The 57,553-nt window shown below is 51.9% G+C and carries 56 protein-coding genes (1 of these 56 cut by a window edge); 11 read left to right on the top strand and 45 right to left on the bottom strand.

All coding sequences use genetic code 11. The features are described 5' to 3' along the window. Nucleotides 1-277 precede the first annotated feature (277 nt). On the top strand, nt 278-1,168 hold the full coding sequence (locus tag CJP46_RS06130) for a class I SAM-dependent methyltransferase (RefSeq protein WP_094594670.1): 891 nt from the start codon (nt 278-280) through the stop codon (nt 1,166-1,168). A gap of 33 nt (nt 1,169-1,201) precedes the next feature. Then, complete coding sequence (gene trxA / locus CJP46_RS06125; protein WP_094594669.1) at nt 1,202-1,510, top strand: thioredoxin; 309 nt, start codon at nt 1,202-1,204, stop codon at nt 1,508-1,510. A 322-nt stretch (nt 1,511-1,832) separates the two neighbouring features. On the opposite strand, the gene CJP46_RS06120 is transcribed toward trxA, so the two are convergent. The 12 genes from CJP46_RS06120 to CJP46_RS06065 all read right to left on the bottom strand — a co-directional run bounded on the left by CJP46_RS06120 (nt 1,833) and on the right by CJP46_RS06065 (nt 12,995). Then, nucleotides 1,833-2,819 carry a phosphotransferase enzyme family protein gene (locus CJP46_RS06120; RefSeq protein WP_179281048.1) on the bottom strand — a complete coding sequence of 329 codons (987 nt, stop codon included), beginning with the start codon at nt 2,817-2,819 and terminating at the stop codon, nt 1,833-1,835. 59 nt (nt 2,820-2,878) lie between these two features. Next, the gene (locus tag CJP46_RS06115) at nt 2,879-3,481 is read right to left on the bottom strand and encodes a class I SAM-dependent methyltransferase (RefSeq protein ID WP_094594667.1); all 603 of its coding nucleotides are present in this window, start codon (nt 3,479-3,481) and stop codon (nt 2,879-2,881) included. A gap of 14 nt (nt 3,482-3,495) precedes the next feature. Continuing rightward, the gene (locus CJP46_RS06110; protein ID WP_094594666.1) at nt 3,496-4,599 is read right to left on the bottom strand and encodes an aminopeptidase; all 1,104 of its coding nucleotides are present in this window, start codon (nt 4,597-4,599) and stop codon (nt 3,496-3,498) included. Nucleotides 4,600-4,622: 23 nt separating this feature from the next. Then, nucleotides 4,623-5,180: a hypothetical protein gene (locus CJP46_RS06105; RefSeq protein WP_094594665.1), complete on the bottom strand. Its 558-nt coding sequence runs from the start codon at nt 5,178-5,180 to the stop codon at nt 4,623-4,625. Nucleotides 5,181-5,385: 205 nt separating this feature from the next. Further along, on the bottom strand, nt 5,386-6,009 hold the full coding sequence (locus CJP46_RS06100; protein ID WP_143812923.1) for a hypothetical protein: 624 nt from the start codon (nt 6,007-6,009) through the stop codon (nt 5,386-5,388). Between the two features lie 125 nt (nt 6,010-6,134). Then, nucleotides 6,135-7,193: an ATP synthase beta subunit C-terminal domain-containing protein gene (locus tag CJP46_RS06095; RefSeq protein ID WP_094594663.1), complete on the bottom strand. Its 1,059-nt coding sequence runs from the start codon at nt 7,191-7,193 to the stop codon at nt 6,135-6,137. Nucleotides 7,194-7,424: 231 nt separating this feature from the next. Next, nucleotides 7,425-8,447 carry an ABC transporter substrate-binding protein gene (locus CJP46_RS06090; RefSeq protein ID WP_094594662.1) on the bottom strand — a complete coding sequence of 341 codons (1,023 nt, stop codon included), beginning with the start codon at nt 8,445-8,447 and terminating at the stop codon, nt 7,425-7,427. Nucleotides 8,448-8,474: 27 nt separating this feature from the next. Then, nucleotides 8,475-8,807, bottom strand: coding sequence for a 4Fe-4S dicluster domain-containing protein (locus CJP46_RS06085; protein ID WP_094594661.1), 333 nt, complete (start codon nt 8,805-8,807; stop codon nt 8,475-8,477). After that, nucleotides 8,804-10,405 (bottom strand): FAD-dependent oxidoreductase, encoded by a 1,602-nt coding sequence (locus CJP46_RS06080; RefSeq protein ID WP_094594660.1) that lies wholly within the window; start codon nt 10,403-10,405, stop codon nt 8,804-8,806. The genes CJP46_RS06085 and CJP46_RS06080 overlap by 4 nt, the downstream gene beginning before the upstream one ends. 35 nt (nt 10,406-10,440) lie before the next feature. Next, on the bottom strand, nt 10,441-11,358 hold the full coding sequence (locus CJP46_RS06075; protein ID WP_094594659.1) for an ABC transporter permease: 918 nt from the start codon (nt 11,356-11,358) through the stop codon (nt 10,441-10,443). A 12-nt stretch (nt 11,359-11,370) separates the two neighbouring features. Then, complete coding sequence (locus CJP46_RS06070) at nt 11,371-12,183, bottom strand: ABC transporter permease (protein WP_094594658.1); 813 nt, start codon at nt 12,181-12,183, stop codon at nt 11,371-11,373. 35 nt (nt 12,184-12,218) lie between these two features. Further along, nucleotides 12,219-12,995, bottom strand: coding sequence for an ABC transporter ATP-binding protein (locus CJP46_RS06065; protein ID WP_094594657.1), 777 nt, complete (start codon nt 12,993-12,995; stop codon nt 12,219-12,221). A 242-nt stretch (nt 12,996-13,237) separates the two neighbouring features. On the opposite strand from CJP46_RS06065, the gene CJP46_RS06060 reads away from it, so the two are divergent. Then, complete coding sequence (locus CJP46_RS06060; RefSeq protein ID WP_094594656.1) at nt 13,238-13,708, top strand: GNAT family N-acetyltransferase; 471 nt, start codon at nt 13,238-13,240, stop codon at nt 13,706-13,708. Between the two features lie 38 nt (nt 13,709-13,746). Here CJP46_RS06060 and CJP46_RS06055 read toward each other — a convergent pair whose 3' ends face one another. Then, complete coding sequence (locus CJP46_RS06055) at nt 13,747-14,247, bottom strand: GNAT family N-acetyltransferase (protein ID WP_094594655.1); 501 nt, start codon at nt 14,245-14,247, stop codon at nt 13,747-13,749. An 85-nt stretch (nt 14,248-14,332) separates the two neighbouring features. Next, entirely contained in the window at nt 14,333-14,776 is a 444-nt protein-coding gene (locus CJP46_RS06050; RefSeq protein WP_094594654.1) for a DUF5348 domain-containing protein, read from the bottom strand. Between the two features lie 382 nt (nt 14,777-15,158). Between CJP46_RS06050 and CJP46_RS06045 the strand changes: the two genes are divergently transcribed. Beyond that, nucleotides 15,159-15,947 carry an AraC family transcriptional regulator gene (locus CJP46_RS06045; RefSeq protein WP_094594653.1) on the top strand — a complete coding sequence of 263 codons (789 nt, stop codon included), beginning with the start codon at nt 15,159-15,161 and terminating at the stop codon, nt 15,945-15,947. 138 nt (nt 15,948-16,085) lie between these two features. Then, complete coding sequence (locus tag CJP46_RS06040) at nt 16,086-17,834, top strand: methyl-accepting chemotaxis protein (protein WP_179281047.1); 1,749 nt, start codon at nt 16,086-16,088, stop codon at nt 17,832-17,834. A gap of 73 nt (nt 17,835-17,907) precedes the next feature. Here CJP46_RS06040 and CJP46_RS06035 read toward each other — a convergent pair whose 3' ends face one another. From CJP46_RS06035 to CJP46_RS36465, 3 genes are all read right to left on the bottom strand, one after another. Beyond that, a complete protein-coding gene (locus CJP46_RS06035; protein WP_094594651.1) occupies nt 17,908-18,285 on the bottom strand; it encodes a DMT family transporter in 378 nt (125 codons plus the stop codon). Next, complete coding sequence (locus CJP46_RS06030) at nt 18,285-18,836, bottom strand: TetR/AcrR family transcriptional regulator (protein ID WP_094594650.1); 552 nt, start codon at nt 18,834-18,836, stop codon at nt 18,285-18,287. The genes CJP46_RS06035 and CJP46_RS06030 overlap by 1 nt, the downstream gene beginning before the upstream one ends. A 153-nt stretch (nt 18,837-18,989) precedes the next feature. Continuing rightward, nucleotides 18,990-19,154 (bottom strand): hypothetical protein, encoded by a 165-nt coding sequence (locus CJP46_RS36465; RefSeq protein ID WP_179281046.1) that lies wholly within the window; start codon nt 19,152-19,154, stop codon nt 18,990-18,992. Nucleotides 19,155-19,392: 238 nt separating this feature from the next. Between CJP46_RS36465 and CJP46_RS06025 the strand changes: the two genes are divergently transcribed. Continuing rightward, the gene (locus CJP46_RS06025) at nt 19,393-20,313 is read left to right on the top strand and encodes a nucleoside hydrolase (RefSeq protein WP_094594649.1); all 921 of its coding nucleotides are present in this window, start codon (nt 19,393-19,395) and stop codon (nt 20,311-20,313) included. Between the two features lie 407 nt (nt 20,314-20,720). Here CJP46_RS06025 and CJP46_RS06020 read toward each other — a convergent pair whose 3' ends face one another. The 8 genes from CJP46_RS06020 to CJP46_RS05985 all read right to left on the bottom strand — a co-directional run bounded on the left by CJP46_RS06020 (nt 20,721) and on the right by CJP46_RS05985 (nt 31,592). Continuing rightward, nucleotides 20,721-21,605: a glycoside hydrolase family 43 protein gene (locus CJP46_RS06020; RefSeq protein WP_094594648.1), complete on the bottom strand. Its 885-nt coding sequence runs from the start codon at nt 21,603-21,605 to the stop codon at nt 20,721-20,723. 14 nt (nt 21,606-21,619) lie between these two features. Then, entirely contained in the window at nt 21,620-23,269 is a 1,650-nt protein-coding gene (locus CJP46_RS06015; protein ID WP_094594647.1) for an MGH1-like glycoside hydrolase domain-containing protein, read from the bottom strand. Nucleotides 23,270-23,386: 117 nt separating this feature from the next. After that, the gene (locus CJP46_RS06010; RefSeq protein WP_094594646.1) at nt 23,387-24,706 is read right to left on the bottom strand and encodes an ABC transporter substrate-binding protein; all 1,320 of its coding nucleotides are present in this window, start codon (nt 24,704-24,706) and stop codon (nt 23,387-23,389) included. 106 nt (nt 24,707-24,812) lie between these two features. After that, nucleotides 24,813-25,646 carry a carbohydrate ABC transporter permease gene (locus tag CJP46_RS06005; protein WP_094595095.1) on the bottom strand — a complete coding sequence of 278 codons (834 nt, stop codon included), beginning with the start codon at nt 25,644-25,646 and terminating at the stop codon, nt 24,813-24,815. Between the two features lie 12 nt (nt 25,647-25,658). Continuing rightward, complete coding sequence (locus CJP46_RS06000; protein WP_094594645.1) at nt 25,659-26,573, bottom strand: carbohydrate ABC transporter permease; 915 nt, start codon at nt 26,571-26,573, stop codon at nt 25,659-25,661. Between the two features lie 98 nt (nt 26,574-26,671). Beyond that, nucleotides 26,672-28,240 carry a response regulator gene (locus CJP46_RS05995; RefSeq protein WP_094594644.1) on the bottom strand — a complete coding sequence of 523 codons (1,569 nt, stop codon included), beginning with the start codon at nt 28,238-28,240 and terminating at the stop codon, nt 26,672-26,674. Then, nucleotides 28,215-30,041 (bottom strand): cache domain-containing sensor histidine kinase, encoded by a 1,827-nt coding sequence (locus CJP46_RS05990; protein ID WP_094594643.1) that lies wholly within the window; start codon nt 30,039-30,041, stop codon nt 28,215-28,217. Before CJP46_RS05990 ends, CJP46_RS05995 begins: the two co-directional genes overlap by 26 nt. A 252-nt stretch (nt 30,042-30,293) precedes the next feature. Beyond that, nucleotides 30,294-31,592, bottom strand: a complete 1,299-nt coding sequence (locus CJP46_RS05985) for a Gfo/Idh/MocA family oxidoreductase (protein WP_094594642.1) — start codon at nt 31,590-31,592, stop codon at nt 30,294-30,296. Between the two features lie 124 nt (nt 31,593-31,716). On the opposite strand from CJP46_RS05985, the gene CJP46_RS05980 reads away from it, so the two are divergent. Beyond that, the gene (locus CJP46_RS05980) at nt 31,717-32,580 is read left to right on the top strand and encodes an AraC family transcriptional regulator (RefSeq protein WP_094594641.1); all 864 of its coding nucleotides are present in this window, start codon (nt 31,717-31,719) and stop codon (nt 32,578-32,580) included. Nucleotides 32,581-32,691: 111 nt separating this feature from the next. On the opposite strand, the gene CJP46_RS05975 is transcribed toward CJP46_RS05980, so the two are convergent. From CJP46_RS05975 to CJP46_RS05940, 8 genes are all read right to left on the bottom strand, one after another. Further along, nucleotides 32,692-35,088: a glycoside hydrolase family 95 protein gene (locus CJP46_RS05975; protein ID WP_094594640.1), complete on the bottom strand. Its 2,397-nt coding sequence runs from the start codon at nt 35,086-35,088 to the stop codon at nt 32,692-32,694. A 32-nt stretch (nt 35,089-35,120) separates the two neighbouring features. After that, entirely contained in the window at nt 35,121-36,785 is a 1,665-nt protein-coding gene (locus tag CJP46_RS05970) for an ABC transporter substrate-binding protein (protein WP_094594639.1), read from the bottom strand. Between the two features lie 71 nt (nt 36,786-36,856). Further along, entirely contained in the window at nt 36,857-37,777 is a 921-nt protein-coding gene (locus CJP46_RS05965) for a carbohydrate ABC transporter permease (RefSeq protein WP_094594638.1), read from the bottom strand. 25 nt (nt 37,778-37,802) lie between these two features. Then, nucleotides 37,803-38,687, bottom strand: a complete 885-nt coding sequence (locus CJP46_RS05960; RefSeq protein ID WP_094595094.1) for an ABC transporter permease — start codon at nt 38,685-38,687, stop codon at nt 37,803-37,805. 271 nt (nt 38,688-38,958) lie between these two features. Then, a complete protein-coding gene (locus tag CJP46_RS05955; protein ID WP_094594637.1) occupies nt 38,959-41,271 on the bottom strand; it encodes a helix-turn-helix domain-containing protein in 2,313 nt (770 codons plus the stop codon). Nucleotides 41,272-41,401: 130 nt separating this feature from the next. After that, on the bottom strand, nt 41,402-42,418 hold the full coding sequence (locus tag CJP46_RS05950; RefSeq protein WP_094594636.1) for a zinc-binding alcohol dehydrogenase family protein: 1,017 nt from the start codon (nt 42,416-42,418) through the stop codon (nt 41,402-41,404). Nucleotide 42,419: 1 nt separating this feature from the next. Beyond that, nucleotides 42,420-43,367, bottom strand: coding sequence for an aldo/keto reductase (locus CJP46_RS05945; RefSeq protein ID WP_094595093.1), 948 nt, complete (start codon nt 43,365-43,367; stop codon nt 42,420-42,422). A 51-nt stretch (nt 43,368-43,418) separates the two neighbouring features. Next, nucleotides 43,419-44,264, bottom strand: coding sequence for an amidohydrolase family protein (locus CJP46_RS05940; protein WP_094594635.1), 846 nt, complete (start codon nt 44,262-44,264; stop codon nt 43,419-43,421). 212 nt (nt 44,265-44,476) lie between these two features. On the opposite strand from CJP46_RS05940, the gene CJP46_RS05935 reads away from it, so the two are divergent. Next, the gene (locus CJP46_RS05935) at nt 44,477-45,343 is read left to right on the top strand and encodes an AraC family transcriptional regulator (protein WP_094594634.1); all 867 of its coding nucleotides are present in this window, start codon (nt 44,477-44,479) and stop codon (nt 45,341-45,343) included. A gap of 128 nt (nt 45,344-45,471) precedes the next feature. On the opposite strand, the gene CJP46_RS05930 is transcribed toward CJP46_RS05935, so the two are convergent. The 12 genes from CJP46_RS05930 to CJP46_RS05880 form a co-directional block, all read right to left on the bottom strand. After that, nucleotides 45,472-45,882 carry a VOC family protein gene (locus CJP46_RS05930; protein WP_094594633.1) on the bottom strand — a complete coding sequence of 137 codons (411 nt, stop codon included), beginning with the start codon at nt 45,880-45,882 and terminating at the stop codon, nt 45,472-45,474. A gap of 199 nt (nt 45,883-46,081) precedes the next feature. Continuing rightward, complete coding sequence (locus CJP46_RS05925) at nt 46,082-47,368, bottom strand: ammonium transporter (RefSeq protein ID WP_094594632.1); 1,287 nt, start codon at nt 47,366-47,368, stop codon at nt 46,082-46,084. Further along, nucleotides 47,365-47,781, bottom strand: a complete 417-nt coding sequence (locus CJP46_RS05920; protein WP_094594631.1) for a hypothetical protein — start codon at nt 47,779-47,781, stop codon at nt 47,365-47,367. The genes CJP46_RS05925 and CJP46_RS05920 overlap by 4 nt, the downstream gene beginning before the upstream one ends. Nucleotides 47,782-48,060: 279 nt before the next feature. Then, a complete protein-coding gene (locus tag CJP46_RS05915; RefSeq protein ID WP_094594630.1) occupies nt 48,061-48,648 on the bottom strand; it encodes a TetR/AcrR family transcriptional regulator in 588 nt (195 codons plus the stop codon). After that, nucleotides 48,648-49,403, bottom strand: a complete 756-nt coding sequence (locus CJP46_RS05910; RefSeq protein ID WP_094594629.1) for an alpha/beta fold hydrolase — start codon at nt 49,401-49,403, stop codon at nt 48,648-48,650. Before CJP46_RS05910 ends, CJP46_RS05915 begins: the two co-directional genes overlap by 1 nt. 130 nt (nt 49,404-49,533) lie before the next feature. Continuing rightward, nucleotides 49,534-49,929 (bottom strand): VOC family protein, encoded by a 396-nt coding sequence (locus CJP46_RS05905; protein ID WP_094594628.1) that lies wholly within the window; start codon nt 49,927-49,929, stop codon nt 49,534-49,536. Between the two features lie 176 nt (nt 49,930-50,105). Then, a complete protein-coding gene (locus CJP46_RS36460) occupies nt 50,106-50,279 on the bottom strand; it encodes a hypothetical protein (RefSeq protein ID WP_179281045.1) in 174 nt (57 codons plus the stop codon). A 15-nt stretch (nt 50,280-50,294) separates the two neighbouring features. Then, nucleotides 50,295-50,489 (bottom strand): small acid-soluble spore protein H, encoded by a 195-nt coding sequence (locus CJP46_RS05900; protein ID WP_094594627.1) that lies wholly within the window; start codon nt 50,487-50,489, stop codon nt 50,295-50,297. A gap of 147 nt (nt 50,490-50,636) precedes the next feature. After that, complete coding sequence (locus CJP46_RS05895) at nt 50,637-50,939, bottom strand: putative quinol monooxygenase (protein WP_094594626.1); 303 nt, start codon at nt 50,937-50,939, stop codon at nt 50,637-50,639. 173 nt (nt 50,940-51,112) lie between these two features. Next, the gene (asd, locus tag CJP46_RS05890; protein WP_094594625.1) at nt 51,113-52,198 is read right to left on the bottom strand and encodes an aspartate-semialdehyde dehydrogenase; all 1,086 of its coding nucleotides are present in this window, start codon (nt 52,196-52,198) and stop codon (nt 51,113-51,115) included. Between the two features lie 589 nt (nt 52,199-52,787). Next, on the bottom strand, nt 52,788-53,702 hold the full coding sequence (locus tag CJP46_RS05885) for an NAD(P)/FAD-dependent oxidoreductase (RefSeq protein WP_094594624.1): 915 nt from the start codon (nt 53,700-53,702) through the stop codon (nt 52,788-52,790). A 55-nt stretch (nt 53,703-53,757) separates the two neighbouring features. Beyond that, nucleotides 53,758-54,243 carry an RrF2 family transcriptional regulator gene (locus CJP46_RS05880; RefSeq protein ID WP_094594623.1) on the bottom strand — a complete coding sequence of 162 codons (486 nt, stop codon included), beginning with the start codon at nt 54,241-54,243 and terminating at the stop codon, nt 53,758-53,760. 278 nt (nt 54,244-54,521) lie between these two features. Here CJP46_RS05880 and CJP46_RS05875 point away from each other — a divergent pair, with 278 nt between their 5' ends. From CJP46_RS05875 to CJP46_RS05865, 3 genes are all read left to right on the top strand, one after another. After that, nucleotides 54,522-55,664, top strand: coding sequence for an NADH-dependent flavin oxidoreductase (locus CJP46_RS05875; protein ID WP_094594622.1), 1,143 nt, complete (start codon nt 54,522-54,524; stop codon nt 55,662-55,664). A gap of 178 nt (nt 55,665-55,842) precedes the next feature. Continuing rightward, a complete protein-coding gene (locus tag CJP46_RS05870; protein ID WP_179281094.1) occupies nt 55,843-57,438 on the top strand; it encodes a spore germination protein in 1,596 nt (531 codons plus the stop codon). 36 nt (nt 57,439-57,474) lie between these two features. Continuing rightward, nucleotides 57,475-57,553, top strand: partial view of a Ger(x)C family spore germination protein gene (locus CJP46_RS05865; RefSeq protein ID WP_094594620.1) — the beginning only. 1,145 nt of this gene lie beyond the right edge of the window; 79 of the gene's 1,224 nt are visible here — the first part of the coding sequence; its start codon is at nt 57,475-57,477; its stop codon lies beyond the right edge, outside the window.

The following is a 57,553-nucleotide window of genomic DNA, read 5'->3' as shown; positions in this document are numbered from 1 at the left end:
TCCTCCTTTATCAAACATATACAATTCATCCCATTTTACCATGAAGACATTGCAAATCGTCGGAGCATCCTGTATTATGGATATTAAAGATCCATAATATTATTTGAGTAGGAAGGAGTGAAGCACTCTAACCATACCATTTTTACAACAACTTTGGCGTTAGTATTAGGATTGCTGCGTTTCTACAAGCGCCTTTACTATTGAAACGAACAGAGGGAATCATCTTTTTTTGTATTTAAATTATGGATATAACAGATCTATGGAGGTATAAATAAACATGAATGATTTTTTTAATGAAGCCATTTGGGAAAAAGCATGGAAAGACGACCCCGACACCTATATAAACAAGTCCAAACAGGCCGGCATCGACCCGTCTCGAGACTTTGATCAGAAAGCCAGAGCTTTCAATGAGCAGTCATTCAGCCCTGAGGGAAGAAAACGAACCAATCGGATCCTGAACTGGATTGAGGGACAAGGGGTATCATTCGAGAATGCCTCTGTGCTGGACATCGGCGCCGCTTCGGGCGTATTTTCGGTGCCGTTTGCAGAGCGGGGAGCCCGTGTAACATCCGTCGAGTCCTCCCCTCCACAGGTTGAATTGCTACGGGAAAACATAGCCAAGTTTGACGAAGGCCAGGTAAACATTATCCCCGTACCCTTTGAGGAAATCGATGTTCAAGAAAAAGCCCTTAGCCAGGCTTTCGATCTCGTTTTCGTTTCGATGTGCCCGGTCATTCGCGACTGGGATAGTGTCGAGAAGGTGCTCCAATGTGCGCGAAAATTCTGTTATATCAGTCTGCCTGTCTCTTCCGCAGAACACAGTCTGGTCAATGAAATTTGGCCGCTCGTCACCGGTGAACCTTACAAGTCCAAACCAGCGGAAATGGGATATTTGCTCCATCTGCTGTATCTCAAAGGCTATTCCTATGAGTCCCTGGTCACACGGGAAACCAAAACGGTGGAAATGTCGAAAGAAGCAGCGCTGCAGGAGATGATGAGCTGGCTTCGCAGACATGGTCTGCCTGCCGATGAGCGAAACAAGACAATAGTTGCAGACTATCTGGACCAAGCTTATCCGTCTGGACAAGTTACCTTCCGACAGGGTGGCCGTTTTGGAAAGGTATTGATTCGACTGCAGGATCAGAACATGTACACCAGGGAGATTTGAGTCAGGAAAATAATTATGTAAAGGAAGATGAAGATGGCGATCCAGCATGCAACAGATTCAACGTTTAAAAAAATGATGCAAACAGAAGGCGTAACGGTCGTGAATTTTTGGGCATCATGGTGTGGTCCTTGCAAAATATTTGCTCCCATTCTGGAGGAATTTGAAAAGGAAACAAGCGGTTCGGTTAATGTGGTGAAAGTGAATGTGGACGAAAACCCGGTGACCTCTGCCCAATTTCAGATTATGAGCATACCGACCACCCTTATTTTCAGAGATGGCAAGCTCGTTTATCAGGAATCAGGGATTCTGCCGAAGCAGATCCTGAAGCAGCTCACGGCCTAAAAATATATCCACAGCAACAAAACAAAGCCGGAATTCCTTGAACGGGAATCTCCGGCTTTTGCTTATTGCAAATGAATCCCCATGACCTTCCAGTCACCTTTACGGACATAAACATCAACTTTCCGATCGTCTAACGACGTCACATAATAATATTCCAAATCTCGATTCATCCCTTGGATGTCAGATGTTTTCCTGCATTTCATCGTTGGACTCAGGCCTGCCAGAAACTGATAAGTCTGTCCATATTGCGAAAGGGACTTGATTTGGTCTACATCGTGGTTAGTAATGATCGTGTTCAATTGCTTTTCAAGAGACACTTTAATTACATTTCAATCTCGCAGCCGTCAAAGGAGCGGCCATCCGCGATGATTTTCACCGCCTCCGCTATTGCGTTTTTCTGAAAATCATTCAGTTTGCTTTCGTCTCCATCCCAATCCTGCAACCACCAGAAGAAGGAACATATATTTCGGTAATCCATAAACAATGGAATCCGCTGAATCCAATGAGATTCCAACTGATGATGTTTGAAGTATCCTTCAAGAAAATAGTCCAAAAATTTGCGGGCAAATTCATTTTTGGACCCTCGATCCTCGCCGGGGGACCCCCACCAAACCGCATGGGTCGCCGCAATGGCAATATCCAGCGCATACCAGCCATAGATACTGTCGTCAAAATCAAATACGGTAATCGTATCTCCGTCGATCATGAAATTATAAGGGTGCAAGTCGTTATGGATCAGCCCATACTCATTCTCATCACGTGAATACAAATCGATCTCATTTTCAAGGCTTCTTAATTTTTCAAGGAGCACCCTGTACTTCCCATGCTGCAAATTCGGATTGCTGAAATCCATCTTGCTCCAATGATCTCTTTGCCTGCCCTTTACCAAGGGTTTATAGGATTTCGAGTGCAAGTGCATCTTCCCCATGGTTTCTCCCCAAGCTTGATAAACGGCTGTCCCCCACAAATGCGGGTGGCCTTTATCGAAGAATTTCCCCAGTGCCATGCGAAAAACGGCGGCAATATAACATTGTCCCTCTTCTTCATACACGGCCGTTAACTGTTGATCCTTCGACAAGATCGGCAGAGATGCGTTTACGCCATGCTGTACCAGATCATGCACCCACTCCAACTCGGCATGAATCTTATCTCTATAAGCAAAAGGCTTAAGCGATAGGCGCAGGATGTAATGATCATTGTTTTTCGTAAACCGGTATACCTCATTCGCTGAATGGCTAATAAACTCCAGCGTATTCACATCAAAGTCAAACGATGCTGCAGCTTTGGACAATATATCCGGTGTAACCATCTGAAACCTCCGTATCTTCATGTCTGCGGACAGGGGGCCTGCCGCCATGGACAACCATCTTAATTCTGTAATAAGAGTCCCTGAAAATAGGGCTCGCTTTCTTTTAAAGGAACTGTATGAAAGCTGATTTCCTTGAAATATTGTCTAGCCAGCGCTCTGATGGAACGGTCCGAATAAGAGGCGAAAAAACGTTTTGGCTCACACCAGTCGTTCTCCCAAACACCCTCGGAATCTTTGCCTCCATATAATCCCATATAAAATAATCCATCCGGCTTCATTACTCGTTTAATTTCCGACAGGACGCCGCCTATTTCATTTTTGGGCACATGCAGCAGACAGTTTAAGGCGTAGACGGCATCAAATGAATCGTCCTCAAATGCTAAATGATAGAAATCCATCACATAGGCTTGGAGCCCTCGTTCTTTGCAGTAACGAACCATCTCACTGGACAAATCAATGCTGGTTACCTCGAGACCGTGCTCTTTGAAGTATAGGCTATCTATTCCTGTCCCGGCGCCGATTTCGAGAAGTTTCCTTTTACCTGAATCCTGCAGGCGGGTTAGAAACTTGTCCCTCTCGATCACCTTCCAATCGGCCGGATTCGCATTTGTTCTGCGGTGTGAGTCGATATCATACGATTTAGCCAGATCTGTTTTATCCATTACTTTATCCCGCCTTATTCACGATTTAAACCCTGAAGCTCATCCAATACAAATCGGCCGTTCTCCCGGACCAAGATATCATCAAACCAAAGTCGGCCGCCACCCCACTCCGCGCACTGATTAAGCACGATATCCCAGTGGATAGATGATAGATTAGCATGTTCACATTGGTTTGGGGCACTTCCGATCGCCAGATGGATACTTCCCCATATCTTTTCGTCAAACAATATATCTTTCATGGGCTTGGTTATATAAGGGTTTAAGCCGATACCGAACTCTCCCAAATACCTTGATCCATCGTCCGTATCCAGAATCTGCTGCAGCTTCGATGTATCGTTAGCCTTGAAATCAATAATCTTACCATCTTGGAATTCCAAAGCAATATCCTCGAACGTGAAGCCCCGGATAACGACCGACGTGTTGAACGTGATCATACCGTTGACCGAATGTTTTCTAGGAACGGCAAACACCTCCCCGTCGGGGAGATTCTGCAGCCCTGCGTCTTTTTGGATAGGCATCCCTTGAATCGATAGCGTCAAATCCGTTCCTGGTCCTTCAATCCGTACCTTGTCCGTCCGTTCTAACAGAGACACCAATCGATCCATTTCCTTAGCCAGCGCCCGATAGTCCAGAGTGCACACCTCAAAGTAATAATCTTCAAAGGCTTCCGTCGGCATATTGGCCCGCTGTGCAGCGGCCGGCGTTGGGTAACTCAAAATACACCATTTGGTCTTTGCCCATCTGGGGTCGTGCACCCTGTGATAATAATCTCGCCAATACACATCTTTCTTCGCATGCGGCAGATCGGCAAGCTCATTAGCGTTATCGCTGGCCCTAATGAGCACATAAGCGTCCATTTCGTTCATTCTAACGTAGTCATGGGTGGCCTGATGCTCCCAATGGGCCGGTTCACGATACATGATTTGGGTTTTCAATATTTCTTGGTCTGTAAAAATAACGCTCGCATTGCCCCCGGCTTTAAACGCTTCCTTTAGGATCGCTTTCGCCAAAAGGGTGTGATGCCCCTCGACTTCGATCAGCAGATGCTCCCCTTTCTGCAGCTGTACAGAGTAATTCACTACGGTCCATGCGAGTTGTTCAATTCTCGGATCCTTCATAAAACCTCCTGGAAGTTAATGCTTTACTTTCTCACACGTATCATTTGGCGCTCTTTCCACTCAAAATAGTCCCCCAGTTTGAAAGTGGACAAATCAATCACTAGATTATCTTGGTTAGGCAATTCCAAGGATCGGTCAAATCCATAATCCGTGCAAGAGTATAGTTCCAACTCTTCACCAGACTTCAAATGGCAATCCATATAGTGGAACAGCTCTGTTAGGCATTTTCTGCTGCATTGATATGATTCAGGGGCAGACCGTCTTTTTTCATCATTCATTTCGAAAGAACCCCCATCGGGATGCACTTGATAAATGTATGGGTGCTGGAATGGGCACGAAGCGTCTACTGATTTCATAGGACCCGCTATGTACAAGCCGGCTGCATCCAATTCCGTTTCGTAGATATCCATCAGCTGGTCCCCCTCCGGGTCCTTTTCCAACAAAGCTTGTACAACCATTTGATCTTTTGCGGAAGGGTTCACTTTATTAATGTAATCCCGAAAGGTCATTACCGTTTTGTTCTTACCGAAGGAGCCGGTAGGAAGCTCTCGACTTGAAGCGATATAGTAGTGTTGAGTCATGGGGCTCACTCTTCAAATTCATTTGGCAGGTCTTCAGTTAAACCGAAATGATGGGCAATACGGTTTCCATAATATTACTTCGCTTCAAAGCACTACATCTCCTTTTGACCATGAAGGCCTCCCGGTACCTAACCTAAACAGGCCACCGTTGTTCGGCAGCCTGTTTGTCCTAATAGATTAACCTTGTATGCCGCTATGGCGCTGATTAGTCCAACGTTTTCAAAATTTGACTTGCATAAGCATCCCATGCTGCATCGTCGGTGTTGATTTCCACAGCTGGTAAAAGCGATTGTTTCATACACGAACGCAGTGCTTCCTGATCCTCAACAAACTTGCGGCAAGCATCTTCTGCGGACGGGTGATTCGCCATTACATACGTACGCCAAGCTTCACCGCGGCTTTCAACATATCGGGCCGGAACGGCTTCCGGAGACAAGGTCAAAAGAATACACCGTGCATTGAGGCGCAGCAAACGCTGTTCCAAAGCTTCGATTTTTGAATGATCTGCGAAGGCGGCGCGATGATTTAGATGAAATCTCTCCAAAATGAAAAAAATCCCGTTAGACGGTTTCGTTTGACCCAGGGATGCTATCCAGCCGTACAGCTGTTCAAGATAATCGATATGCTGATTCAAAAGCGAGATATGTTCATTTTGATCCAACGACCGCAGCACTCCATGATCGGAATGGAGGATTTGCGAATAGTGTTCGCTTAGCGCAATCATCGTTCGTTCGGCATGCGGGCTCGAACTATGTACTCTTTTTAATGCAGACAATACGGATGTTTTCCCTGTTGTGGATAAGCCTTCGAGAATGACGCCTCGTATCAAACCGTTCACCACCTTCGAAATTCGATATTCTCCTCTGTGCTCTATACAATCTCTCATTCGAGAGCAAAGAGCCGGTCGGCTGGACCAGCCCCATGCACCCGTCTTCTATTTCATAATCGTCCGCTTTAACTGGTGACTTCCAGCCGCCCCTTAAAAAACAATTCGGAAGGATCCGTTTTATCCATTTCACCATCCAAGATCCGCTTCACATCAGCCAACGTATCATAAAGCGTCAACCATTCCCCCGGCTTCTTGGTATAAGGTTCGGATACATAGAAAGGCTGCGCAAGATAAGCTTCGAGCCCTTCCCCCCGTCGATACAGCTGCAAATCACTATCGGAAATCTTCTCGCCGCCTAGAACGGTCACCAGCGATCTCAGCTCTCTGTAACGGCGGAGCAGTTTACGAGCCGCTTGCTGGGTGGTCAAATGAACGGCGTCCAGATGCGCTCCTTCCAAAACGGTGGAGGTCGATCCGATCGGGTCGATCGCCGGATAAATGCCGCGGCTGATCAGATCAGTGTCAAATCTCCAAAGGGTGTCGAGAGGACCATACGCATTATCATCGTCTGCCGCTTCACACTTAATATCTACAAGGGCGATCGTAATCGGCCGGGCCCCCACTTCTTTAAGACTTTCCCGCAAGGATAATAACTCGCCGGATAATACCTTGCTCCGATCAACCCCGAGCAGGATATCCTTTTCCCCTCGCAGCTGCACGATTTGTTCATAAACGTCCTCTGGGGCCGAATGGGTAAACTCGGATTGTGCTTGGACCAGCTCGACTCCCGAAATATCCGATTGCGGGTCCCAGAACACGGTTGCGAATCCCCGTTTCTTCACGCGGAGCATCAGTTCCGCGAGCATAACCAACTGCCCCATGTTTGGCCGGGCCACAAATCCAACCGTTCCCCCGCGAACTACCGGGGCCAGTAAATCCAACGCTTTTACACCTGTCTCGATCATACGAACACCACTCCCTCTAATAATGAGTTCATCAAGACTGCATCCCGCCAAAGAAGCAAGGGCCACTAACGTTCTCACTTCAGCACGGCCGACAGGGATTTTCCCTGTACACAGATTGGAAACCGTCGCCGCTCTTAGACCAGCTTCCCGTGCCGCAGTCGTTAGATTCGGTACGCGTCTGCGCAGCAGCGGAACGTTAAGCTGTAATTCCTCATCCATATTCTAGCACCTCCTTACTTTGTATAGTAATTTATTTTACTCTATAGCGCAATAGGTTGTTGAGGAAAATTTGAGCACCTTTGATTCAAAAAAAACCACCCTTGTTTAGAAACAGGGTGGCTCCGCAAGATATCATTTTCATTTATTCCAGCAACTCACGTTAGTTTTCCTTTGGCCGGTGGGTTTTCGTAAATTGCTCGAACAATGGCTTGGTATCCCGCGCGGCCGTGGTTATTTCAGCACCCAATCGTTAATATCAAAATCTTTTTTTGCCAGCTTTTCTTCAACAAGGAAATTTTTCGTTCCTTCAATCAGCTTTAAGCCGTCATCCGTGAACGGAGTGTCCTTGATCTCGCTGATCGGACTGATCTTCTTCACAATATCCGGAGTCGTTCCCTGCGCATCCGCAACAAACTGGTAGTACTCGTCTTCATGCTGCTTTAAATCATCGAGGGCCTTTTTCCGTGATTCGTTCCATATTTTCGGAAAGTCTGGGAATTTGGCCAGAAAAGCATCGGACACGACAGTTGCACTCGTACCGATGAGATCCGGATGCTTGGTGGCGTCATCGAGCAGCGGGTAACCTTCGTCAATCTGCTTCATCGCCTGCACGCCATTGCTGGTTAACGCGTCGACATCCCCCCTTGCCAAAGCAGCCTGAGCATCGGGAATCAGCATGTGAACCAGTTTATAATCCTTCACGCCCTCCTGGTTGAGCAGGCCGACCACATATCGGTGCATGAAAGACCCTTTTTGAATGGCGATCGTTTTGCCATCCAAATCCTTGATGGACGCAGCTCCGCCTCTTTTCGCAAACAAGTACCCGATGGAATAGGTCCCTGGCTGGGAAATCAAGCGTGTCTTCGCACCGGATGCGTAAGCAATGATCGCCGGTGTATCGCCAAGGCTGCCTGCGTCCAGACGGCCGCTGACTAACGATTCCGTTTGATCGGGTCCGTTGGGGAAGCCGGTCAGGTTCACCTGCGTTATCCCGTGCTTCTTCAGCTCCTCCTGGATAATGCCCTTATGGAATCCCCATCCCTCGGCTCCGCTTGAAGGAACATTTAATGTATTGATCCCGATATAGCCATAATTGAGCACCGTCGGTTTATCCGGGGCAGCTTGAGCAGTAATCCCGGTACCTTTGGACGGCGAGCATCCCTGAACCACGATGACGGCAATCAAGCCTGCCAGAACGATAACTGACTTCCACAAGCGGCCGTGTTTGGTTTTTGTATGATGCGTAGTATTCATGATTGGCTCCCCCACATTAGTCGATAATTAAAACCCGCTCCGCTTCGACAGCTGATACATATATTCGTGACTGGCGACAGGCTTGCGGCCTTTCCCCCAGCCAACCTTCTCCCGATATCCCCCCATTAAGCCTTGTTCAGACAATTCGCTTTCCGTGACACCGATAACCGACTCGGATTCCGGGGCGACGTACAGCGCATCGGCCGGGCAGTACAGCTCGCACATAAAGCAGGTCTGGCAATCGCTTTGCCGGGCGATCACGGGGATCCCGTCAACGACGCGTTCGAACACGTTGGTAGGACATACGGACACGCATTGATTGCATGCAATGCATTTGCTTTCACTGATGACTTCGATCAATGGAAGACGACCTCCTTATGAACCTGTTCCGGACGAACCCACAATTGGTCCAATCCGCCCGTGATCAGGCGGTAGTGCTGATTGTCATCCATCCCGGCAAAATCGCTTCGCTTATGCATCCCTCTGGATTCCGTCCGGGCCAATGCAGATGTATACATCCAACGGGCCGTTGCCGTCATGGCCGCCGCTTCCCTAGCTTTGACGCCATCCACCGTGTGCTCAATGGCCTGCTCCCGCTGCTCGTTCCATAAACCGTTCAGCCTGCTCAACGACTGGGTCATCACCTCACCGGTCCGGAACAGGTTACGGTCGTAAGGTTTGACCTCATCCTGAACGGCCTGAATCCATTCCGATGCCCGGCTTGGTTTTACGCTGCCCTTGCCTTCCTCTACAATCGGCTGGGTGGACTTTCGCTTTAAATTACGGCTTCCATCATGAGTACCCAGCTTCTTAACGTAGGCCGCCGCGCCTTCTCCGGCGAAAGAGCCCGAGGACATGGCCCACGCCGCATTGTGGCTTCCGCCGCCGGTAAACCCGCCGCAAATCAGCTCCCGGGTGGCCGCGTCGCCCGCCGCATAGAGTCCCGGCACATCGGTTGCGCAAAGCTCATCCGCCAGCCGGATGCCGCCGGTTCCCCGGACGGTTCCTTCCAGGCGAAGCGTAACCGGGAACGGGTCCGTAAACGGGTCGATGCCACGGCGGTCGAAAGGTAAGAAGAAGTTGGTCTGGCCAACCCGAAGCAGCGGCTTCAAATGCTCCGGTGCCTGATCCAGGACGGCATAGACCTGCCTGCCTTCCATGAGGTTGCGCGCAATCACGGAGCGCCCGCGCTTGGAACCGGCTCCTTCGACAATCGTGCCGTCTTCGTAATAGAAGCTCGCATAGCTGTAATAAGCCGTCTTGGTCACAGACGAGAATGTCGGGCAAATCGCATAGGCATTGGAAAATTCCATGCCGGACAGATTTGCTCCGGCTTCAGCGGCCATCAGATATCCGTCGCCCGTGAGGACGTTGCAGCCGAGCGCCTTGCTGAGAAAAGCGCATCCGCCTGTTGCGATGACAACCGCGCTGGCCTCCACTGTCCACGGGATCCCTGTCTGTGTATTGACTCCTGCAGCACCTCCCACGCCATGCTCGTCGGCCAGCAGCTCCAGTGCCGGGCTGTGATCCATAATCGTCACGCCCGCCTTCCTGACTACCTTGCGCATGAGGCGCATATATTCCGGCCCCTGCAGGCTGCGCCGGTGCTGATTTCCGTGGTCATCCAGCGGGAACGGATACCCCCAGCCTGCCAGCTGATTCATGTTAGCATAGGTGCGGTCGAGCACCCGGTTCATCCAGCGGTGTTCCGCCAGCCTTCCGCCCATCTCGTAGCGGCTGGCTTTGGCCTCTTCCCTCAGGCGTTCGTCCGGCTTCACATACCAGACGCCCGTGCCCGAAGGAGCTGTCGCCCCACTGGAGCCGCAATATCCTTTATCGGCCAGCACCACTCTGGCTCCTTTGGCTGCTGCCGTTACGGCTGCCCAAGTTCCGGCCGGCCCCCCGCCGATCACCAACACATCCGTTTTCAAATGCTGCGCTTTTTCTTGAATGGCCATCCTTTTCACGCCTCCCATTTTGTTAGGAATTGAACTTAACCACTGTATGTGTCGCGCCAATGAAGCCATTTGCGCTCCAGCAGGCGAACCAGGGAATCGATCAGCTTACCTACAACCGCGAAGATAAGAATGCCGACAAAAATCACCGGAGTATCCGAGTTTTGCTTGGCTTCATTAATCATAAAACCGATCCCGGCCGTGGATCCTACGAGTTCCGCTACGACCAGGCTGATCCACGATACGGCCAGCGATAATCTGACACCGAGCAGGATGCTCGGCAGTGCACCGGGTACGATCAGCCGGGTAAACCGTTGATACGGCTTGAATTCGAGCACCCTTCCCACTTCGAACCATTTGCCGTCCACTTGCCGAATCCCCGCGTATGTATTGATATACAGCGGGAAAAACGAACCCGAAATGATGATGGCAATCTTGGAGGTCTCGCCAAAGCCGAACCACAAAATGATCAGAGGCGCAATGGCCAAATGCGGGACGAGCCGCAGCACCTGTATGCTGGGATCAAGCAAATGCTCCGCCTTGCGGAACAAGCCTGTAATGCACCCGAGCACCAGTCCAAGCATCCCTCCGATCGCAAAACCGAGGAGCGTACGCTGCAAGCTGACTCCAATATGGTAGGCAAGGTCTCCCGAGGCAATGAGCCGGATCAACGATTTCAGAATGACCCAAGGCGTCGGCATGAATTCGGGCGATATCCAGCCTGCGCCGCCTGCCCACTGCCACAGCACCACGACAACAACAGGTATCATGGACGCCCATAGGAGATCTCCCCACCATTTCTTTATGCTCCCAGGCCGCCTGATCGCTTGAACGACTTCTTCTGCGATGTTGACGGTGCCTGCCCCAGCCTCCGGATGCGGAGGAGGGACTGAATGAGCGACTCGTTCTTGTTTAACCGTTGTTTGCGGAATAGGCATTTCGTTTTGCAGGCTCATATGAACACCCCCCTATCCGTTATGGTTTTCCTTCCACTTCAGCAGCCTGTGTTCCGTCAGGCGGACGACATAATCGGTGACAAGTCCGGCGGCTGCAAACACGATAATGCCTACAAAAACAACAGGCGTATCGGCGAATTGGCGGGCATCGGACATCATATAACCGACCCCCGAAGTCGAAGCGATCAATTCGGCCACCACCAGACCCAGCCACGATAATCCGATCGATAACCGGGTTCCCAGGAGAATATTAGGCAGCGCCGCCGGGATCACGAGCCTTCTGATCTGCTGTATGCGGCTGTACCCGAGGACTCGGGTCACTTCGAACCATTTGTTATCCACATTACGGATACCGAGATAAGTATTGATATAGAGTGGAAAGAAGGCTCCTTTGGCGATCAACAGAATTTTGGATTCCTCGCCAATCCCGAACCAAAGAATAAACAGCGGCACGACGGCAAGGCTCGGGATCATGCGGATCATTTGAAGCGAAGGATCAAGCATCCTTTCGGCTTTCGAAAACAGACCGACCAGCAGACCGAACAATAGTCCCAAGCTCCCCCCGAGCGCAAATCCAGCCAGCGCCCTTACGGCGCTGATTCGGAAATGGTCCCATAAATCACCGGACTGAGCGAGACCGACAAAGGCTTTCAGGATCACGAGCGGCGTCGGGAACAGCAGCTCCGATATGTATCCCTGCTGTCCGAGGATTTGCCATAAAACAAGGACGGCAGCCGGCAGGATCAGTCCTAACCCTAGGAGCTTCAATCTTCCGGAGCCCGCTTTCAAGGATGGACCTGCTGCTGCAGAAATTTCGTGGCTCATACAACCACCTCCCTTCCTGACATCGAAGTAGTATTTTATATGCCCGCCCCATCCGTAAGCTCCAGCTCATCCAGGGAGTCCAGCAGCTTAAGCACGCGAAGCCGGAGCTCTTGAAAGGATGACGTCGTTTTCTTGCGTGGATAAGGCAGATCGATCGGCACGACGCTCTTGATCTGACCCGGCCGCGGCTTTAGAATGACGACCCGGTTGGCCAGAAATACCGCCTCATCAATGTCATGGGTCACAAAAATCATCGTCGTTTGATTTCTGCGCCAAATGTCCAGCAGCACATCCTGCATATGCGCCCGGGTGAATGCGTCCAGTGCGCCAAACGGTTCATCCAGCAGCAGCACCCGGGGATTTCGCAGCAGCGCCCTTGCGATCGCCACCCTCTGGGCCATCCCTCCGGACAGCTCCTTGGGGTAGGCCTTTTCAAAGCCTCTGAGTTTGACCAGTTCAATGAGATCATCGACCTTGCGCCTAACTTCGGGATCATGCAATGACAAATCCGCAGCAATGTTCTTCTCCACCGTCAGCCAAGGAAATAAGCGATGCTCCTGAAAAATAAACCCTTTGTCGATGCCCGGTCCCGTGATCTTCTGACCGCCGAGCGTAACGGTGCCGGAATACTGCCCGTCTAGGCCCGCGATGATGCGCAGCAGCGTGCTCTTTCCGCAGCCGCTCGGGCCGATAACCGTAATGAACTCTCCTTCCCGGATATTCAAATCCACTTTGTGCAGCGCTTCGACCCGCCCTTTGGCCGTGTCAAAGTTTTTGCTCAGCGCCGTGATGTCCAGCAAAGTCTCCGCCATGTGCCCCTGCCTCCCTTTTAGCCATCAGAAGATGCCAATTTTCAAATAAATATTATCTCATCCGTTTACTAGGAGTTATGACAGCACTTTAGCATTCTAAATCCGATTCAACAAGTAGGAATTAATAAATTCAATTGCTAATTCAAAATTCTGATCCACTGTCTTTAGCGGGGTATACAGAATCTCCAGTTAGGTCGTATGATAGTACGGTAGGTTGGTTTTCAGTAATGGAGGTTGTCATCATGTTCATCCGAGAAATTGAGGAAAAAGACAATAAACCGGTCGAGGAACTGATCCGGACGTGCTTGATTGAGTTTGGAGCAAACAAGCCCGGAACCGCATGGGCCGATCCCGATCTGGGGAACTTTTATCATGTATATCGCCATGAAGGGTCTAAATACTGGGTTGCCGACGATCAGGGCCGTATTGCCGCCGGATGCGGCATTGGACCTGTGCCGGGCTTTCCGCACATATGCGAACTGCAAAAAATGTACGCCTACAAAGATGCCCGAGGGACGGGGATCGCGGCGGAGCTGCTGCGGGTTGCGCTCGATTTTGCCAAAAATCATTACGAGCAGTGCTATCTTGAAACATTTCACAACATGGCGGCAGCCAACAAATTTTATCTCAAGCACGGGTTTGTTCTGATGGACAAGCCGCTGAGCGCGACCGAGCATTTTGCCTGTGACGCCTGGTATATCAAAACGCTGTGAACAGCAAAAAAGCACCCTTCCGGGTGCTTTCATCCGTTTTACACGATCGTTTTTTCCATCACATAATCATCCATGACAAAACCGTTCCCGATATCGGCCACTTGCGTGCGCACGGTTGTAAACCCTTTTTTCTCATACACCGCGATCGTAGAATCGTTATATCGGTTCACGGTCAGCCATATGGCGCTTAAGCTCCGTTCTTTGCACAGAGCCGTCAGAAACTCCATGGCCCGGCTTGCGTACCCATGTCCCCGGTACTCCTTGGCGATGTATAATTTGCTCAGGAACAACTTGCCTTCTTCCTGCTTGACGCCGATATAGCCAACATGGACCCCATCTACATTCATGAAATAATACTCGTATCCCTGCTGATGAATTTGGTCGGTCATGGCAGGAACCGATTGGAATTTGTCGACCATATAGTCGATTTGTTCCCGTGAAATGATGCTGATAAAGTATTCGTGCCAGATCCCGAAGGCGAGATCAGCCAGGGCTGCAATCTCCTCTTTGGTTTGGACTTTTGAAAATATGACTTCCATGTACGCCGCCCCCTTGATCCCAGTGCTTGAAACTCTGCCATTCTAGCACATCCGGTCGGCTCATTACAAACGAGAGCCCCGCTCTCTATTCGGAGGGATACTGCTTAATCCTTACCGTTAGACCTTCTAAGTCAAGTCTGGGAAAACCCGATAAGGTATACGCCTCACCGCACAATTCGACACCACTGACAATCCATTCGGCATCCTTATCCGAACTGCGAAACAGGACCTCAACGACCGCACCCGCCGTTAATACTGCGTCCGTATTTTCAACGACATACTGTCCATCCCCTTTCATCTTTAACCTTCCTTCGGCAATCACATTGGCCTCAATGCCTTGAATCAGGCGGCGGACGGTGGACAGCTCGTCTTCCACTTTGGCAAATGTCGAACATAGATACATATCTTCCGGATCCGTCGTGTCAAAATGATCCCTCCACTTGCCGTCGATCTGCCGCAATCCTTTGGTGATTTCCTTCAAGTTGGTTTCCAGGTTTAATAGTTCCTGTAGCATCGTATCCTTTGTCATGCGAACCCCTTATCCGTTTAAAAATTTTGGCGCTGCCGATTCATCAAAAACGTTTTCCGTATGAAGCATCTTAACAGCAAATCTTTCGGTAATCGCTTACAAAATGGTTTAATCGAACACTGCATTCGTGATATGGTATCCATGAGTGTTCCACTAAACGATGATAAAATTTGTAACAAATAAATGGCAATCTACACATTCATAATGGTGTAATCCGGCTTGTAAAGATCGGTGATGATTGAAATTCCACGTTTTAACTATGCTTATTATAAAATTAAACCATTTTTAGAATCCATAGAGCAACTAAATATTATTTGTAATTATTAAATATGGCTTTCATCATGCCGTCCGATTGTTTATAAAACGGAAAAGGGGGTCCCGTATGGATTTCGAGAGGCTGCAAAATCTCATTCCCGATGTTGTTTTCTTCGTCGACAGGCGCTGTTTTCCGCAATGGGAAATTATTCGTCAGACGATCAATTTTCAAGATTTGACGTTTGTTGTCGAAGGGAAATCCAATTATTTTATAAACGGCGTTAAATACACCGTGGAAGCCGGCGATGTGATCTACATCCCTGTCGGCAGCGTCCGCGAGGCGTACACATTTACGGATTGTCCTATGCACTCTTACGCCTTCAACTTCAAATGGCTTCCTCCTGGCGAGTCGGAAGCGCTTCCGCTGCAAACGGTAACGAAAAACCTCATTACAAGCGAAATCCTGGGATACATCAAGCAGTTCACCCAGGTATGGATGCGCAAGCATCCGGGCTATATTATGCATGCAAGAGCGCTGTTTATGCTCATCGTCCATCATGTCCTGATCACCAACGCCTACCGCAGCGACGCACATCGCCAGGTTGACCCTCGCGTCAACAGGGTGCTCGAATATATCATTGACCACTATCCGGAGGATCTGCATTTAACCGGCATGGCGGATATCGTCAACCTGAACCCCGTCTATTTCGGCAAACTGTTCAAACAAGTCACGGGGTACTCGTTTAAGGAATATCTGAACCAGATCCGGATCAATCAGGCGGAAATGCTGCTGTCCACCGGCGGTTTCTCGGTGACCCAGGTTGCGGACCGCTGCGGATTCCATGATATATCTTATTTCAGCAACGTTTTTAAGTCGATCAAAGGATACCCTCCTTCTGCCGTATCCAAGTCATGATCAAGATCATCAATCCGGTACTTATGAACTACGATTTGGGTGGAATATATTACCTCCATTTCCCCCCGATACTCAGCTAAATAAACGGGTGCACAGGACCGATATATTGGTTATTCCAATCCGAGAGGGTGCACAAACGTGAAGTCTAAGAAGATATTCAGATTCCGGAGTTTAATGGCGCTGAGCACACTGCTGCTCGCCGTTCTGTTCGTCGTCGTGATCAGCGCTCAAACGTGGATCTCCTATACTGAGCAGAAAAGTCTGTTCAAAGAACGGTTTATGGGATTGGGCAGCGTCCTTGAGACCCAACTGGATACCAATTTAAGCCAAGTCAAGCAGATTGCCCAGGCGGTGGCCAAACATGAGCCGTCGGATACGGAGCCTTTCCAGGTCATTCGCCGTCAGCTGAAAGCGATGCTCGACAATGGCCAAGGCATCGGCAACGCCTATATTTTGACCACGGGGAAGATGGAACGTAACGGGAGCAGAGCCGTCATCAATTTGCAAGGCCCCGATGATCAGAAGCTGCAGCCGGGTTCCGAGTACCAAATGCCTGCTTATTTTGAAAATGCCTTTGATCAAACGCTAAAGGAAGGTTCGGCGGTGACGGTTCCTTACGACGATGACTTGGGGACCTGGGTGACCTATCTTTCAGCCGTTACAGATGAGCAAGGAAACATCATCTCGGTCTTCGGCATCGATTTCGACTATGATGGTATTCAGAAGCGGCTCTCCGAAATCCTTTGGACGAGCCTCGCCGTTGGAGCCGCGTTCCTCGTGGCAGCCATTATCATCGTATCAGTTGCTGTCCGGTATGCCCTTAAACCGCTCCGACGCCTGGCGGACGTGTCCCAGATGGCGGCCGCTGGCGATTTGACCGTCAGCGTGCCGGTCAGAAGCAATAACGAAATTGGCCAAGCGGCGAATGCATTTAATGTCATGGTCTCAAGCTTGCGGGAGCTGGCTGGCAACGTTCAGCGTACAGCGCTTGAGGTTACCGATGAAGCCAAGCTGATGCAGGAGAGCTCCCAGCAGACGGCTCAGGCGACCAACGAGATTACCGAAGCGATCAGCCAAGTGGCCGCCGATTCGGAGACGCAGCTTCAGAGCTCGACGGAATGCCAGCGGGCCATGTCCGAAATGTCCGTGGGCATCCAGCGAATCGCCGAGTCCTCCAGCGTCGTCTCGGATCTTGCTGCGAACACGACGGAGCGCGCAGTCGAAGGCGAATCCGTCATGAAGAAATCACTGGAGCAGATGCAGACGATTGAGAACAACTTGTCGGATTCCGTCGGTACCATGCGGGAGCTGGAAGAGCTGAGCAGGCAAATCGGCGGAATTCTTGCTCTCATTGCGGATGTGGCCAATCAGACGAATCTGCTGGCCCTTAACGCTTCCATCGAAGCTGCCCGGGCTGGCGAGCATGGCCGCGGATTTGCCGTCGTCGCCCAGCAAATCCGCAAGCTTGCGGAGCAGTCGAGAAATTCGTCCGAACAAGTGAAAGAAATCCTCGAAGGCATCGGAGACCGGACGAATGATGCGGTAACTTCCCTCCAGCGTTCTTCCGACGAAGCTCGCATGGGCACGCAGATTGCCCTTCAGGCCGGCGACAGCTTCCGCGCCATCGTGCTGGCCATCCGCGAAGTGTCGGCCCAGGTGCAGGAAGTTTCGGCCGCTTCGGAACAGATGTCCGCCGGCAGCGAGGAAATTGCGGCTTCGATGGAAGAGCTGGAACGCATCACGTCCTCTTCCGCCATGCATACGCAGCGCGTTGCGGCTTCTTCCGAGGAGCAGCTCGCTTCGATGGAAGAAATCGCGAGCTCATCCGAGCAGCTTCTGACGATGGCACGCAACCTGTCGCAAATCATCAGCAAGTTCCGGGTATAGTCCCCCGCTTTAGATGGACGATAAACGAATTAAAAGGGTAAGCCATTTGGCTTACCCTTTCTTAATGAATGGATTAGAAGTTTTTCTTCATGGCATGGCTTGAATCGGCCGCCGAAGCGTCCGCCGCTCCGTGACCGGGGCCAAACAAATTGAGGACGACGACGCCGATAACGATGAGCGATATGCCGACCACGCTGGCTGTATTGATTTTTTCTTTCCAGATCGCGACCGAGATGATGACAGTCAGCACGGTTCCGAGCCCGGACCAGATGGCGTACGCCGAATTTAGCGGAATCGCCTTGAGTGCGAGCGAGATAAAGTAGAAAGAGCAGACGAAAGCCGCCAGCGAGACGACCGTCGGGACCAGTTTGGTGAATCCTTGGGAAGCTTTGAGCATGGATGTTCCCACGAGCTCACTCGCAATGGAAATGGCAAGAAACAGATATGACATTACGGATTCTCCTTTGTCCACTTCATTAACGTTTCAAAGATTTGTTTTTTCAGTTCGTCGTCAGGCGGCGCCAAGCCGAACATCTCCGCAAACCACAAGCCGTCGGCGGCAAGCCGGATGATGCTAGAGCGCACGGGACCAAGCCCGTCCTCCTGAAGATTCTGCTGCACGGCCGCATACATCTCCTGAATTTTCTTCAGCATCTCCGGATTGGTAAACATGGCAGCGGATAGAACCGTAATCATATCCTGTTCTTCTTCATAGCAGTTAAACGTGGTGTCCACATAGGATCTCGTCCATTTACCGGCTTCAGACGCGTCCTTTTCGGTCCTGCTGCTCATTTCCTTCCAGAAACCTTCCGAAGAGTGATCGATCATCCCCAAAATTAGAGCATCTTTATTCGGAAAATGGTACAGCAATCCCCCTTTGCTGACGCCTGCTTCCTTGGCCGCTGCGTCCAGCGTCAGCTTCTCCACGCCCTGGCTCCGAACGATCGTTGAAGCAGCCGCAAGGATCGCATCGCGTTTCGTCCTTTTTTGCTTCTCCATCATTTAGCATCACCTACTGATTACTATACCGTCCAGACGGTAAAGTTGTCAACGACCGGTTCTTTGTTCTCCCTGCAGCAAAAAAAGCTGCGATGGATCGCAGCTGTACAATATTTTAACCAAACTATGATTTTCGTAATGACGAAAGGGCAGGTATCAGAAGGATACTACACGTTCAACGACCCGAATCACCATATTCAGAGCATTCTCTGCGAAATAGACGGAGTGATCGATCAGCCGTCCGAAGCAGGAGATCAGGATCACAAACAGCATGACATAGAGCAGGATGTTCAACAGATGGTTTTGTTGTTTGTCTTCCATTACGGTTCACCTTCACTTTCTCTTTCATTGTCTATTCAAAGTATACAGGCGAACCGTTTTTCCACCTATTGATTTCACTTACACCTATCTTACAGACTTGTAAGTTCCGAGGAAGTGCTGTCTCCTATAAAGAATTGAAATTACAAGCATTTAATCGGCTTGCCTGCCCACTTCTGTGATATATTGGGATTACTGATGGAAAACCAATATCGCAATGGAGAAAAGGAGGACGTTAGGCGTGATCACATTTCCTCACATCCCGGCCGACGAACGAATCAGGCGGCTCGAACATCCCGGCAGGCCGGTTAGAATCGTTCTGGACACGGACACCTTTAATGAAATCGATGACCAGTTCGCCGTCATCTATGCCATGAAGTCCAGCGCAAGCGTGACTGTCGAAGCCTTATATGCGGCACCTTTTTACAACGAACTGTCGGAAAGCCCATTGGACGGCATGGAGAAGAGCTACCAGGAAATCGTAAAAATTCGGCAGCTTGTCCAGCGCGAAGATATCCCCGTCTACCGGGGTTCTGGGTGTTACCTTCCCGGTGCCGATGCACCCGTGGAAAGTGATGCGGCCCGGGACCTGGTCAAGCGGGCTATGGCGTCTTCGCCGGACGATCCGCTCTATGTCGTGGCGATCGGAGCCATCACCAATGTGTCCTCGGCCATTCTGATGGAACCGGAGATTATTAACCGGATCGTCGTGGTGTGGCTGGGTGGCCATTCGCTGCATTGGCCGGATACGCGCGAATTCAACCTCGCGCAGGATCTGCATGGCTCTAGGCTGCTGTTCGGCTGTGGTGTCCCCCTTGTTCTCGTCCCGTGCATGGGAGCCGCCTCCCATCTCCAGACGACCTTATCGGAATTGGAAACCCATCTCAAGCATGAAGGTGAGGTGGGACAATACCTCTGTGAAACGTACCGGAATTGTTCGTCGGATCATTTCGCATACTCCCGCGTCATTTGGGATATTTCCGTGATCGCCTGGCTGGCTGTTCCTGAATCCTGCCCCAGCATTCTGGTTCCCAGTCCTCGGATTTCTGAAGATTTCCGCTGGGTGAATGATCCTACGCGGCATCAGATCAGATATATTTATCACGTAAACCGGGATACCGTATTCCGGGATTTGTTCCGCAAGATTGCCGGGGCGCAATAAAATGATCACCCCAGTTTTATGAGCGCATTCCTCCTATTTCGGGAGGAAACTGCTCCTTTTTTGTAGATAAAAGTACAGGTTTTATTAATTCGACAGATATTTTGATTCATTTTCCGATTTCTGTTTAATTATATTGGGTTAATGAAAGTGTATTGTATGGGGGTGACCGTTCCAATTTGAATAAGGAATTAATACTAACCGCAGTTGAGACGAATAAAGAAATTACAATTCATCTGGTGAGTGGAGAGTTCTATACCGGAATTTGCCATAGAACTGACGACCCCCAGACATTTGTGATTGTTCCCAATGACCATAAACATGTCATCGTCCCCTTTTGGACCGTTAAACGAATCCAATAGGCTCATTCATAACAGACTCTGCCGGTAAATAACCGGCGGAGTCTTTCTTTATTCTTCCACCATAATCCGCCCCGCCGTTTCCCCAATCCGCAAAAATAACGGCCGTTCGTCAGGCGTACGGTTGGGGGCATGAATGGTCAATACAAGAGGACCGTCAAATGTCCGAAAGACCATCCCGTGCCCTCCGTCATTGCGATACAGTGCTTCCGGCTGATGAATCCATGGACCAAAAATGCTTCCTGTCGCCGACCGTGCGACTCCCAATGCATAGCAGTTGTCGATAAAGCTGGCCCAAAGCATATATAAATCGTCGGATTCGCCGCGGAACAAAAATGGACCGTCCGTGACATAATTGGCCGTATCCTGATAGCGAGGGGATTCGTAAGGCGTCGTCCACGGCGCTTCAGACGCCCGAAACAGCGTTATGGGGTCTCCAGCCGCCTCAGATAAATCAGAACTCAATCGCACCGCGCATACTTCGCCGTCCCCGATCTGCTGCCACTCATGGCAGAAGATCATCCACGGCTGTCCTTCTGCATCCGTAAACAGGCTCCCATCCAGTGAACTCCAGGCTTCCGGAGTGACAGGACCGCGGCTATGAGGCACGAAAGGACCCAGCGGACCGGATGCCGACAGGACCGACGTTCCAAGGCGCCTATTATCGCGGCGGCGAAACGTGGCGAACATGTAGAACTTATCATGCAGTGAATAGACCTCAGGTGCCCAGAAATTCGTATCGGAATAAAAATCGGCTTCAGGTCTGAATACGGGATACGGCCCGTCCCAATCCTCCAGATCCTTGCTAACATAGGCGTCGAATCCGGTTCCCGGACCCCAAATGTTGACATCGGTGCTGCCGTATAAATAATATCTGTCTTCCTCGTGGACAGGTAATACAAACGGATCCCGGATTTGAATCTCTTTCTTGTTCATTTGCGGAACCTCCTTTACGAATATGTAGGATAGATGATTCCAACATCTCTCGCTTGTTTCAGTTCTCCATCGCAGTACCTGAGATACTCATTCCCTTTGACGGAAAAAGGAATGCTTCGGCCTTCCCATTCCAGTCGGCCATCGACCGTCCGCACACTTATTCCAAGGATCCCAAGCAAGCCTCCCGCCCGATCCGTGATGATCCTGACGCCCGATGGAAACGTCATATATGGTTGTCCTGCCCGGTAAATCAGAGACTTGTCGCGCATATTGACCAGCTCATAGAGTACCCTGTCCACGGATCGTGCATAAGCCGTCTCGCCGGCAATCTCCTCCCCGTGATCCATCGCAGCCGGGATGAGCCCCGTAAACCAGACTTCCCCATCGGGTCTTGGCAGGATGCCGCAGAGCCTCTCCACGTAATCGAGCAGGCACAGAATGGCCGGCGAATAGGCCTCGGTGAAGCCCTCATCCCCAGTCCAGGGACTGACGGTCTGCGCGAAACGCTCGGCCCTGGCCAATGAACACAAGATCGGCTGCATCGCCCATGTCAACTCGACATGCCGGTGATGATGCTCAAAGGCATGCGGAGCCCGGATCAGGCTGAGGAAGTTGGACGGTCCCGCCCAGCTGTTGTAGCTGGAGAACGGGTCAAACCGCGGATCATCCATCGCAATGGAAGTAAACGGGTATTTGGCAAAAAATTTGCGCGTGTTCAGCAAATATCCTGACAGCATGGCATCAAAGAACTCGCGGTCCCCGACCTCGCACGCGAGTACGCGCATCAAAATATCGGACTGAACGCGGACAAATTGGTTCTGGCGGTCACGGTCGTAGAAAAAGGCATCTTCCTCGTCAAAACAATACCGGAAGAGGCTGTCTGCACTCTGCTCAGCTTTATAGATCCACTCGCTGACCGGCAAGCCCAATTCCTCGGCGATTTTGGCCAAATACAAGCGTTGGCAATATACGTTCGCCGTGAGGTCTGGCGCCAGGAACGGTAATACAGGCGAATCCGGATCATACCGGCCCGGATCGCTACGGTGCGGCGTATCCGGCACATGCCAGAAACGCGGCGACAGATCATGGCCTGTATCGAAGGCCGAAAATGCCTCGACACAGCCGGTCCCTCGCGTATTCCGATGTGTGGCCAGCCACCGGTCATATCGCTCCATCGCTTGATACATCATCCGCAGAAACGCTTGATCCCGCCCTTGCAGCAAATAATGATTCCAGACGCTGCGGGCAAGCGGCGTGACGAGCTGGATTTGACGGTAAGCCGGCCCGTCTCCGGTTATTTTGTATGGGATCAGTCCATCCGCCCGCTGGTGGACCGCAAAAGATCGGAACGTCGATTGCGATACGCTCGGCAGAAAACGCGACAGCAGCTCCGCGTTGATCGTGCCGGTGCTTTCGAGCCAGCATCCAAGATATATCCCTCCTTCCTGCAGCATCGGTATCCCGTTTACCAGGGCGATGCAGCCAAACAGTCTGCGCAGCGCCTTGTAATAGACTTCCTCAAGCTTGCCTTCGGAAGCAGCAAACCTTACGCCGCTCCGTTTCCATTCGGCAGCAATCGCGTGATCCGCCGCTTTCCCGGTCTCTCCGATCCGTTGATCCAGATTCATTGTCCTTAATTTATGAAGCAGCCCACTCTTATGCATTAGCCCTCTCCTCGCTTTCTCTACTTTCTTATATCTAAAGAAAGCCCCGCCAAGGTCGCACCGAAGCGTAGGACCTAACGGGGCATTTTTCATAGGATCGGTGTCACAGCCCGGCGCTTACTGATTGCTTTGGAAAATTTTTACCGTCCCTGCGTAGAAATCCGACACCGCCTTTTCCACGCCCTCTTTCCCGAAGCCGATCAGTTGAACCGTATTATCCGCGAGCTTGATAAATTCGGCGTTCCCCGGCGGGTTGTAGCTGATGGCAAAAGGCTCCTTCTTGTTCGCTTCGGACACGCGGCTCGTGAAGTCGTAGACGATCTTGTCGGCTGCGCCGGCCTCGGCCTCGAGCGTCTTGCGGCCTTCCGCCGTCACCGGTACGCCGCGGTTGCTGCCCAATATTTTTACCGCCTCCGGATCGTTGATCCAGAAATTCATCAGCTCGGCTACTTCTTTCGGATGCTGGGTCTTTGCATAACCGGACATGCCCTGGCTAGACTCAAATACGACGCCGGTTCCCTTCGGTCCGCGCGGAACCTGCACCATCGTCAGCTCGTCCTGAGTCAGGCTCTGATACGAGGCCAGCATATTGGACGGAAGCAGGGTCATCGCTACTTTTCCTTTGATGATCAGGGACTTGCTCGCATCCATCGGCGGATTGGAGACCTGGAGCTCCGGCGTGACCACGCCCCCTGCCTTCGTCGTTTGATCCCAGTACTGGAACCATGGCAGAATATCGGCTTCTTCAAAGCCAAGCTTGTTGTTTGCCATGTCATACTGCTGTTTGCCGTTCTGCTTCAAATAAATGTCCATGCCGTCGGTCGTGAAATTGTAAGTCCCATAGTAGCCTTTGCCCAGCTTGTCGGAAATTTCCTTGCTGATCCGGGCGTAATCATCCCAATTCCAGCCATCCTGCGGCACTTCGATGCCTGCTTTTTCAAAGAGCGTCTTGTTGATGACGATTCCACGGGCGTTGGCACCCGCGGAAATGTGCACCAGCTTGCCGTTGATCGTACCGTACTGCACCATCGTCGAGTCCATATCGTCAAGCTTTAGCTCATTGCCTACGGAGGGCTGAAGATCTAGTAGGACGCCCTTGTTGGCATAGTCCACCACATTGCCGCCTAGAAAAAATACGTCTGGGGCCGTTCCTGAAGCCAACTGCGTATTCAGCTTGTCGAAATAACCGTCCTGCGGCGCAAACTCGCCCACGACTTTAATGTCCGGATGCTTCTGTTCGAACCGTTCAAGCGCCTTATTCGTCAAATCCGCCCGCGCCTGATCCCCCCACCACATCATTCGCAGCTCAACCTGGTCTCCTCCGGAATTCCCATCCCCGCCAGATCCGCTGGAAGCGGCCGGACCGCCCGAGCTGCCGCATGCCGACAGCAGCACGGTCATGGACGCCAGCACTGTTACGAACCATCTTTTTTTCATTTCCATTCTCCTCCATCGTTTTGATTTATGAAGCGTTTACACGATTCTTGATAATGCCAAGACGTTCTGTTCTCCTTATTGCGAATGACGAATCCCGCTTACGGCCTTACTTCAGCCCTGTCGTCGCGATGCCTTCAAGGAAGTACCGCTGGAACATCAGGAAAATCAGCGTAATCGGCAGCAGCGACAGTACGGAAATGGCCAGCAGCGCCCCCCAATCGGATGAACCCGATGGATCGTACAGCGCACGAATGCCGAGCTGCACCGTAAACAATTTGATATCGCTGATGTAAATCATCTGGCTGAAGAAATCGTCCCATGTCCAGATAAATGTAAAGATCGCGGTCGAGATGAGCGCCGGGGTCAGCAAAGGCAGAATGATCCGCAGGTACAGCTTGCCCTGCCCGCAGCCGTCGATCGTCGCACTCTCATCCAGCTCCCGCGGAAGGCCGCGAATGAACTGAACCATCAGCAGAATGAAAAATGAGTCGTGAGCCAGCCATTTGGGCAATATCAACGGGGCATATGTGTTGATCCAGCCCAGCTTGCTGAAAATGATATACTGCGGCACAAGCGTGACATGGTACGGCAGCATGATCGTCACCAGCATCAGCGCAAACCACAACTTTTTGAGCTTGAATTCCAGCCGGGCAAAAGCGTAGGCCGCGAGCGAGCAGGTGACGATGTTCCCCAGCACGCACAGGATGGAAATCAGCGCCGAATTGCCGAAGAAGCGGCTGAAGGATACGCCTTGGAAACCCTTCCAGCCATTTTTGTAATTATTGAGCGTAAAGGTGTGCGACCATAATCCGGTATCGGTAAAAATCGCCTGGTTGGGTTTGAAGGAGCTGCTCAGCAGCCACAACACCGGATACAGCATCGCCATTCCGACCAGTACGATCAGCACATGCCTGATTGCCCGCGAATAAGTTCCTTTCATCGTCAGCACGGCTTACCTCCCCTCTTTCCCATCGCCGTAGAACACCCAGAAACGCGACGTGGCAAAAATGATGCCGGTAAAGACGGCGATAATGAGCAGCATGATCCAGGCCAGCGCCGACGCATACCCCATATCGAAATAGGAGAAGCCTTTCAAATACAGGTACAACGTGTAGAACATCGAGGCATCCAGCGGTCCTCCGTGACCGTCGCCGATGACGTAAGCCGGTGTAAACGCCTGGAACGAATTGATAATGCTCATGATCAGGTTAAAAAAGAGGACCGGCGTCAGCATCGGCAGCGATATGTTGAAGAACTGGCGTATTTTTCCGGCACCGTCCACTTGGGACGCTTCATACAGGTCGGCTGGAACCTGCTTCAGGCCCGCCAAAAATATGACCATCGCCGAGCCGAACTGCCAGACCGACAGCGTGACGATCGGATAAATCAGGTAATCCGGATTGGCGATCCAGGACGGCCCCTCCAAACCGAACCAGCCGATAACGGCATTGATGACGCCTTCGCTGTCAAAGATTTGCCGCCAGACGATAGAAATCGCAACGCTTCCTCCGAGAAGAGATGGAATGTAATAAACGGTCCGGTAAATGCCCAGCCCGCGAATTCCCTTGTTTAGCGCCAGCGCCACGAGCAGTGCAAAGATGATGCGCAGCGGTACGGACAGCAGCACGTAAACGAATGTCAATTGCAGCGAGTGCGTAAACGTCGCATCATTCGTAAAGATTTGCTTGAAATTGGCGAAACCGATCCATTCGGGCGGACGCAGCAAATTGTATTTGGTCAGCGACAAATACAGCGAGCCGAGCATCGGTCCGAGCGTAAGGCAAAAAAAGCCGATAAGCCAGGGCAGCAAAAATGCGTACGCCGTGCGGTTATGCGTATGGATCGGCAGCCTGCGTGATGTTCGCATCTCGAATCCTCCTTCTAATGTTGGTAAGAACATCATAAGCAAGATGCGGCTTGCGCTGAATTCTATTTTTTCGGCACTTCACTATTAATTTTTTCAGGTCATCTCTCGCGGTAATCCGACGGTGACATGCCGTAAATCCGTTTGAATTTGGAGCTGAAGTAACTGGCATTGCTGAAGCCGGTAAGCTCGGAGATGTCCCACAGACTGAGCTGGGTATCTTCCAGCAGCCGGATCGCCTGCGCCATCCGCACATCGGTCAAGTACCCAATAAAGGTGCGGCCGACCCGTTTCTTGAACAGTTCCGAGAAATAAGAGGGATGATAGTTGAACCGCTCAGCCATCGTACTCAAGTTCAAGTCCGACGCATAATGGTCATCAATATAACGGCGGACGGATTCGATCAGGTTGATATCGGCAGCGTCTGCACCTTCTTTTCGCTGTTGCGTGATTTTCCGGGCGATCCCTGCAAGAAATGCATACGCCTTATCCACCGAATCTAATGAATATGCCAGCTCCGGACGCATCCACAGCTGTTCCGAGCTCTCCATCGTTACGAACAAATCGCTCGCTGCCGATTCCAGGACCAGATACAGCTGGAAAATGATTTTAACCCTACTTGCTCCAGATCCTTTAAACGCCTGCCGGAGAATGGGGCGGACAGCCTGTCCGAACGCATCATACTCACCTTTGGCTAGGTACCGTTCGATGACTTTAATCTCATCCGCGGTCGTTGTCGTCATATCGGTTGATTGGGGGTGGGATTCGGCAAGCACACTGCCGTCAGCATAGTTCCAAGCGACAAGTGATGAGAGATAACCGTCCTTCCAAGCGTTGAAGCCCGTTACGGCTTGACCGATTCCGCAGTCCAGTTCAAAGCCAAGCAAACGCTTCACTTCCGTCCGGAGGTGATCTGCAAATGAAGTAAGCCAGTTCACGGACTCCACGGTAACCACATGAATCAGCCCGGGATAGTGCCCGTCCCGGAACGCCTCGCAAATTCCGGCTGCGTCCCATGCCTTTTCACGGCACATCTTCTCCAGCGGGAGAAGAAATTGATCCGGTGTCCGGTCCTGTGCATATTCGATGTCCCGCACTTTGAAGCCAAGGGTCATGAAACGCACCGGGCGTTCATCCCACCCGCTGAGCCCGTATCTTCGGGCCCGGTCCGTTGTAACGCTCTCCCTCTCGGACTCCCAGCGGACAAGCCGGAGGATAAATTGTTCCTTCATCTCCTCGTAATATTGCGACAACTCCCACTGTGCTTTGGCCTCAAGCTCCGCTTTCTCCCGTTCCCGGTTCAGCTCAGCGGTTACTTTCTTCAGGACGGAATTCAGCTCATCGCGGGCAACCGGCTTCAGCAGGTATTCGCTGGCCTGGCAGCGAAGCGCAGCCCGTGCGTATTGAAAATCCTCATACCCGGTAATGACGATGACCCTGACGTTCGGGCACCGTTCCCGGCATACTTCCATAAACCGCACGCCCCCCATAAGCGGCATGTTCATGTCGGTAAGGACAATCTCAATATCGCCGTTCTCCAAAAGGGACAGCGCCTCCATGCCGTTCGATGCCTCGCCCGCCAATGCAACACCAAGGCCGTCCATATCCATCTTGAGCCGCAGTCCCTGACGGATCTCCGGCTCGTCATCCACAATCAATAAGCGATACATTGCTGCGCACCTCCTGTATCGGTAACATCAATTCAATGCGGGTTCCCCCACCGGGCTTTGAATCCAGACGGACCTCGAACAAGGAACCGTAATATAGCCGGCACCGTGCAAGGACGTTGCCGAGTCCGATCTTCCGCTCCCGGCTGGCCAGAATTCGTTCCGGCCGGGCGTCGTCCGCTTCTTTCAGCAGCTCGCTGATTTGTTTCTCCGTCATGCCAGGTCCGTTGTCCGCAACGGTCATCACCAAGCGATCCTCTCTTCGGCATACCCTGACAGATACTCGGGCTTCCGTGTGGTGCGCAAAACTGTACTTCACGGCATTTTCGATCAAAGGCTGAAGAATAAACTTGACGCAGGCCGCGTGTTCCGGCATCCCGTCTTCATCCACCGTCAGCCAAAGCCGGTCTCCGAAGCGGATCCGCAGAATGGACACATAATCATGAACGTATTTCAGCTCCTCTTTCAAGGCGACCAAATCGTCGCTTATCCGCAAGCCGAAGCGCAGCATTTTACCGAGCGACTCGATAACCTTCACGGTATCGTCCGTCCGCCTCTGCATCGCCAGGCTGCTGAGCAGCTCCAGCGTATTGAACAAAAAATGCGGATTGATCTGCATCAGCAGTGCCTTATATTCAGCCTGCTGCCGGAGCAGCTTCAATTCAAATTCGTTTTTAATGTGCTGCCTCAGTCTTCCGATCATGTTACGAAACGTCGCCGTGGCAAAGCCGACCTCATTGCGGACGGTACCTGCTTGCGGGAGACGGCTCTCCGCGCTGTCGAAGTCTCCCCGCTGTACATGCCGCATGGCGGAGACGAGCCTCGACAACGGCCGCGTAATTCCGTTCGACAGCCAGAAGGCAATAAAAAGCGAGACCAGCAGCAGCACCGCTGCCATCACGATAATACTGTTGCGAAGCTTAAGGAGCGGGGCGTACAGATCGCCCTCCGGTACGATGCCGACGAGCATCCATCCGTTTTGAGCCAGCTTTTTGTATACGAGGATTTGGGCTTCCCCCCGGCTGTTCCGGAAATAGACGACGCCCTGCTTGTTTCTGCCTGCCTGTGCCTTGGTGATCTCACTCTTGGAAGGACTGGCGCTCGTTTCATAATCCGCTTGAGCCAAGAGCGGGCTGCCGTGCTGGTCGATCAAATACATCGTCCCGCTCTCGCCCAAATGGATCCGGCTCAGCGGCTCCAGAAAATAATCCGCGCTCACGTTGACCTTCAGCACCGTTTTCGCCTGCTTCGGCTCAAATGCCCCGATCGGCATCAGCATGCTGACGACCGGATGGTCGCTGCGGCGGATTTTCAATTCCACATCGTCCGTGTGCGCCGGCACCCAGCGGACCGTCTCGTCCCGAAACTGTCTGTACCAGGACTGCTCGAGAAAGGAATCTTCCTTGATGACCTGGTTGTCCATGCTGACCCACACTCCGTCCCGGCGGTACAGCGCAACCGACGAGATGCTGGTATAACTGTTGGTCGTCTGCGTCAGAAACTTGCTCATCTGAATGTGGGCAAGCATTTTCTCTCCTTCCGTCGACGACGAATCCGAAACGACGTTATCCCATGCATCGGTCTGGTCGCTGTTAAAGACCAGGGAAGCCAAATCGTAAATTTGCGTCTGAACCATGTCGATATAGGAACCGTATTCGTTCATTTTCTCGAGCGCAGACGATTCAATATAGGAACGGATAATGGAGCGGGATTCGTTGAAAATGAGAAGGGACAATACGCCGAACGATAAAACGAACAATAATACGAAAAATAAAATCAGCCTGCTTCTGAGCGAATAGAACATGCCGAACCTTCCTTTCGTTATTCTGACAGCGCTTTCTATTGGGCGCTGTGCACATCATACCAAATCATGCTCACACTTGTATTCCATGCCCTCCTGGCATACTTCATTTTCGGCAGCAACAAGTCTCCGTTGAAAATGACAAAGACACTGATCTTTACCGGTCAGTGTCTTTGGTTCTCATTACCGCATCATGAAGCCAAAGACCACCTTGGCTGCCGCCAAGATGGTCTGGACCTTTGTCAGACGAACATGTTACTTTGCCCCGTAAAACCGCACCAAATCGTCGACTTTTACCGGCAATCCGGTGGAGATGGATTGATTGGCGGCAATGCCTGTCAAGATCGAACGCGCGCCGTCGATATGGTTCGCCGCCCGGTGGAATTTATCCTCCACAGGCACGCCGAAAATGTCGTTCAGCAGCACAGGATCGCCTCCGCCGTGCCCGCCTGCTCCTTCCTCGAAGTCCGCTTTGTAAGGCTCGCCGAACATGGGGAATACCAGGATATTCACGCCCTTCACTGCTCCTTCAAGAGCTTTGTCTCCACCGGAATTGACATAGGATTGTTCGATCACCGTCATTTCGATCCGTCCCTTGGTTCCGTTGAATGCGATCCGGTATCCCTCCCACGGCATGTAAGCATTCAGCGAATAGGTGAGCTGAGCTTTATTTTTGTACCGAACCATAACGCTCATCGTATCCTCGATGGAGATCCCGTCGCCGAATACGCTCTGATCCCGGCGGTAGCCGTCCTCCCACTCCGCGTCAAGGTACATCGCTTTCAAATGCGCATTGCTGTCCAGCGACAGCGCAAACGGATCGTCCTTGGCGTTCGAATTGCCTGTAGCCCGTTCGTAGAACTTGGTCACTCCGCGCATCTCGGCATTTTCACGTCCGTAAAACAGCAGGTTACCCATGGCAAAGACCGTTTCCGGTTCGGATCCGATCCAGAAATTGACCAGGTCGAAATGGTGGGTCGACTTATGGACCAACAGGCCGCCGCTGTTGCGCTTGTCCCGATGCCATCTGCGGAAGTAGTCCGCGCCATGCTGCGTATTCAGCAGCCATTCGAAGTGGACCGAGGTCACGTCCCCGATGGTTCCGTCCGCGATCAGCTCCCGGGCTTTCGTATGATGAGGCGCATAGCGATAGTTGAAGGTAACCCGGACGTTTTGCCCCGTTCGCTCCACCGCATCCAGAATGTCCTGACATTTGGCCGCGTCGACCGTCATCGGTTTTTCGGTGATGACGTCGCAGCCCAGCTCCATTGCCCGAATGATGTAACGGTGATGCGTACGGTCCACGCTGGTGACGATGACGAAATCCGGCTTTTCCGTCCGGATCATTTCTTCAAACGCCTCGCTTTTATACGTTCGTACCGCATGATAATCATACTTCTCCGCCAGCAGCTTGTTCGCGTAATCCATGCGTGTCTGATTCACATCGCAAAAGGCGAGCAGTTCCGCCGAATCCCGAAAACGCTGGGCAATCGCTCCATAAAAGAACTCCGCTCTTCCGCCTGCTCCGACCTGTACATAGGTTTTTTTAGCCATATCATTCCCTCTCCTTATATGAATCTGTTTATTTGAAGATTACTGCAAAATCCGCTTATTGTCCCCGCAATTTATGCTAGAATGAATAAAACCCCGCATATTTTGCGCTTGTGGAGGATCAATTATGGCTTTAAATCAGGAGCTTCGGTACGGAAACGCATCCGATCCCTTTTCTGTGGAGTATAACCGCCGCAAGGGACACTTCTCCATGTCGGAGGATCATATGCACAAACATTACGAGCTGTATTATTTGTTTGGCGGCGAACGGTTCTACTTCATTAAAGACCGGGTATATCGGGTACGTGCCGGTGACTTGGTGTTCATCCCGGGCAATGAAGTGCATAAAACATCCGACACCGGGGTGCCGAACCATGAGCGTATCGTCATATATGTCAACGAATCTTATTTTGAACCGCTCCAAGAAGATGAGACCGAGCTGCTGCTTGCTCCGTTCCACGGTCCCCACCGCGTGGTGCATTTGTCGGATCCAGACAAACTTCGAATGGAGCAGCTGCTTTATGAAATGCTGCGGGAAATTCAGGACGAGGCTCCCGGATACCGGATGGCCGTCCGGCATGCTTCGGCACAGGCTTTGCTGTTTGCTGCCAGGCAATCCGCGGCGTACAAGCAAGGCGATCCCGAAGAAACGTTCTCACCCGCGGCAGCCCGCATGAACGACATCGCCAGCTACATCTCGGAGCATTTCCGGGAGTCCCTGACCCTGGGCGGGCTGAGTGAAAGATTTTATTTGAGCCCCAGCCATTTAAGCCGATCGTTCAAGAAGTATACCGGTTTTGGCCTGATCGAATATATTGGCATTACCCGGATCAAGGAGGCGCAGCGCCAGCTGCGCGAGACGGACGAACGCATCATTCGGGTGTCGGAGGATGTGGGTTTCGAGAACTTTTCGCATTTTGAAAAAGTATTCAAGTCGGTCACCCGGATGTCTCCCCGCAGCTACCGCTCCGGTTTTCGACGCAGGGGATGAGGCCAGGCTGGATCCCAAGCCGTTCCGCCTGAAAGAGATCGCTCGCGTTCATGCCCATTGCGGCATAAAAAGCCCTGCCGAGAGATCGGCAGGGCTTCGTCATCAGGATCGTTATTTTTGAAGGGATGGCTCCAGCACAATGCGGTACGTCGTTCCCGCGGCCGTCTGAAATGAGTATAAATTCTCTCCGGTCTGTTGAACCGGAATGTCGTCTTCTGCCGCAGAGACTTTTAGCGCACTTTGCGAATAGATCGTCAAGGTTGTACCTGCTTGGGAGACAATCTCAGCTTCGGCAATCCTTCCATCTTTCCAAACCAGATTGACCTCAAACCCTCCGCGTGCGCGAAGACCCTTCACGAATCCGTTCGCCCAGGTAGAAGGCAGGGCTGGAAGGAAACGCAGATATCCCTGATGCGACTGAAGCAGCATTTCGGCAATGCCGGCCGTTGCCGCAAAATTGCCGTCAATTTGGAACGGCGGATGGGCGTCGAACAAATTTGCATACACCCCGCCGTGGTGATAATTATCCGGTTCATCCTCACGGACGAGGCGCAGCAAATTGGAGAGCAGAGCAAGCGAACGGTCCCCTTCCCCGAACCGGGCCCACAGAGAGACCTTCCAGCCCAGACTCCACCCCGTCCCATCGTCGCCCCGACGTTCCAGAGAACGGCGGGCAGCCTCAAATAATTCGGGCGTTTGCTGCTGGGAGAGCTGGCGGCCCGGGTACACGCCGAACATATGGGATGCGTGGCGATGATGAACATCCTCGTCTTCGAAGTCCTTAGACCATTCCTGAAGCTGGCCATACTTTCCGATCTGCAGCGGTAGAAGACGCTCCCTTGCTTTCAGCCATTCCTGCCGGATCGCGTCGTCTTCCCCCAGCGTCTCGGAAGCTTCGATCAAATTGGTGAGCAGGTCCCAGATCAGCATCAGATCCATCGTCGATGCTTCGCTGACCGCGGCCAGGCCGCCCGCCGGCGTTCTGAATTTATGCTCCGGCGACGTCGACGGCGAGGAGATCAGGCGGCCGCTGCCATCGTCATGCAGCCAATCCAGGCAAAATAAAGCCGCTTCCTTCATAATCGGATAGGCATGTTCCCGCAAATACTTCACGTCACGGCTGAATGCAAAATGCTCCCACAGGTGCTGGCACAGCCAGACACCGCCCATCGGCCACATGCACCATACCGGATCGCCATGCCCGTAATCTCCCACGGGATTGGACAAAGCCCAGATGTCCGAATTGTGGTGGGCGGTCCATCCACGGGCGCCATAGTGAGTCTTTGCCGTTTTCCCTCCGTTCCGGGACAAGTCGCCGATAAAATGGAGCAGCGGTTCATGAAGGTCGGCCAAGTTCGCCGTTTCGGCCGGCCAGTAATTCATCTCCGCATTGATATTGAGCGTCCAGTTGCTGCTCCACGGGGGTTGGACTTCCTGGTTCCAGATCCCCTGCAGATTCGCCGGCTGGGTTCCGGGACGCGAACTTGCGATCATCAGGTACCGCCCGTAATGGAACAGCAGCTCCACCAGCCCCGGATCGCCGGCACCATAGCGGACAATTCGATCTTCTGTCGATAGTTCTTCTCCCGCCTTACTCTCCCCAAGCGACAGCTGAACCCGGTCGAACAATGCGCGGTGATCGGCAATATGCGCCTGGCGCTGCCCCGCATAAGCTCCCTGAATGGCTCTGTCCAAATCGTCTATGGCTGCGCGCTTCTCATCTTTCCCTTCACTTCCAGGGAGTTTGTCGTAACCGTTGAAGCTCGTTGCGGCGCTGAAATAAAGGGTTACTGCCGTCGCGCCCTGAACGCGGATTTCGGACTCGCTGACCGCAGCCTGGACGCCTTCCGTCACTGCCGCCAGCCTTCCTTGAAAGCGCACCGCCTCCGTCGTATCCGGATCGCCATAAATAATGGGATCATCGCTTCCGTAATAATTGGGCCATACTTGTTCCGGTGCGATACCCCGGAGGACCAGGGCGCCATTGTCCGCTTCCGTCACGCTGCGCAGCGGACTGCTGAGCGCTGCCCGCAAATTCAGCTGCCCCGCTGCGCTGGAAGTCAAACGTATCACCAGCACCTGATCCGGATGGGAAGCGAACAGTTCCCTTGTAAACCGCACCCCGTTGATTGTGTATTCAACTCGGGTGATGCCTTCTGCGAGATCCAGTTCTCTTTTGTAGCCGGTGAATGGAACTTCTCCATGCTCAAACTCGATATGCAGATCTCCGAGAGGGAGGTAGGACTGGCTGTAGGCTCCCATCATCCCTTTCGCTGCGCGGTCGGCTTCCTCATATTGTCCGCTGCGGATGAGCTCGCGCACCTGGGGCAATGCCTCCATCGCCTCCGGATTATTCGTATCCCGCGGATACCCGGACCACAGCGTATCTTCGTTCAGCTGGATGCGCTCTTCGGTCACGCCTCCGAATACCATCGCTCCCAATCGGCCGTTGCCGATCGGAAGCGCTTCCGTCCATACTTTGGCTGGATTGTCATATTGAAGTTTCATGCTTCCCCTCCGGTTCTATAAAAGTTCACACATCATTCTGCTTTTTTGGTCGTGTCATAAGCCTGCTGCATGATTTCCAGATACCGCTTCAGGTTTAACCCGTCCAACCCTTTGACATAGGCATCCCAGTCTTTATCCAGGTTCTTGGCGCCGGTGACAAACTGCAGGGCATTTTGATCCACGTAGTCCTTAATATTTTGCTGCAGCATACTTTGTTCGTCGGCTGCCGCTGGATCGATCCAGACCGACCAGTTTGGGTAAACCTCCTTAGGTTGTTTATTCTCGTACAAGTAGGTCGCTTCCTGCAATCTGCGCTCATAACCCGAATTTTTATAAATATCGGTTTCCTGGATCCAGCCGTCTCGGAACTCCCGGGTATGGTCGTACTGGGCGGTGGCTCCCCACGCACTGTTCCGCGGCTCAGAACCCGCCGGTTGCTCCAGCGTCTTGAAGATCGGTTTGGCTTTTTCGTTCAATGGCACATCCCCGTCTTTCGGCTTCACCCAGTCCTTGCCCTCCTCGCCATAGTTGCCCAGCAGCTGTCCCTCTTCGGTATAAATATAGTCCAGCATTTTGATGGCGGCGATTTGTACCTCTTTGCTTGCTTTGTTGGTCAGGACAAAGGTGGCTCCCGGTTCTACCGGGTAATTGAACGTGGCATAGGCGGCATGCGGCCCCTGCAGCGGAGGAATGGCGTCGTAATGGGAGCTGTATTTGTTGCCGTCCCCGGTATCCGTGAAGATGGCCGGATGCATCGATGCTCCCGCACCCAGAAGCTCGGTTGCGGTATTGTTGCCGATCAGCTTGAACGCGTCTGCGTTCTGCGTGAATGCCCCCGGATCAATCAAGCCTTCGGCATACAGCGACCTGGCATAGGCAAGTCCTTCCTTCCATTCCGGCTTGTTGGCCGCGATGTCTACTTTATCGCCATTCACCGTCAGATAGTATTTATCGTCATCATAGATAAAACCGTTCATTAGAAAAGGTAGAATGTGCACGCCAAAATTTTCGATGGAACCGCTCAGAGGAACCTCGTCGGCTTTGCCGTTGCCGTTTGGATCCTTGGTCTTGAAGGCTTCCAGCATCTTCTTGAAATCTTCCGTCGTTTTGGGGACCTCCAAATTGAGCTTCTTCAGCCAGCTGGTGTTGACCCACATTTTGTTGGGGTAAGAGCAGTGAAAACATTCGTTCAGCATGGTCAGCCCGTAGATGTCGCCGTCCGGAGCGATGGACATCGCTTTGTAATCCGGGTGGTCGTCCAGCGCCTTCTTGATATTGGGAGCATATTGATCGATCAAATCGTTCAGGGGAACGATCACGCCCTGCTGCCCGAACTTCACCAGATCCGATTGGGAGAACTTGTCGACCCACGGGATCAGCATGTACAAATCTGGGTAGTCGCCGCTGGCGAGGGAAATTTGGCGTTTTTCCGCCGCGCCGTCATAAGGAACCTCGGTAAACTGCAGCTTGACGTTCGCTTTTTCCTCCAGCACTTTGGTGAACTGGTTTGTCTTATAGTCGATGTTGCCGTCCGTATTGACGAATACGCTGATCGGAACGGTTCCGCCTTCCCCGCTTGGACCCGTCGCTCCGCCGTCTGCTCCCGAATCGTTTGGTGATGCTCCTCCGGAACAGCCTGCAAGGACAAGCACCAGTGCAATCAAGCTGAACCAGCCTCGGTAAACACGTTTCTTCATGAACACTACACTCCCCTTTTCCACGGAAAAATTGAAATCTCCCCTTGCTGAATCATCAAACGCTACGCGTTTTAACCCTTAATCGAACCGATCAGCATCCCTTGAACGAAATACCGCTGAATAAAGGGATACAGGATCAGCACCGGCAGGCTTGCGACCACGATGAGGGAATATTTCATCAAATAGGCAAGCTCCTGCCGCTTGACCTGCTCGCTGGCATCCATGTTACCGCCGGAGAAATTTTGTATAAGGATGCTGCGCAGCGTTAACTGAAGCGGATACAAGTGCTGCGACTTCAGATAGATCAACGCGTCGAAAAAGGCGTTCCACTGCGCGACCGCGTACACCAGCGTCAACACGGCCAGGATCGGCTTGGACAGCGGAATGACCACGCTGAGCAAAAAGCGGATGTCGCTGCAGCCGTCGATTTCGGCGGCATCGTTCAGCTCTTCCGGAATGGACGATTTAAAAAAGGTGCGGGCAATAATGACCTGGAATACAAAGATCGCATTCGGCAGCAGCAGCGCCCACCTTGAATCAATCAGGTGCAGGCCTTTAACGACGAGATACGTAGGAATCAGGCCGCCGGAAAACAGGAAGGTGAACGTGATGAACATCATGAGCACATTGCGTCCAAAAAACGTCTTTTTCGATAGCGGATAGGCGATCGCCACAGTTAGGATAACGCTGATCAAGGTCCCGCAGCAGGTATAGAACAGCGAGTTGCCGTAGCCGACCAGAATCTGGTCGTTGCTGAAGACCGTTTTATACCCGGCAAAAGAGATATCGACCGGCCACAGCCACACTTTTCCGGATGCGACGGCCTGCGGGCTGCTGATCGATGAGCTGACGATATAAATGAGCGGGTAGAGTACGGCAAAGAGTATCAAACTGAGCAGGATGTATGTGATCCCGAGGAAAATGCGGTCCCCCGCCGATTCGCGAATTTTCCCCTTTGGCGATATGGAAGCGGTAGTCTGTACAGCAGCCATGGCCTCCCCTCCTTGTTCATTGGAATTACCACAGGCTGTTCTCGGAAATCCGGCGCGAGACGGCATTGACCGCCACGAGCAGAATCAGATTGATCACCGAATTGAACAAGCCCACGGCTGTGGCAAAGCTGTAATTGGCGTTCAGTAAACCTATTTTGTAGACATACGTGGAAATGATCTCAGAGGATTGCAGGTTTAACGGGTTCTGCAGCAGATACACTTTCTCAAAGCCCAGCGACATGATATTGCCGACGCTTAAGATGAGGATAATGACGGCGGCAGGCAGGATTCCCGGAATGTCCACGTTGATGATTTTTTGCAGCCTGGAAGCCCCATCCACTTTTGCCGCTTCATAGAGCGACGGGTCCACACCAGCCAATGCCGCTAAGTAAATCACGCAGGAGTATCCGGTCGTCTGCCACACTTCCGCCCATACATAAACAGATCTGAACTTGTTCGGGTCGCCGAGGAAGTTCGTGGATTCCATACCGAGCGCATTTAGAATCACGTTCAGCAGTCCAAGACGCGGGGCAAGGAAGATCATGATGATAGATACCATGACGACAGTCGAAATAAAAAACGGTGCATACGTAATCAACTGAACTGCTTTTTTGAAACGGAGGCTTCGTACTTCATTGAGCAGCAGTGCCAGAATAATCGGGATTGGGAAAGTGGCTGCCAGTTGGTACAAAGACAGAAACAACGTATTTTTGATCAGCGTCAAGAATTGCGGATTGTTAAACAGCATGTCGAAGTACTTCGTTCCCACCCAGGGACTTCCCCATATCCCCTTGGTCACCTGGTAATTCTTGAATGCAAGCACCGCGTTCGCCATCGGGAGGTATTTGAAAAGAATAAAGAACAGAACCGGCGGTAATACGAGTAAATACAGCTGCCAGTGCTTCCTCATACTTTTCTTGGCTTCCTTCCCATAATTTTTGGAAGGACTCCTCTCCCGGGTCCCCGTCTGCGGCCGAACCGATACAGCCTTCACAAGAAAATTCCCCCTTAACGTTACGACTCCGGAGCCGTTTATAATGGTAGCGCTTACAGAACTCATGGTAAAATCTCCTCCACACGACCGTAAAGGTACAATCGCGGCGATTGCATCCACAATCCGACCGTACAATCCGTGATCAAGCGTACATTTTGCGATGAAAGCGTGTTCTACCGGCGCTGAATCAACGAACGTCCCCTAATTCAGCCGCCTCCCTGAACATGCTCGGGGAGATCCCCCGGACCCGCTTGAAGGCACGCCGGAACGAATGTGCGCTGTTATAGCCGACCCTTTCGGCAATATCATCGATTTTCAAAGTTCGGTTCAGCAGCAGCTCGGACGCTTTATCGATGCGCAGCCGTTCCAAATAATCGAACCAATGCTCCCCCTCGCTTTCCTTGAATACAGTGGACACATACTTCTCCGGCCTGCCAACCTGCTTGGCAATGTGGTACAGCGTCAATTCCGCATCACCGTATGCAGAATCAAGAAAGAGTTTCGCCTGGTGTACTGTCTGATGATGCAGGGCGTTCTTTTTCTCCTCAACCATCGAACAATAGAGGCTGATAATTTCGCCCATTTGTCCAAGCAGCCTATCGGTCCCTGCTGCCGACTGGATATGGGCAATTCGGTACTGCAGGCTCTCTACCAATCGGTTATCATCTCCCGCTTTTTGATCCAGCAGTTTAAGCAGCGTCCCTTTCAGTTCGCCGATCAGCTGCTCCATCATGTCACGGGACAGCTCCCTTTCCTTAAAATTCCGTTCGGCAATGTGCTCGAGGATCCGCATCGCTTCTTTGCCGTCTCCTGATTTAATCGTGTTCAGCAGCCGCGTTTCCGTCTCGATCGGGTAATAGAATAGCGACGCGTCCTGGGTCGAATCCTCATACCGAATCACGCCGCTCTCACCGGTAAATGCCGTATAATCAATGGCCTCCACCGCTTCGCCGAACGATATTCCGACGTCCGCAAGCGCTTCGAAGGGCCGGCCCATACCGAATTGGACGGACATGTGATAATGGCTGAATAGCGTGGCAGCCAATTCCTGAAGCCTCTGAATAACCAAGGCCTCATCCGGAGCCAGCTTACTAGCGCGCAGCAGCAAAAAGGCCAGCTTGTCCTGCCCCCAATCCGTTACGAGCATATCCGGATCAGCCTCCATGAGAGACTGACGCACGATTAAACGGGCTACACTGAACTCCGCGAGGAATTCGCGGCTGTCTGATCCGCCGAAAGTGTTGATTTTGGCCAGACCGGCGTAACCTGCATCGCCATTTATGGTGATGTCCGCCTGTGCAGAAGCGGCAGCGAGATCATCTCCATTGTAGAATTCTCCGACCAACAGACGTTTAATGAACGCATCGCGGATCAACGGCACCTGGCTGCGGAGTTCGTGCTCCAACTGCCTGTTGCTCGCGATCAGGCTGGATATGTTCCCAGTGATAAAGTCGTAATCTTGATAGCCCGCACCGGACTCCAAACCGAGCTGTTTCTTAAGCGAACCCACCAGCTTGTTGATGGGCGCGCTGCTCCGGTATGCTAGAAACAGTCCGAACACAAGTCCGGTAATTAATGAAATCGCGGTGAGGGTACCGGTAATGTTCTTGATCCGGTTGGCGTTGACCATGAGCGCGGATTTGGGGACGCCGGCCGTGTAGACCCACCCGCTTAATTCATCCCGGATGGATATGAGCAGCATGTCATCCGCAGCGCGGCTGATATCGCCGGGCTTGCCCGAAGGAATATTTTTGATCTTGGCAATGCCGCTGCCGGTAATTCCCTCGGACATGACCGTTTCTCCTTCATGATTCTTGACGAATGACCAACCCCCGTATTGACTTGTAATGCCCGATAAAGAAGCGGACATTTTCTTCGTGTCGATCACGACCACGACGGAGGCAAGAGGCGTATCGAAGCTGTTCAGGGGCAGGGACTGCACGAAGCTGACCACCGTTTGCTTGTGCGTTTTTTGCACGTAATCTTGCTGGGGAACGACGATGCTGAGATTGCTCTTCTCAAGGAAGTTTTTTTTCCACGTCTCAAAGGGCATGCCTTCATAATGGTTTGATTCGTAAAACAGCTCCGGCCGGTAATAGACCGTACTAGGGGTAAGCACCAGATGGCTGTTACGGAGGTAGATGTAAAAATTCGAAAGAAAGTCATTTGTCTGGCTGTAGTTAGAGATATCGCGCATCATTTTCCACAAACCGTATACGTCGTAGTTTTGCTCGTCTGCGCGTACAGTCATGAGTCTGGCCAAATCCTGGTTGATGGCGAGCTGCTTGGTAAAGCCTTGAACTTCCGCAAGCCTGCGCTCCATCAAATCCTTGCTCTGCTGCAGCGTCATGATGCTGGTCTCCAGGGAGCTTTGCTCCGCAACATCGATGGACGTCCGGTAAGATACATAACCCGCAATCAGCGGAATCAACAGCACGATGAGATAGGACATGAGGAATTTACGAAATACCGGCGAAATGTTCAGCCATACCCGTTTCATGGAACCACCTGACCTTTCATGGTTTGAATGTGTCAGCCTTCATTTTGTTCCTGCAAGCACCACAAATTTGCGCAAAAACGGCCGTCTTTGAAGACGGCCGTTCTTAATTTCACCTCATGCTGATATGGAGCTAAATTTCGACCATCGCTTTGATGACCTTGGATGCCGGGTCCAGCCAAACGTTGAATTGTTCAATCATATCGTCAAATGCAGCCCGGTGCGTGACATAGGAACCGACGTCGATCCCTCCTGACCGGATTGTATCGAGCACATGCGTGAAATCCTCACGCGTTGCGTTGCGGCTGGCCAGCAGCGTCAGCTCCCGTTTATGGAATTCCGGATCATGAAACCGGATATCCGCCTTGACCAGTCCGACATAGACCAATCTCCCGCCATGGGCGGTATAACGGAACGCGTCGGTCATCGACTGTGCATTTCCCGTAGCGTCAAATACGACCGAAGGTAATTCACCGCCGCAAGCGGCTGCAATCTGTTCATCCGGATTCCGTAACGCGTTAACCAGTGCATCCGCCTGAACCCATTCCCCGCAAAAAGCGAGACGTTCGTCATTCACATCCATCGCGATCACCCGGGCCCCCCGGGCCCTGGCAAATGCCATCACCCCGAGCCCGATCGGCCCGCCCCCGATGACAAGCGCCGTCTCACCGGCTGAAAGACCCGATCTTCGTACGGCATGGGCACCAATGGCCAGCGGTTCGATGACCGCGGTCTGGTCGAGCGTCAGCCCGTCCGTCCGGATCAAATGGGTCACCGGAACGGAGATGCGTTCGCGCATGCCGCCGTCCGTATGAACGCCGAGGACCTGCATATCCGTGCAGCAATTGGTCTTCCCGCTGCGGCAGGCAATGCACGTCCCGCAGTGCAAATAAGGAATAATGCTGACCTGATCGCCGGCTTGCAGCCCTTCTTCGTTAGGGCTGGTTTCCTTAATGATCCCTGCGAGCTCATGCCCTAGGATTCTCGGATAAGTAAAGAACGGTTGGTTGCCGCGGAATGCGTGCAGGTCCGTTCCGCAAATTCCGACCCGTTTGATCTCGATCACGGCATGCCCCGATTCCAGCACGGGCTCCGGCAGATCCAGGGCCATGTCAAAATGACCGACGGCTGAACATAAGATGCCTTTCATCTCAGGCCTCCCCTATTTTCGCGTTATATTCGGGTCTTCCGCTAATCCAGGTCCGGTTATGAACGGGCTCCAAAATGGCGAGCACTTCATTTAGCAACCGCTCATCCATCGGTTCCTCCACCCAGGAAGCGTTCCTGCGGATGTTGTGCGGATTGGCCGTGCTGACCAGCGTGGTGGGAATACGCTCATTGGAGGTGGAAAATTGTACCGCGAGCTTCGCGATATCTTCCCCTTGATCTGCGCAGAACTGCGCCGCCTTCTGGCAGGCCTCCTTGATTTCCGGACCGGCTGGATGCCAGGACGGCGTTCCCCGGGTGCTCAGCAGGCCCATAGAAATAGGAGAGGCGTTGACCAGTCCCGTGTTCTTTTCCGAGAGAAGCGGCATTAAGTCCAGAAGACTGGTGTCATTCAGCGAATAATGGCAGTAGGAAATGATCGCATCGATATCGGTTTGCGGCAGAAACGTCTCAAACAGCGCAAGCGGCAGCCCGCAAATGCCGGCAAACCGGATTTTGCCCGCCTGCTTCAGCTTCTCGAGCGCAGGTATGGCTTCCTCCAGAATGATCGGCGCCGGGACGAACTCGATATCGTGGAGGAACAAAATATCCACTTCATTCACGTGCAGCCGCTTTAAGCTCTCCTCCAGACTCGTCAGAATCCGGTTATGCGAAAAATCGAATTCGTGTTCCCCGTAACGTCCGGCCTTGGTTGACAGCAGGTACCGGTCGCGCGGAATTTCCGTAAGCGCCTTCCCGAGCACGGTTTCGGCTTTGGTCAATCCGTAATAAGGCGAGACATCAATATAATTGATTCCGCTGTCGATCGCCTCATGCACGGTCCGTATGCTCTCCTGCTCATCCGTGTCTCGGAATACAGAGCCTAACGAGGAAGCGCCAAAACCTAGCGCCGATACCTCCAGGCATGTTTTTCCTAACTTCCGGTATTTCACCTCGACTTCACCAACCCTTCTTTTCAGTCCATGGACCTGCAATGATATTTGTCACCATGTCACGTCCTCAAGCCTGTAAAACTTCTCGGCGTTGCCGCCGAACAACTTCAGGTTTTCTGCTTTTCCCCAAGCCGATGGGAGCGCTTTCTCAAGTGCGTCCACCACTCCGTCATAGCTTGATGCCATCAGGCACACCGGCCAGTCGCTGCCGAACATCACCCGGTCTGCGCCAAAACAATTCAGCACATGGCGGATGTAAGGCATGAGCTGTACCGGCTTCCAGCCGTCATGAACCGCTTCGGTCACCATGCCGGACAGCTTGCAGTACAGGTTCGGGTAGGATGCCAACTCTTTGATGTATCCGGTCCAAGGCTCCATTTGTCCTGCAGCGATGCTCGGCTTCGCCAGATGGTCGATCACCGCATGCAGATCCGGGATTTGCTCGATCAGCCGGATTAACGTCTCCAGTTGATCGGACCGGACCAGCAGATCGACCGGAAAGTTAAGGCTGGCATAATGTCTGAGCGATGCAACATAGGAAGGTTCCAGGATCGCATCTGCGTTTGGCATATCCTGGATCATGAGGCGGAAGCCGACGAATTTCGGATGCTGCGTAAAACGATGAAAGTGTTCCCTGTGGCAATCATCCGCGAGATTCAAATACCCGACCACCCCCCGGATTCTATCCTCGTGAGCCGCGAGTCCAAGAATATAATCGGTTTCTTCATAAGTTGGCGCGGCTTGCACGAGGATCGTTCCATCCAGATGATGCTTGACCAGATGAGGAAGCAGATCAGCCGGTTGATAATCCCGATACAGGACGGGGATGGCCGGCGTAATCCAGCCGTAGTCGTCCCGGGCGATGCTCCAGTAATGCTGGTGAGCGTCAATTCGCATTGCAGTCCCCTCCTTTCTTGTGAACCGATGTTCTTTCTTCAATATATCAACAACAGATCGGTTCTAAAAGAACGAAATGTTGCAAAATCATAGCCGATTTTGATATGTTCAATAAAAACAACCCATTCGCTGACCTTCCACAACCAACCATGATCGTATAAGGATTCTGGAGGTCTGGCTGATGGGTCCGAATAAGTTCAAGGGGCAGAGTTATGAATCCGATTCGCAAACAATTCGACGCACAGCCGGAATTTCCATTTTCATTGAATTACCGTGACCGGAAGACGGCGCAGCTGGAACTGCCGCATCACCTTCACGACTGGCATGAGCTGGTGTATGTCCACTCGGGCATAGGTTCCTTTTTTATCGACCGAACCATTTACGAAATGCGCCGCGGGGATTTGTTCATCATCCCCGGCAGCACGATCCATAAAGCTTTCCCGGATAAGGACGATCCCGTCACGTCCACAGCCGTGTTTTTTAGTCCGGATCTCGTTCGGCAGTCCTCTCTGGGGGAATCCTTCTCTTATTTGCATTGCTTTGACAGCTCCAGTTTGAACCGTGCTTATAAACTGGAGTGCCCCGCCGCCTTGGAAACGCAGCTCGAAGATAAACTGGCCGCCATGCATTCCGAATTAACGCTGCAAACCTCGGGGTTCCGCCATTCGATTGTTTTATCAATCCAGTACTTATTGCTGCTGATCCATCGGGGACAAAACGCAGGCGTCAATCATTACCATGGCCCATTCGCCGGTCCGAACTGGATGCGGCAAATTTTGCTGTATATCGACGATCATTACTGCGAGCAAATCGGCCTCCGTTCGTTGAGCCGCCTTGCCTCCGTAAGCTCGGCCCATTTCAGCCGAGTGTTCAAACAGCTAACCGGGATGAGCGTAACGGAATATATCACCGCCAAACGGGTGATCCGGGCCAAGGAGCTGCTGCTCCGCACCGGTGACAGCGTCAGCAGCATCGCCCTGGCCTGCGGATTTGACAGCATGCCTCATTTTCACCGTAAGTTCAAGCAGATTGTCGGCCACACCCCATCGCATTACAGACATAACTCTACAACCCGATAGAGAGAGCCCCTATGATATGAATAACAGAGGCACCTATCGTCAGAAGTTAGCTAAAAAAAACAAATTACCCCCGCATAAACTTCAAGCGGGGGGGTTACGAACAATCGCCTGCTGAATTATCGGAAGGTTTAAGATAGGGCGGATATGGAGGGAGCTGTAATCATCCAACGAACACCGAATCGATCCGTAAGTTCGCCCAGGTACAACCCGAACGGCTGCTGTTCAAACGGATAAATCACATGGCCGCCCTCTGCAAGCCTCAAAAACACCTCGCCGGCTTCCTCTGCGGAGGAGTAGTCGATATTAAGCGACATATTGTTGCCCTGAAGATTCGACTCCATCGAGTCCGACATAAAGATATAGTTGCCTCCGGCGACCGATAAGCACATATGAATCACCTTATCTTGCAAATCATTCTGCACTCCCATCGACTCCCCATGAGTTATAACGGATTCCAGGTTGCCGCCAAGCGAACGGATATAGAAATCCGCCTGGCTTCTTGCATCTTCCGAGTAAATAAATGGTTTCAATACGCCCATCTTGAAACATCCTTTCCCTGTGAATTATCAACTCTTCCAGATCAGCGTATCACAGTGGGAAAACCTTCATTTCTTACTGATTGCTATTTTAGACCAAAGAGAAGCACAACCCCCGTACCAAGGTCAAAATAAAAGCTGATAAGCAAAAAGGAACGGTCCGAGGATGCTTTGGACAGTTCCTTTTGAACATATCAAACGGCTATGCATTCCGATGTTCCTCATTCATTAAATAGTGGACTTCATGGTCGATAAACTCGTGGGACCGGTCCGCTGCCATGATACCATGATAACTGATATCGAGGCCGATCTCTTCTTCCTCTTCGCTGGAACGAACAGGGACGATGAGTCCAATCAGCTTCAGGCCGACCCAGGTGAGGACAAATCCCCATGCTGCCAGCGCGGCAAGACCCAGTGCCTGAACGCCAAGCAAATGCCAGCTGCCGCTGTAGAAGAGTCCGCCGTCTGTCGCGAACAGCCCTACGGCAATGGCTCCCCACGCTCCGGATATGGCGTGCACCGGAAAAGCGCCGACGGGATCGTCAATCCGCCGTGCCTCCAGCCAGCTGGTTGCCCCCATCATAAGCAGTCCCGATACCGCTCCGATCAGGATGGCGGCGGTATCGCTGACAAAAGCGCATCCGGCCGTAATTCCGACGAGTCCGGCCAGTGAGCCGTTAATAACGGATGGCGCGTCGGAACGTTGGTAGCGGAAAAGTGTATACACCAGCGTGACGGCTCCGCCGGATGCCGCGGACAGCATCGTCGTCAGCGCGATATGACCGATTCGGACGTCGGTTGCGCTCAGCGTGCTGCCGGCGTTGAAGCCAAACCAGCCGAACCAGAGAAGGAAAGCGCCCACCGAAGCAAGTGGCAGGTTACTCGGCAGGGCGATCGTGCTGACACCCGATTTATTGAATTTCCCTTTCCGGGGACCCACGATCATCGCAGCAGCCAGTGCCGAGAAGCCTCCGAGCGCGTGAATGACGGCCGAACCGGCAAAATCCTGCATACCGAGCTTGGTCAGCCACCCGCCGCCCCAAGCCCAGTGACCGCCGACCGGATAAATCAAACCGGTCATCAGGACAATGTACAGCAAATACGCCCTGAAATTGATCCGTTCGGCGACTGCTCCCGAAACGATCGAAATAACGGCGATGGTGAATGCCGCTTGGAACAGCCAGTACGTATCCAGCGAAACCGGTAGTTGAAGGTGGGTTAAATCGCCTCCAAGGACAAAACCGCTCGTCCCGATGATCCCCCCAGCGTCCTTTCCGTACATGAGCGCGAAACCGAATACATAAAAGACCAAAGTGCCGATCGTAATATCGGCGAACACCTTCATAATGATGTTAACGCTGTTCTTATAACGAACAAATCCTGCCTCAAGCAGGGCAAATCCGCCCTCCATCAGCAGAATCATGGCGGCGCTGAGAACGACCCACACGGTATCCATTCCTGCGCCCAAAGATTCAAGCGATAAGTTCATTCCTGTGATGCCTCCCTTTCCCGAAGATGTCTGATTTCCCGGATCAGCTCAGGAGACAGGAAGACCTCGTTCGAATCCCTTATTGGCATACGCAAAATATGAAGTACCTGATCCAGTTCCCGAATACTGAGCTTAATCGCGTCGATCTTCTTGAACCGTTCTTTGACATGGACCATGTACTCGACAGCCTGGTGATGACTCGCAGGCCGCCCTGCAAACAACCGGCGGATCGGTGACAATGATTGATACAGCGCTTCTTCTGCACGCCGCTTTTGCTCGTATTTGTCGATCTTGTTCTTTAACGCTTCAACATCTTCTTCTTTCGCAGCTTTAATGCGTTCAAGTAAAATGGATAACTCCTGTTCCGGCATATCAAAACTGATATTGCGGTACACTTCGTCGATGATAACCATGTCAGGTCTCCTTACACATCGGGTCACTTTAGTTGATTATATGGTCATTAATTGTGGAAGTCAATAGATTGATAGAGAAAAACACGTCTGCTGGCAAAAAAGCTTTCATGAGAATCTTCTATCCTTTTATTTCATTGATATCTTCTATTCCAATGGAGTCCTTCAGCTAAATGTGCCGCGAGTGCACAACCTTGAACAGCAAAAAAACAGCCGCGGAGCGGCTGTTCACTAGTCATTCAATTCAATGTTAGGCGGCTGAGCGCCTCTTTACGACTGACGCTAACCTTGGCAGAAATCCACAACGATTTGCCGCTTCATCGCCTCGACTGGAAACTCATCCGGGTAAGTCGAGATCATTAGCATAATTCCCTGCAATGCAGAGGAAAAATACAATGATCTTGCAACCGGATCGGCTGCTCCCAGTTTTCCGAACATTCGGCACTGAATTTGAAACTGGCGAGCACTTTCCTCCACCAGGAGCTTACCGTGCTGGGCGACCGCTTCGTCCGCTTCCGGCTGGGTCTGCAGATGAAGATAGAATCGGAACACTTCAGGGAAACGCTGCACATTCTCGATGGCCCCCTCGACGATATGTCTCAGCTGCTCTGCAGGCGTTTCCAATGCCTCCGCCTTCTCCATAACCTGAATCAATTCTTCAATTCTGGCTTCGACCATGGTCCCCAGCAGTTCTTCTTTACCTTTGTAGTAGTTGTATAGTAGCCCCTTGGACACGCCAGCGTGTTTGGACACATCATCGATCGAGGTGGCATGGTAGCCCTTTCTCATAAAAAGCTCCATGGCTGCATCGCGGATCTTCGCCTTGGTCTGCTGGCGGATTCGCTCATTCTCTTCTTGAGTGCGGGGCATTAATGTGTTTCCTCCAAAAACTCGGAAATATGGCTGTACATAACCTCCGGATGCGTTAAGGGCATCATGTGATCCGTCCCCGGAATAAGGACATAACGAACATTCGGAAGCCTCCGGAATAGCTCAGCGACGCGCTCATTATCCGGTATTTCGTTATCGCCGATCATAAACAAGGTTTTCGTCCGCAGGTCTCCCAACCGACCGATGGCCGGAGGCTGCGGCCAAACGGATTCGAAGCTTCCCCACTCAGCCGTTTTGGCCAGGTGGTGCCTGAACATGTCGACCATCATACTGCGCTGCGGACTGGACATCACGACCCGGTACAGCGGAGCGCTGAATGCGAGCTCCATAATTTTGTCCGCGTCCGGGGCCGCCGCGTTAACTTCACTCATCCAGCGTTCAAACTTCGGTGAAGGTTTATAACCCGATAATGATGGAGCGATGAGCACAAGTCTGGAAACTCTGTCAGGATATTGGAGGCTAAAGTCAGTGGCGATTTGGCCGCCTCCCGAGTGGCCAATGAGGACGGCTGTATCCAGGTGAAGGTCATCCATCAGCACACGCAAATCCTCGACATAGTTCGCCGGCTCCTTGGGAGAAGGAGATTTCCCTGCACCCCGGCCATCAAAAGTAATGACCTCGTAATCTTTTGCGGCAAGCGGTGCCAGAAACGACCACAACCTGCTGTCCGTGCCTCCGCTATGAATAAATATAATGGGTATTCCACTACCGTAATTCTCATAATACAAATCCATCCGGGATTCCTCCATCCAAAATTTAACTGTTCATGTTATCATTTTATTATTGGGTGAACGGTTAGTCAATGAAAAAATCAAAAAATACGCCGAACCCATCGGGTCCAGCGCTTGAAGCTTTCATCAAGAATTAATGCAACTGCTGCGCTATTTCCCAAATATGCCCGCCCGGATCCTGGAAACTTGCCGTACGAATTCCCCATGGCCGGTCCATCGGACCGTTCAGCAGCTCAACGCCAGACGACTTCAGCTCTGCACACAACGCGTCCACATTGTCAACGCGGATCGTGAACACAAACCGTGCCCCTGCTTCGCGGGCTGCAACCGATGCCGGATTCGTAAGCTCGTCCGCTTCGGTTATTTTCAGCAAATTGATGCTCATGTTCCCAAAGTCATAAACTGCCGAGTTGTCGTCCTCATAGACGGAGGATAGCCCGAAAACCCGTTCATAAAATGATTTCGCCTCCGTAAGATCCTCCACAAACAAAGTTATGACATCGATGTTTTTGGCTCCCAATTGAATCATTGTCCATCTCTCCTTTTTGCAATCAGATCCATAGCATTCGTTCTCATGCCAATTCTATCAAAAAATCGTCAGCCTGATTTATTCCGGATTGCTATGCTTGTTTGGGCGTAACCATCTCCACGGCGGGAACAACAATAAAGCGTACAGGCGAACCTGTACGCTTTAACCATCCGTTGCTATTTTTCCTCCAGCTCATCGGGAACATCATACTTATTGATATGCGATGTCAGCGCCGCAACGGCGTCACTGGCATCGGTTGTGGCGGGCACTTCCCGGACCACATCATCGGTCACGTCATGATCGTTCAAGCGATCGGCTTCGACATCGTTTTGTTTAGGTACCTTCTCCATAGCTTCTTCTCCTTTCTACCCCAGAAAATGTTCCTGCTCCACTAACGAATACAGCGGTACTTCCCGCTCTCCTTCCGGGTTATCCAGCGGATAGACGCGCGCGGTTTCGCTCTGCTCGTCCACATGCTGTATATAGATGGGCGTTCCATCCAACAATACGTTTGCCATGACTGGCGAGGCTGCGATTTCTTGTGCTCTTTGAACGTTCATTTTGCGTAATGCCTCCAAGTGTTGAGTAGAGTTCGCTTATACTATGTACGAGGCCAGCCGGTGTTATTCATCGCATCCATGAGGATCCTCTCAGAACAAAAAAACCGCGCATACGCGGTTTTTCCATGTAATGTTCCCCATGGGGGATTAGAACCCTTTGCCTCCGATCGGCCGGACCTTAATACCGCCGGCTTCAGCAATGAGGTGCCTGCAGCGTCCGATCAGCTCCAGCACCTTTTCATTTTTCAGCGAAGCTGAGTGCGCATCCTGGCTTTCCCATAGTTCCGTTATCCAAAGATCGTCCGAATTGTCTTCCGCCTCATGCAGGATATAATAGATGCACCCTTCCATATCCTCCAGCGTCCCGCTTGATTCCAGCATCATTCTGGCGAGTTCGTCCCGCTGACCCGGCTTTGCCGTCAATTTGCCGAACATGGCGTATTTTTCCACTTTCGCCCACCCCTTCGTACCACTCGTACATGGTATTGTTATCATCGCAACTACCATCAGTATAGTCGATAATCACTGACAGATACGGTCAGTGATTTTTAGCGCTTGTCCTAAATGGGTGAAAAATAATATGAAAAGGGACCGGATTTTTCGATCCGATCCCTTTGTTCTTGTTACTTGGCTTGAATATATCCTTCTTCCTTCAGCAGCTCGGCAATCAGCACCGCGCCGCCTGCAGCACCGCGCAGCGTATTATGCGAAAGTCCCACGAATTTGAAATCATAAATGGAGTCCTCGCGCAATCTGCCTGCCGAAACTCCCATGCCGCGCTCAATATCGCGGTCCAGCTTCGTCTGCGGCCGGTTTTCTTCTTCAAAATAGGTGATGAACTGCTTCGGTGCGCTTGGAAGGCCCAATTCCTGCGGTCTTCCCTGATAGGTACGCCAGCGCTCGATAATTTCTTCCTTCGACGTTTTTTTCTCAAAAGAGACGAACACGGTCGCCAAATGCCCGTCTGTGACAGGAACGCGAATACATTGGGTCGTGATCATCGGGGAAGACGCTTTGACGATCTGTCCGTTGTCGATGCTGCCCCAAATGCGCAATGGCTCCTGCTCGCTCTTCTCTTCCTCGCCGCCGATATACGGAATGACGTTATCCAGCATTTCCGGCCAGTCCGTAAAGTTTTTGCCGGCGCCGGAAATAGCCTGGTAAGTCGACGCAACCACCTGTGTCGGTTTAAAATCAAGCAGCGCGTTCAGCTGCGGCACATAACTCTGAATCGAGCAGTTCGGTTTGACGGCGATAAAGCCAGTCTTGGTACCGAGCCGCTTTCTTTGTGCTTCTATCACGTCGATGTGGCGGGGATTGATTTCCGGAATCACCATGGGTACGTCAGGCGTCCAGCGGTGGGCGGAATTGTTCGAAATGACAGGCGTGCCCGTTTTGGCATAGGCTTCTTCAAGCGCCTTTATTTCGTCCTTATTCATATCCACGGCACAGAACACGAAGTCGACTCCCGAAGCAACCTCTTCGACTTTCGAGGCGTCCTGTACGACAATAGGCTTGACGTCCTCGGGAATCGGGGTGGCCAGCTTCCATCTGCCCTGTACCGATTCTTCATAGGTTTTACCGGCGGAACTGCTGCTTGCCGCAATTGCGGTCACCTGAAACCAGGGATGCTGATCCAAGAGCTGGACGAAACGCTGGCCAACCATGCCGGTTCCACCGACAATACCAACTTTAAGTTTTTCTGACATGAGTGATTCCAATCCTTTCGAAGTAGAGTATGTTATGTTGTCTGCAAAACAAATAATAAGGAGACAGGCGCGACTTGTGAATCCGTCTATTAGACACTATTCAAACCGGTTGAATTGGTGTGCCCTTCCGCCTGCGAGCAGCGATATTTACAGGATTATGACTAAAAAATAAAAAATCCCACCCCCAAGACTGCCGTCTTAGGGACGAGATATCATACTCGTGGTACCACCCCAGATTCGCTAAAATGTCGCCATTTTAACCTCTTCGAGTACGGCATCAGTCGTCCAATGCATATACTCTAGCTCTGTAACAGGAGCTCCTGTCACGCCATCCCCTGTATGAAATCCGGTTCCTGCGTGCTGCTCGGAGGCTTTATTCAATAAAGGACACAATGCTCCTTTTCAGCGGACGGAGCTCTCTGGGAAATGCTTCTTCCTTTACCTACTCATCTCTTCATCGCATTTATAATTAACGGTTTTTACATTACGCTAATAATATCGAAAGTTACGCCTGACGTAAACCTTTTTTCGCAAAAAAATTCCGATTTCACAAACCTGGCAAAAGAATGGCTTGTTTGGGTACGATAAATCATACCGATTTCCATGCTTCATCGAGCAGTTCGGAATTGATGCCCATGCCCGCCAACGCTCCCATGGAAGCCGCAGCAACGGCTTGATACATTTCAGAAGCAGCATCTCCGGCACTGAAAACGCCGGGTACGTTGGTTTTGCCGATCCGATCGGCGGTTACGCTTCCGGTTTCCGACACCTCGCAGCCCAGCGACTGGGGCAAGTCAGTAGCAGCAGCCAGCTTCGGCGCAAAGAAAATTCCGGTGCAGGCAACGGATTCGCCGTTCTCCAGAAGGATCTGCTTCACCACGCCTTCTTCGGATTCGATCGCTTGAATCGGTGAGTCTTTAACGATAATGCCATGGCGCTCCAGTTCTTGGCGCTGCTCTGCTTTCATTTCGTCCGGACCGTTCGTGCATAGCGTTAAATTCGTAGACCATCCCATCAGCACTTTGGATAAATGCATCGCCGCTTCGCCTGCCGCAATCATCACGAGCTGCTGGTCCTGCAGTTCCCAGCCATCGCAATAGGGGCAGACAAATGCGCTTTTGCCGTATACCTCATACAGTCCGGAAATATCAATGGGCAGATCTCGTTTACCGGTTGCAAATAGCAGCTTCTTGCTTCGGAATACCTTCCCGTCGGACACGTGTACCCGAAAATCGCCATCGTTTCCTTCCACAGATTCCGCTTTCCCTTGAACAAATTTGATCGCAGGATAATTGCCGATTTGTTCTCTGGCAATCCGACGGAACTCGGCGGGAGCAATTCCGTCCCGGGACAGGAAATTATGCATCTCGTGGGTTACCCGATTGCGCGGAAGGCCTTCATCAATAACGATCGCAGAGCGTCTTGACCTGCCCAGCGCAAGCGCGGCGCTCATGCCGGCTGGTCCTCCTCCTATAATTACCGCGTCCAACAATGCTTCTGACATCTATACCCACCCTTTCTAGATCTTTAATATCCATAATAAATGTGCAAGAAGTCGATTACTTCTTGCAAGCCGTATGGGAATCGCATGTTCCCGCCCGATTCAGCGCCGATTGGATCGTATGCTGCTGGAGATACCGGTTCATTTGCTGTTCCGCGGCATCCATCACTTGTTTGACCGGGCATCCTTCACCATACTGAAATTCCGGCGTTTCCGGTTCGTCCCCCGCAGCTTCCAGAGCCGGCAGTGGATGATCATTCCCATGGAAGCATTCATACAAATGCTGACGGCCCTCGAGAACCTGAACCACGTCCAAAAAAGTAATTTCACTGGCAGGGCGGGAGAGCTCGTAACCGCCGTTCACGCCGGTTACCGCGCGAACAAGCCCATCCTGCCGCAGCTTGGACATAATTTTGGATAAATAGCTCTCGGAAGCCCCCAGGGAAGAGGATAGTTCTTTAATCCCCACGTTGCGTCCACGCTCCGATTTCGCCAGCAGCATTAAGGCGTGCAAACCGTATGCGGTACTTTTTGAAAATTGCATGCTGGATTCCTCCTTCTCAACCAACAACCTATTACAGCTCATTTATTATGGACCTGTAATGTCCATTATATGCATAGCAGGACGATAAATCAAGCTTCCCTATCCAAAGGATGCTTCTTTTCTAGAGTTAGCTTCGCTACAGAGACAACTTACTTTACGTTAGTTAGTCCAGGTTCTTGGATTATATCCATCAGTTTTGCGTTCTTACAGGAAGCTGCGTCTCCCCATATAATCAAAACAAGCTAATCAACGATTATATGAGAAGGAGATGTCATTCAATGAAGATATCGTATTCTACCCTCTTTGATCCATTTCACTTTCCGTCAGCTGAAATTTCCATAAAAAACCGTATCGTCATGTCTCCGATGACTCATATGAGTTCTAATGCGGATGGCTCCGTCTCCGAACAGGAAATTCAGTATTACAAACGGCGTTCCAACGGTGCTGCCATGGTTATCACAGCGGCTACGTACGTCACGCAGCAGGGGGGAATGCTCGGTGCCCCTGGCGCCGACAGCGATGCCCTGATTCCCGGACTCCGCCGGCTTGCCTCGTCAATCCAGGAGAACGGTGCCAAAGCCGTGCTGCAAATTTTCCACGCAGGCAGACAAGGCTCCAAGACAGGCGATTTCGTCAGCGCTGGAGACATTCCCGAGGATCGGGATGGCGCCCCCGTCCCGCGCAGCCTTACCGAGCAGGAAATCGAAGGAATCATTCAAGCTTATGCAGAAGCGGCCCGAAGAGCGGTCGCCGCCGGATTTGACGGGGTGGAAATTCACGGCGGGAACGGGAACTTGCTGCATCAATTTTTTTCACCGTTTACAAATCGCCGCACGGACCGCTATGGAGGGACTTTGGAGAATAGAATGACGCTGGCACTAGCCATTATTCGTGAGGTGCTGCGGACCGTTCGTGAAGTAGCAGCCGGGAAACCTTTCTTGGTCGGTTACCGATTGTCGCCTGAAGAAGCGGGAACGCCGGGCATTACTATGGCCGACACCCTTCCGTTCGTCGATGCATTGTCAGGCTCCGGGATCGATTATATTCACGTGTCCTTGACCAGCTTCCGGTCCGTTCCGCGAAGAGGTATCCAGGACAGTCGGTCACGCCTAGCGATTATTCAGGAGCGGGTCGGCTCGCGAATCCCCGTCATTGGCGTCGGAAGCATCCACACGCCCGATGATGCGCTGGAAGCCCTGGCCTCCGGCATTCCGCTCATCGCCCTGGGGCGGGAACTTATTATGGAACCGGATTGGGTCCAGTTGGTGTTGGATGGGCATGAAGAGCAAATCCGAACGTCCATATCCCCTCTGGAGCTTGAGGAATTGTCGATTCCCGAGCCGCTGTGGAACCTCATGACGAGCATTCCCGGTTGGTTTCCATTACGAAATGACCAGCAAATGTTTGACGCCAAAGGGTAATGCCTTTCTATCCTATGTTTATTGCTTATTTCGAATCGTGACAGACGGCCCCCTGCCGTCTGTTTTGCTTTCTCCGACACGCTTTCATCCGACAGATCCTCTTACGATGCCCCTAGTTTAAGTTCCTCCGAAATAGGCAACGATGAAGCAGAATATAAATTTCAAGGTGAGGATTATGATGCGACCTTTTTCCAAATCCAAACAACCTTCCGATCAAAATCAAGGAAAAAACGAGCAGCCTTCAGAATTTAATGTGCCTGAAACGGACCTTTCCGAATACTTGGATATTAATGTAAAATTAATCAAAGAAATGACAGGCGACAGTTCCGACATTATTATCCGCCGGTTGGACCAGGCCTTAGGAAAACCTATCCATGTCGCCGTCATTTATACGGACGGATTGGTTGACGAGCAGATTATCAACAATGCCATCATGAAATCTTTGACGCAAATCCAGGCCGATGCAGATGGTTTGCTGGATCCGCCAAACCAGGTTCTGGGTTGGATCAAAAACCGTTTTTTAGCCATTGGCCAAGTCACGGAAGTCTATACCTTAAATAAACTGTTCAGCGCCATTCTTGCCGGCAATGCGGTTATTCTGATCGACGGTACGGCAAAGGGGATATCTGCGGCTTCGGCCGGCGGCGAACAGCGCGGTGTGGACGAACCCCAGTCCCAAACCGTCATTCGGGGACCCAGAGAAGGATTCACGGAAAATCTGCGGATCAATACGTCGTTAGTCCGCCGTAGGATCAAAAACCCGAATTTATGGATCGTTGACCGGACGATCGGCCGCGTGTCCCAAACGAACGTGGCCGTGATGTATATCAACGGCATCGCGAATGATGACGTGGTGCAGGAAATCTTAAGGCGGCTCGACCGAATTGACATCGACAGCGTGCTGGAGAGCGGCTATATCGAGGAATTTATCCAGGACGCCACGTTTACGCCGTTTCCAACCCTAACGAATTCAGAACGGCCGGACGCCATTGCCGGGGCCATACTGGAAGGAAAAGTAGCCATTCTCGTAGACGGGAGCCCGTTTGTCCTCATTGCCCCCATCACGATTTTTAAGCTGTTTCAGTCCAGCGAGGATTATTACCAGGCATTCGACATCGCCACCTTTTTACGCCTGATGCGCATCATCGCTTTTGTCTTTTCTATGCTCCTCCCTTCGCTGTATATCGCGATCACGACGTTCCACCAGCAGATACTGCCGACAACCCTGCTTATCAGCCTCGCTGCCCAGCGGGAAGGGGTCCCGTTCCCGGCCTTTGTCGAAGCGTTGGCCATGGAAATCACTTTCGAAGTTTTGCGGGAAGCCGGGGTACGGATGCCCAGGGCGATCGGCTCCGCGATTTCGATCGTCGGTGCGCTGGTGCTTGGACAAGCGGCCGTGCAGGCAGGCTTGGTATCCGCTGCGATGGTTATTATCGTGGCCTTTACCGCCATCGCCGGCTTCGTAGCTCCTTCGGTCAGCATATCCAATGCGGCCCGGCTGCTCCGGTTTGGATTTATGCTGCTCGCGGCCACGTTGGGGTTGTTCGGCATCATTGCGGGATTGATGGCGATGCTCATCCATTTGGCAGGGCTCCGTTCCTTCGGAATCCCGTATCTGATTCCGCTGGCGCCCTTTACCCCTTCCGATCAAAAGGATGCGTTGGTGCGCGTGCCTTGGTGGGCCATGCTCAAACGGCCTACTTTAATCAGCCAGAAAAACATCAAACGCCAAAAATCAATCCAAAAACCATCGCCATCGAAAGATGAACAATAGCAGTGAACATCCAGGTCAAACTAAGAGGTGGAAAAGATGCTCCGGAGACTGGGCCTTATGATTCTCTTGCTGTCGGTCGTACTGCTGACGAGCGGATGCTGGGACAGCCAAGAAT

It is taken from the genome of Paenibacillus sp. XY044, assembly GCF_002257645.1.
Lineage (GTDB): Bacteria > Bacillota > Bacilli > Paenibacillales > Paenibacillaceae > Paenibacillus_AQ.
This window is presented reverse-complemented; position numbering and strand designations above follow the sequence as displayed.

Bases quoted from the DNA above. Each gene is read 5' to 3' on its own strand.
- CJP46_RS06130 (WP_094594670.1), top strand. From the start codon at position 278: ATGAATGATTTTTTTAATGAAGCCATTTGGGAAAAAGCATGGAAAGAC.
- trxA (WP_094594669.1), top strand. From the start codon at position 1,202: ATGGCGATCCAGCATGCAACAGATTCAACGTTTAAAAAAATGATGCAA.
- CJP46_RS06120 (WP_179281048.1), bottom strand. From the start codon at position 2,819: ATGGTTACACCGGATATATTGTCCAAAGCTGCAGCATCGTTTGACTTT.
- CJP46_RS06115 (WP_094594667.1), bottom strand. From the start codon at position 3,481: ATGGATAAAACAGATCTGGCTAAATCGTATGATATCGACTCACACCGC.
- CJP46_RS06110 (WP_094594666.1), bottom strand. From the start codon at position 4,599: ATGAAGGATCCGAGAATTGAACAACTCGCATGGACCGTAGTGAATTAC.
- CJP46_RS06105 (WP_094594665.1), bottom strand. From the start codon at position 5,180: ATGACTCAACACTACTATATCGCTTCAAGTCGAGAGCTTCCTACCGGC.
- CJP46_RS06095 (WP_094594663.1), bottom strand. From the start codon at position 7,193: ATGGATGAGGAATTACAGCTTAACGTTCCGCTGCTGCGCAGACGCGTA.
- CJP46_RS06090 (WP_094594662.1), bottom strand. From the start codon at position 8,447: ATGAATACTACGCATCATACAAAAACCAAACACGGCCGCTTGTGGAAG.
- CJP46_RS06080 (WP_094594660.1), bottom strand. From the start codon at position 10,405: ATGGCCATTCAAGAAAAAGCGCAGCATTTGAAAACGGATGTGTTGGTG.
- CJP46_RS06075 (WP_094594659.1), bottom strand. From the start codon at position 11,358: ATGAGCCTGCAAAACGAAATGCCTATTCCGCAAACAACGGTTAAACAA.
- CJP46_RS06070 (WP_094594658.1), bottom strand. From the start codon at position 12,183: ATGAGCCACGAAATTTCTGCAGCAGCAGGTCCATCCTTGAAAGCGGGC.
- CJP46_RS06065 (WP_094594657.1), bottom strand. From the start codon at position 12,995: ATGGCGGAGACTTTGCTGGACATCACGGCGCTGAGCAAAAACTTTGAC.
- CJP46_RS06060 (WP_094594656.1), top strand. From the start codon at position 13,238: ATGTTCATCCGAGAAATTGAGGAAAAAGACAATAAACCGGTCGAGGAA.
- CJP46_RS06055 (WP_094594655.1), bottom strand. From the start codon at position 14,247: ATGGAAGTCATATTTTCAAAAGTCCAAACCAAAGAGGAGATTGCAGCC.
- CJP46_RS06050 (WP_094594654.1), bottom strand. From the start codon at position 14,776: ATGACAAAGGATACGATGCTACAGGAACTATTAAACCTGGAAACCAAC.
- CJP46_RS06045 (WP_094594653.1), top strand. From the start codon at position 15,159: ATGGATTTCGAGAGGCTGCAAAATCTCATTCCCGATGTTGTTTTCTTC.
- CJP46_RS06035 (WP_094594651.1), bottom strand. From the start codon at position 18,285: ATGTCATATCTGTTTCTTGCCATTTCCATTGCGAGTGAGCTCGTGGGA.
- CJP46_RS06030 (WP_094594650.1), bottom strand. From the start codon at position 18,836: ATGATGGAGAAGCAAAAAAGGACGAAACGCGATGCGATCCTTGCGGCT.
- CJP46_RS36465 (WP_179281046.1), bottom strand. From the start codon at position 19,154: ATGGAAGACAAACAACAAAACCATCTGTTGAACATCCTGCTCTATGTC.
- CJP46_RS06020 (WP_094594648.1), bottom strand. From the start codon at position 21,605: ATGAACAAGAAAGAGATTCAAATCCGGGATCCGTTTGTATTACCTGTC.
- CJP46_RS06015 (WP_094594647.1), bottom strand. From the start codon at position 23,269: ATGCATAAGAGTGGGCTGCTTCATAAATTAAGGACAATGAATCTGGAT.
- CJP46_RS06010 (WP_094594646.1), bottom strand. From the start codon at position 24,706: ATGAAAAAAAGATGGTTCGTAACAGTGCTGGCGTCCATGACCGTGCTG.
- CJP46_RS06005 (WP_094595095.1), bottom strand. From the start codon at position 25,646: ATGAAAGGAACTTATTCGCGGGCAATCAGGCATGTGCTGATCGTACTG.
- CJP46_RS06000 (WP_094594645.1), bottom strand. From the start codon at position 26,573: ATGCGAACATCACGCAGGCTGCCGATCCATACGCATAACCGCACGGCG.
- CJP46_RS05995 (WP_094594644.1), bottom strand. From the start codon at position 28,240: ATGTATCGCTTATTGATTGTGGATGACGAGCCGGAGATCCGTCAGGGA.
- CJP46_RS05990 (WP_094594643.1), bottom strand. From the start codon at position 30,041: ATGTTCTATTCGCTCAGAAGCAGGCTGATTTTATTTTTCGTATTATTG.
- CJP46_RS05985 (WP_094594642.1), bottom strand. From the start codon at position 31,592: ATGGCTAAAAAAACCTATGTACAGGTCGGAGCAGGCGGAAGAGCGGAG.
- CJP46_RS05980 (WP_094594641.1), top strand. From the start codon at position 31,717: ATGGCTTTAAATCAGGAGCTTCGGTACGGAAACGCATCCGATCCCTTT.
- CJP46_RS05975 (WP_094594640.1), bottom strand. From the start codon at position 35,088: ATGAAACTTCAATATGACAATCCAGCCAAAGTATGGACGGAAGCGCTT.
- CJP46_RS05970 (WP_094594639.1), bottom strand. From the start codon at position 36,785: ATGAAGAAACGTGTTTACCGAGGCTGGTTCAGCTTGATTGCACTGGTG.
- CJP46_RS05965 (WP_094594638.1), bottom strand. From the start codon at position 37,777: ATGGCTGCTGTACAGACTACCGCTTCCATATCGCCAAAGGGGAAAATT.
- CJP46_RS05960 (WP_094595094.1), bottom strand. From the start codon at position 38,687: ATGAGGAAGCACTGGCAGCTGTATTTACTCGTATTACCGCCGGTTCTG.
- CJP46_RS05955 (WP_094594637.1), bottom strand. From the start codon at position 41,271: ATGAAACGGGTATGGCTGAACATTTCGCCGGTATTTCGTAAATTCCTC.
- CJP46_RS05950 (WP_094594636.1), bottom strand. From the start codon at position 42,418: ATGAAAGGCATCTTATGTTCAGCCGTCGGTCATTTTGACATGGCCCTG.
- CJP46_RS05940 (WP_094594635.1), bottom strand. From the start codon at position 44,264: ATGCGAATTGACGCTCACCAGCATTACTGGAGCATCGCCCGGGACGAC.
- CJP46_RS05935 (WP_094594634.1), top strand. From the start codon at position 44,477: ATGAATCCGATTCGCAAACAATTCGACGCACAGCCGGAATTTCCATTT.
- CJP46_RS05930 (WP_094594633.1), bottom strand. From the start codon at position 45,882: ATGGGCGTATTGAAACCATTTATTTACTCGGAAGATGCAAGAAGCCAG.
- CJP46_RS05925 (WP_094594632.1), bottom strand. From the start codon at position 47,368: ATGAACTTATCGCTTGAATCTTTGGGCGCAGGAATGGATACCGTGTGG.
- CJP46_RS05920 (WP_094594631.1), bottom strand. From the start codon at position 47,781: ATGGTTATCATCGACGAAGTGTACCGCAATATCAGTTTTGATATGCCG.
- CJP46_RS05915 (WP_094594630.1), bottom strand. From the start codon at position 48,648: ATGCCCCGCACTCAAGAAGAGAATGAGCGAATCCGCCAGCAGACCAAG.
- CJP46_RS05910 (WP_094594629.1), bottom strand. From the start codon at position 49,403: ATGGATTTGTATTATGAGAATTACGGTAGTGGAATACCCATTATATTT.
- CJP46_RS05905 (WP_094594628.1), bottom strand. From the start codon at position 49,929: ATGATTCAATTGGGAGCCAAAAACATCGATGTCATAACTTTGTTTGTG.
- CJP46_RS36460 (WP_179281045.1), bottom strand. From the start codon at position 50,279: ATGGAGAAGGTACCTAAACAAAACGATGTCGAAGCCGATCGCTTGAAC.
- CJP46_RS05900 (WP_094594627.1), bottom strand. From the start codon at position 50,489: ATGAACGTTCAAAGAGCACAAGAAATCGCAGCCTCGCCAGTCATGGCA.
- asd (WP_094594625.1), bottom strand. From the start codon at position 52,198: ATGTCAGAAAAACTTAAAGTTGGTATTGTCGGTGGAACCGGCATGGTT.
- CJP46_RS05885 (WP_094594624.1), bottom strand. From the start codon at position 53,702: ATGTCAGAAGCATTGTTGGACGCGGTAATTATAGGAGGAGGACCAGCC.
- CJP46_RS05880 (WP_094594623.1), bottom strand. From the start codon at position 54,243: ATGCAATTTTCAAAAAGTACCGCATACGGTTTGCACGCCTTAATGCTG.
- CJP46_RS05875 (WP_094594622.1), top strand. From the start codon at position 54,522: ATGAAGATATCGTATTCTACCCTCTTTGATCCATTTCACTTTCCGTCA.
- CJP46_RS05870 (WP_179281094.1), top strand. From the start codon at position 55,843: ATGCGACCTTTTTCCAAATCCAAACAACCTTCCGATCAAAATCAAGGA.